The organism is Streptomyces sp. NPDC059255, assembly GCF_042752355.1.
GTDB lineage: Bacteria > Actinomycetota > Actinomycetes > Streptomycetales > Streptomycetaceae > Streptomyces.
This window is the reverse complement of record NZ_JBHYZP010000040.1, coordinates 1-55,813: the sequence shown is the minus strand read 5'-3', so window position 1 is coordinate 55,813 and position 55,813 is coordinate 1. Positions and strand designations below refer to the sequence as shown.

Here is a 55,813-nt window from a genome sequence, read left to right as displayed (position 1 = left end):
AACTCCCGCTCAAAATCGGACGACTCCGGGGCAGGGTCCTGCGGCGATGCGGTCACGGAAATTCCCTATCGGGAGACGGGCAGAGCATGTGATGAGGTATTGAGCATGTCCCACTACGACTGGCAGAAGTCTTCCTACAGCGGAACCGCCGGCAACTGCGTCAATGTCGCCGCAGCCGACGACGGAACCGTCAAGCTCCGCGAGAGCGACGAGCCCGGCATCATCGTCACCGCCACCCACAAGAACCTCTCGGTCTTCATACGCGGCGTCAAAGCAGGTCAGTTCGACCACTTCATCAGCGGGACCTGACCCAGCAGGCCGTGCGGGCCACTGGCCCTGACGCCGAGGACCGGGAAGAGCCGGCTCCATTTCGACCTCACTCCCCCGCCGGCGGTGATCAGCAGGCGGAGGCCGACCGGCTCGTCTGCCTGGCGCGACGCGGACCGGCGGAAACAGGCAGCCGAAGGCCGTCGCCTCTACCGTGGAAGAAGAGGAAGGGGCGGCCACGGCAGCCCGGACCGGCGTGGCCCGCCCGACACCACGACGCCGGGGAGCGCCATGTCTCGCAACAGCAACCTCGCCACCTTGGAAAAGCTCGGAACAGCGGTCAACGAGAACCGTCTCGGCGAACTCGACGCCTATTTCGTCTCCGATTCGCTGGATCACGACCCGGCTCCCGGCCAGGTCCCGGGGCCCGAGGGCTACGAAGAAATGTTCGCCACGATGCGGCGGGCCTTCCCGGATCTGCACATCGAGGTCGAGCACGTCGTCGCCACCGACGACGAAGTCGCCTTCGCGTACACGATCACGGGTACCCACCTCGGTGAGCTGATGGGGCACGCCGCGACGGGACGGACGGTGAGCTACCGGGGCATGCAGATCAGCCGGTTCGCCGACGGAAAACTCGTCGAGCGCTGGGGCAGCAGCGACGAACTCGGCATGCTGCGTCAGCTCGGCCTCGCGATGTGACGGGCCCTGGCCGACCGCTGCTGTCGCGCTACGGGCGGTTCCGGCGCTCCAGCTCGTCCAGCCAGCGGTCCGCCTCGTCGTTCTCGTGGCCCTGCGGGGGCTCGTCCCACCAGCGGTCGTCCTTGTCCTTCGTGTTGCCCACGATGGCGGCGATCGGCGGGATCAGCAGGGCGACCACGCAGAGCGCGATGGCCGCGGGGACGGACCAGATACGCACGAAGGCCCAGGCGGAGACGAAGAGGAAGAGACATCCGCCCATCAGCGTGAAATACCGGCGACGGCGTCGCGCGTACATACCTTCAGCGTACGACTCGCAGGGGCCGACCGGAACGCCGACCGGAACGGAGCCGGAGCAGCGCGTAGGGCCGCACCCCGGTCCCCCCGGGGTGCGGCCCTACGCGTGCGCGAGCGTCAGACCGCGATCGCGACCTCGGAGAGGCCACCGGTCTGCGCGACGACCGTACGGTCGGCCGAGCCGCCGGGGACGAGGGCGCGCACCGTCCACGTACCCTCGGCCGCGTAGAAGCGGAACTGTCCGGTCGCTGAGGTCGGCACCTCCGCGGTGAACTCGCCGGTCGAGTCCAGCAGGCGTACGTAACCGGTGACGGGCTCACCGTCGCGGGTCACCGAGCCCTGGATCGTGGTCTCGCCGGGCTTGATCGTCGAAGCGTCGGGGCCACCGGCCTGTGCTCCACACATATTGTTCAGTCCTCCAGGTCGGGGCGGGATTACTTGTTGGCGCCGAGTTCGATCGGCACGCCGACGAGCGAGCCGTACTCGGTCCACGAACCGTCGTAGTTCTTGACGTTGTCGACACCGAGCAGCTCGTGCAGGACGAACCAGGTGAGCGCCGAGCGCTCACCGATGCGGCAGTAGGCGATCGTGTCCTTCGCCAGGTCGACCTGCTCCTGCGCGTACAGCTCCTTCAGCTCGTCGTCCGACTTGAAGGTTCCGTCGTCGTTGGCGTTCTTCGACCACGGGATGTTGCGCGCGGACGGGATGTGGCCCGGACGCTGCGACTGCTCCTGCGGCAGGTGCGCCGGGGCGAGCAGCTTGCCGCTGAACTCGTCGGGCGACCGGACGTCGACCAGGTTCTTCGTGCCGATCGCGGCGACCGCGTCGTCGCGGAAGGCGCGGATCGAGGTGTCCTGGGCCTTCGCCGTGTACGTGGTGGCGGCGCGGGTCGGGACGGCCTCGACCAGGTCGCGGGAGTCCAGCTCCCACTTCTTGCGTCCACCGTCGAGGAGCTTGACGGAGTCGTGGCCGTAGAGCTTGAAGTACCAGTACGCGTAGGACGCGAACCAGTTGTTGTTGCCGCCGTAGAGGACGACGGTGTCGTCGTTGGCGATGCCCTTGGCCGAGAGGAGCTTCTCGAAGCCCTCCTGGTCGACGAAGTCACGGCGGACCGGGTCCTGGAGGTCGCTCTTCCAGTCGATCCTGACCGCGTTCTTGATGTGGTTCTTGTCGTAGGCCGAGGTGTCCTCGTCGACCTCGACGATGACAACCTTCGGGTCGTCGATGTGGGCCTCGACCCAGTCGGCGTCGACCAGAACGTCGCTGCGGCTCATGCTTTTCTCCTCCGGGGCAGTGTGCGGGGGGCAGTGTGCTGCGAGGTGATGGTGCGGGCGTACGGCGCGCGAGTGGCCCTGAGAGCGCTCGAAGGGCCCGGGAAGACGGGGCGGGGAGTATGCGGGACTGAACGTCCCGCCGGTCCGGCGTCCCGCTCAGGCAGTGCGACAGAGCATGGCGGCGACGCGGCACAGGTCTACTGCCCGCCGCTTCGTGAGGTCCGCCTGTCCCCGCTGAGGGAGACCGCCGATAAAGCACTGCATGGGTCCGATCGTAGGGACGACCGGGCGGTCGTGTCACCGGTGTGTCACATGCCAAGACACGATCATCCACAATGTGGGACCTAAGGGTGGCATGTGAAGCCCGCCCGGGGAAGGCGGCGCGGCGCCCGGGCCCGCCCCGGCGGATCGGTGTGGGACGCCGTCCGGGAAGCGTCTGGGGAGCGGACGTGGCCGTCTCAGCATCCGGCCCGGCCGTACACATACCGGCCGTACACATACCGGCCGTACGCACATCGGTCGTACGCATTTCGGTCGGTCCGTACGCCGGACCGTTGCGCCGGGCCGTACGCAGCCGCCCGTCAGCCGGACAGGGAGACGTCCGTGCCCGTCCCGGAGAAGCTCAGGCCCGTCTCCGTCGCCGTGACCTTGTCGAGCTTGATGGTCGACGGCAGCCCGTCGATCTTCAGGTCGTAGTCGACGACCTCCCGTATCCGCTCCTCGGCCCCCGGCACGTACAGCTCGGGCAGGGTCGCCGCCTTCAGCCGGACCGTGTCGCCGTCGACCAGCGAGACCGCGCTGTACGCGGTGAGGGTCTTGCCGTCCAGCAGCCCCTTGAACGGGCCGGGGACGGTGATGCCCGCGCCGTCCAGCACGTCGCCCATCGGGCCCGAGAGCTTGACCTGCCCCTTGGCGGCCCGCTCGGCGCCCGCGTAACCGACCGTCGCGCCCTCCGGTGCGGAGCCCGAGAGGTCCGCGTACGAGATCCGCGCCGAACCGGTGGCGCTCGCCGCGGTCGCCGTCGAGAAGCTGCTGTCGAACTTCACGTCCTTCAGCTCCGCCTTGACCTCGGTCACCCGCACCGCGTGGCCGTCGGCGCTGGCGCTGACGCCGTCGAGGCTGATCCGGACGTCGTCCAGGGACGTGCTCACGACCTGGGTCAGGAAGGGGAACCCGTTGATCGAGACCTCCGGGTCGGAGCCGAGGCCCGCGCCGGACCTGATCCTGCTCGCCACCTGGTCCTCGGCGAAGGAGACCGCGACCCGGTCGGCCGCGACGAACAGCCCGCCGAAGACCACGACGAGTATCAGCAATGTCCGCAGTGCGCGCATCGTTCGGTGTCCCCAACCCTGGTCATGACCGGTCTGTGTGGTCCGGTTCGCTCCCCGGCCGTCCCCTGGTCGGATCCGGTCGTACTGTCGCAGGACGTTTGGCGGAGACGTACGGTTCCCGCCGTACGGTTCCCGCCGTCACCCGCCGTATGCCCGCGGCGGGCATCAGGCCAGCGCGCGGCCCAGCAGGTAGACGGCCGGCGCGGCGGCCGTGAGGGGCAGCGCCACCCCGGCCGTCATGTGCACGAACTTGGACGGGTAGTCGTAGCTCGCCGCCCGCAGCCCGACCAGCGCGCAGACGCCCGCTCCGAGCCCCAGCAGCGCGCCCTGGGCGCCCAGGTCCGTCAGCCCGCCCGCCACGATCCCGCCGCCCGCGCCGGCCAGCAGGGACACCGCGACCGAGACGAAGCCCGGCAGCGGCAGCGCGCGGGCGACCGTGGCCGCGGCGACCGCCACGCCGCCGACGACCACCGCGTCCGGGGCGCCGGCCAGGTGGCCCGCGGCCAGGATGGCGAGCGCGGCGGAGACGACGGTGGCCATCAGGCCCGTCATGCGCTCGTCGGCGCTCGCGCGGCTGCGCAACTGCAGGACGAGGACGAGCAGCACCCACACACCGAGGGTCCCGATGATCGCGGCGGGACCGTTGGCCCGGCCCGCGGCGAGCACGGCGATGTCCGCGACGACCCCGCCGAGGAAGGCGAGCGCGATGCCCTGCCGGGCCGGCCACATGCCGTTCAGCCGGAACCAGCCGGCCGCGGTGACGGCCTGGAGCAGCACGAGCGGTACGAGCAGCGCGTACGGGCCGAGGGCCGCGCCACCGACGAGCAGCAGCCCCAGCGCCGCCGTCAGCGCGGCCGGCTGGACACCCGGCGGGATGATCGGCGACCGGCCCTCGGCGCGGGCGCGCTGGGCGTCGGTGACGCGGGCGTTGCCGAGCGTGGTGGGCGCGCTGTAGCCGGCGGCGTCGAGGGAGCCGGGGCCGCCCGCCTGGGACTGCCCCTGGGCCTGTGCCTGGCCCTGTGCCTGGGGCTGAGGCTGGGGCCGGACCCCGGGCTGGGCCTGGGGGGCGTGCGGGGGCGCCTGCGCGGGCGCGGGGGTCGGGGCGTGAGCCGCCTGCGGCGGGGGCGTGTAGGCGCCCTGCGGCGGCAGGTACGCGGTGTCGGCAGCGGCGGCGGCCTGCTGCTGATACGGCTGCGCCGCCTGCTGCTGATACGGGTGGGGCTGGGCCGGGGCCTGCCCGTAGGACGGCTGCCCGTAGGTCCCCTGCACGGGCTGCGGAGCCGGCTGCTGCACGGGCTGCGGGGCCGACTGCTGGACCGGAGGCTGCGCGAGGGGCGGCACATGGGGCTGGTACTGGGTGTCCCAGGTCTGCCCCTCCCACGTCTGGGCGGCCTCCCCGCCCGGCTGCCCCGACCCGGCCTGCTCGGGCGCGGTCCACCCCTGGGCCGGATGCTGCGCGGCCGACGGGGACTGCGCGTGGAGCGGGCCGTCCTGCCCCTGGTCCGGCGGACCGAACTGCCCCTGCCGGCCGTGCTGCCCGTAGGGGTCCTGCTGCCCGTACGGATACTGCTGATCGTTGCTCATGATGTGCGGTTCACCCTCCTGCGAACGGCGGGAGCACCTCGACCGTGCCGCCCTCGGCAAGGCGTACGGTCTCATGCTCGCGAGTGCCCACGGGGTCACCGTCGACAATGAAGGAACACCTCTGGAGTACCCGGGTCAGCTCACCCGGGTGCCGGACCCGCGCGCCGTCGAGCGCCTCGGCCAGGCTGTCCGCCGCGTAGGGCTCCTCCGCGATGCCTGCCGCTGCTCTGGCCGCCGCCCAGTAGCGGATCGTGCCGGCTGCCATAGAGGCAACTCCTTTCGTCGGACTCCATGATGTACGGCGCGGACACGCCTCTGTGCGCCCCCTGTGCGATCCGCACAACCGGTGCCCGGCGGTCTACGGTCCAAGTCCTGCGTGAATCCCCCCGCGAACCCCCGGACGGACCCCCCGCGCGAAACCCTCCGTACACAGGCAGTACACCGCTTCTTCGTGCGCGTTCCGGGCCCTCCCCACGCGGTTCCGGTGCTGCTCAGAGGCGGTTCCACGGGCCTGCGCCCGGGGTCCGGCGGACCGGTGTCCTCGCATGATCTGCGCGATTGCCCCTCTGACACGGAAGGAATGTGGGTTATTCTCCTCCGAAGAGGATCCGGGCAAAGCAGCCCCCGGGTCCTTTTGTGTTTTCCGATCGTTGTTACAGCCAGATGTCACAGACGGAAGACACGGACATCCGGGCCGCGCCCCCGGGGACGAGGGGCAGCGCGGACCGTACGGCAGTACAACAGCAGTAGGCAGTAGGCATGACGCAGTAAGCATTGAGCAGTGAGCAGTGCCGCATACGTCCTCGCAGGGACCGAGGAGGAACCGACGTAATGGGCAAACGAACCGTGAACGACAACAGTCCGGGCAAGAGTCCCGGCAGGAGTCCGGCCGAGGCAGGTGAGCGGCGATGAGTTCTCTGCTGCTCCTGACGAACGCCCTCCAGCCCTCGACGGAGGTGCTGCCGGCCCTCGGACTGCTGCTCCACAACGTGCGGGTGGCCCCCGCCGAGGGGCCCGCCCTCGTCGACACCCCTGGTGCCGATGTGATCCTGATCGACGGCCGCCGAGACCTCCCGCAGGTGCGCTCGCTCTGCCAGCTCCTGCGCTCCACCGGACCCGGCTGCCCCCTGATCCTCGTCGTGACCGAGGGCGGTCTCGCCGCCGTCACCGCCGACTGGGGCATCGACGACGTCCTGCTCGACACCGCGGGCCCGGCCGAGGTCGAGGCGCGGCTGCGGCTCGCGATGGGCCGCCAGCAGATCCAGACGGACGACTCCCCCATGGAGATCCGCAACGGGGACCTGTCGGTCGACGAGGCCACCTACAGCGCGAAGCTGAAGGGCCGGGTCCTGGACCTGACCTTCAAGGAGTTCGAGCTGCTCAAGTACCTCGCGCAGCACCCCGGCCGGGTCTTCACCCGCGCCCAGCTCCTGCAGGAGGTCTGGGGGTACGACTACTTCGGCGGTACGCGGACGGTCGACGTGCACGTACGGCGGCTGCGCGCGAAGCTCGGCCCGGAGCACGAGTCCCTCATCGGGACCGTACGGAACGTGGGCTACCGCTTCGTCACCCCGGAGAAGGCCGAGCGCGGCTCCGAGGACGCCAGGGCGAAGTCCGCGGCCCGCGCGGAGGACCGTGCCGGGGACCGTACGGAGCCCCGTCACGAGAAGGCCGAGGCGCCCGGCAGCGACGCCGGAGCGGACGCGGCGCAGGAGTCGGTCGAAGAAGCCTCCGTACGGCCTGCCCAGCGATAGGTCACCACGCGTAGACTGCCGCGCGTGGCCAAGGTGACGCGGGACGATGTGGCACGGCTGGCGGGGACTTCCACCGCCGTCGTCAGCTATGTCATCAACAACGGACCCCGGCCGGTCGCCCCGGCCACGCGCGAGCGGGTGGTCAACGCCATCAAGGAGCTGGGGTACCGGCCCGACCGGGTCGCCCAGGCCATGGCGTCGCGGCGGACCGACCTCATAGGGATGGTCGTGCCCGACGCCCGGCAGCCCTTCTTCGCGGAGATGGCGCACGCGGTGGAGCAGGCGGCGGCCGAGCGCGGGAAAATGGTGCTGGTCGGCAACTCGGACTACCGCGACGAACGCGAGGTCCACTACCTGCGGGCCTTCCTCGGCATGCGGGTCTCCGGGCTGATCCTGGTCAGCCAGGGCTTCAGCGAGCGCGCGGCGGCCGAGATAGAGGCGTGGGACGCCCGGGTCGTGCTGCTGCACGAGCGCCCCGAGGGCATCGACGACGTCGCGGTCGTCACGGACGACATCGGCGGCGCGCAGCTCGCCACCCGCCACCTCCTGGAGCACGGCCACCCGTACGTCGCCTGCCTCGGCGGCGTCGAGTCGACCCCGGTGGTCGGCGACCCGGTGGCCGACCACGTGGAGGGCTGGCGCCGGGCGATGCTGGAGGCGGGGATCCCGGTGGAGGGGCGGCTCTTCCAGGCCCCGTACAACCGTTACGACACGTACCTGATCGCCCTGGAACTCCTCGCCCGCCCCGACCGGCCCTCGGCGATCTTCTGCTCCACCGACGACCAGGCGATCGGCGTCCTGCGCGCCGCCCGCGAGCTGCGCCTCGACGTCCCGGGCGACCTGGCGGTGGCCGGCTTCGACGACGTCAAGGAGGCGGGCCTGACGGATCCGCCACTGACGACGGTCTCCTCCGACCGGCCCGCGATGGCGCGGGCGGCGGTGGACCTGGTGCTGGACGACGGGCTGCGGGTGGCGGGCTCGCGGCGCGAGCGCGTGAAGCAGTTCCCGTCGGCGCTGATAGTGCGGCGCTCCTGCGGCTGCGCGTAGCCCCGGCCACGGAGCCGTGCGCGGCCCCGGGTCACGCACGGCCCCGGGTCGCGCACGGCCCCGGCCGGGCCGGCTGATCCGCTCGGCCTTTATATGGGGCATACGCGGTTTTGTTGCCCTTCTCAGCGCCTCCTCAGCCTGTTCTCATGTACGGCGCCGAGAGTCGTTGCCATGACCGACAACTACCGCGGCAGCGGCGACGCAGACAGCACGCAGCAGCACCCCACCCAGGGGTTCCAGGGCCCGGCCTACCCGCCGCCGCCCTCGTACGGTCCGGCATACTCCGCCACCCCCGCGCCCGGCCCCGCCGCCACTGCCGCGGGTCCGTACCCGCACGGTGCGCACGCCTCCGGCGGGACCGCGCGGCGCGCCAAGGCGCCTGTCGCGCTGCTGGCCGCGGTCGCGCTGGCCGCCGCCGTCGTCGGGGGCGGGTCGGCCGCGCTGATCGGCGCGTACACGGGGAACGGCAACGGCGTCGGCAACGGGGGCACCGCCGTCCACGGGACGACCGTCTCGCAGAGCAGCACGGGCACCGTCGCGGGTGTCGCGCAGTCCGTGTCCCCGGCGATCGTCGAGATCAACGCGGCCTCGAACAGCGGTGAGTCCACCGGTTCCGGCGTGATCATCACGTCCGACGGCGAGATCGTCACCAACAACCACGTCGTCGCCGGGGCCTCGTCCGTGAAGGTCCAGCTCAGCACCGGCAAGACCTACACCGCGAAGGTCGTCGGCACCGACCCGGACAAGGACCTCGCGCTGATCGAGCTGGAGGGCGCGAGCGGCCTGAAGACCGCCTCCCTCGGCGACTCCGGCCAGGTGAAGGTCGGTGACGAGGTCGTGGCCATCGGCTCCCCCGAGGGCCTGACCGGCACCGTCACCAGCGGGATCATCTCGGCCCTGAACCGCGATGTCACCGTCGCCAAGGACCAGGACCAGGGCCAGCAGCAACAGCAGGGCGGCAACGGCGGCGGCAACTGGCCGTTCGAGTTCGGCGGCCAGCAGTTCAACGGCGACACCGGCTCCTCGAAGACCACGTACAAGGCGCTCCAGACCGACGCCTCGCTCAACCCGGGCAACTCCGGCGGCGCCCTGATCAACATGAACGGCCAGATCATCGGCATCAACTCCGCGATGTACGCGCCGAGTTCGTCGTCCTCGATGGGTGGCTCCAGCGCCGGCAGCGTGGGCCTGGGCTTCGCCATCCCGATCAACACCGTCAAGGCGGACCTCTCGGCGCTGCGCTCCGGCGGCACCGGCTGATCTCGCCATCGCCGTGGACGACCACCCCGTACGACCCCGTACGACCCCGCAGGAGACAGTCATGAACGGCACCGACGCCCCCCTCACCCGTCCGGCGGGACCGAGCGATCTGGCGCTTCCGCTCGCCCTCGTCCATGATCTTGCCCAGGCCGCGGCGCCCACCCGCCGCGCCGACGAGATACGTACCGCCGCCGCGTCGAAGAGGCGTGGAACGGGCCGCCGCCGCAAGGCCGCCGTGCGAGGCTGAAGGCAGGCAGCACACCTCAGCGCCCACCCGCTGACCGAGACCGACGAGGTAGAAGCGAATGAGTCCCGCCGAAGGCGATCGCGATCCGCAGCGCATCCTGATCGTCGACGACGAGCCCGCCGTACGGGAGGCCCTCCAGCGGAGCCTCGCCTTCGACGGATACGGGACCGAGGTCGCCGTCGACGGGGTCGACGCCCTCGCCAGGGCCGCCGCCTACGCGCCGGATCTGATCGTCCTCGACATCCAGATGCCCCGCATGGACGGCCTGACCGCCGCCCGGCGGCTGCGCGCGGGCGGCTCGAAGGTGCCGATCCTGATGCTCACAGCCCGTGACACGGTCGGCGACCGCGTCACCGGTCTGGACGCGGGCGCGGACGACTACCTGGTGAAGCCGTTCGAGCTGGACGAGCTGTTCGCCCGGATCCGCGCGCTGCTGCGGCGCAGCTCGTACGCGTCGGCCGGCTCCGGCGAGGTGGCCGCCGAGGACGTCCTCTCCTTCGCCGACCTGCGGATGGACCTGACGACACGCGAGGTCACCCGGGGCGACCGGCGCGTGGAGCTGACCCGCACCGAATTCACGCTCCTGGAGATGTTCCTCGCGCACCCGCGCCAGGTACTGACCCGGGAGCAGATCCTCAAGGCCGTGTGGGGCTTCGACTTCGAGCCCAGCTCCAACTCGCTCGACGTGTACGTGATGTACCTGCGCCGGAAGACGGAGAGCGGCGGCGAGCCGCGCCTGGTGCACACGGTGCGCGGGGTGGGATACGCGCTGCGCGGCGACACGGGCGGCGGCACGGGAACGGGCCCCGGCGGAGGAGGGGCCGGAGGCTCCGGTACGGGCCTCGGTACAGGCTTCGGTACGGGCTCCGGTACAGGCTTCGGTACGGGCTCCGGTACGGGCTTCGTCACCGACGGCGGGCACCGCGGACCTGATGGACACGGCGGGCAGGGCGGATACGGCGGCCACGGCCACCGGTACCGGAACGGCGGCCCGGCGTGACCGGTCCCGTCCAGCGGTTCCGTACGCTCCCGCTGCGCTCCCGCCTCGCCCTGCTGGTGGCCTCGGCCGTCGCGCTCGCCGTCGCCGCCGTCGCCGTCACCTGCTGGCTGCTGACCCGCACCCAGCTGCCGAGCGAGCTCGACTCGTCCCTGGAGAACACCTCCGCGCCACCCAGCTCGGTGCAGGAGGCCATCGCCGCCTGCAACGCGGGCACCAACCCCGAGACCACCGCCACCTCCGGCTTCGCCTACGTCCAGGTGGTACTGCCCAACGGACAGCGCTGCGTGGCCCCGGGCTCGGAGCCCGTGAAGGTCCAGCAGGACGACCTGGAGGTCGCGGACGGCACCGTCCACACCTCGCTCCACGACAGCGTGACCGACAACGGCGCCAAGGTCCGTGTCTTCACCCAGCGCGCCCCCTACCGGGGCGGCGGACTGGTCACCGTCTCCGTCTCGCGCCCCCTCGCCGAGATCGACGCCTCCCTCAACGAGCTCGCCGTGCTGCTCGCGCTCGTCGCCGGGGTCGGGGTGATCGGCGCGGGGCTGGCGGGCCTCTGGGTCGCCAGGTCGGGGCTGCGGCCGGTCGACGGGCTGACCCGCGCGGTCGAGCACGTGGCGCGTACGGAGGACCTCACCGTCCGGATCCCCGTCGAGGGCGAGGACGAGATCGCCCGGCTGTCGCGCTCCTTCAACTCCATGACCGCGGCCCTCGCGTCCTCCCGGGACCGGCAGTCGCAGCTCATCGCGGACGCCGGGCACGAGCTGCGGACACCGCTCACCTCGCTCCGTACCAACGTCGAACTCCTCGCGCGGAGCGAGGAGACCGGCCGCGCCATCCCGCCTGCCGACCGCAGGGCGCTGATGGCGTCCGTCAAGGCGCAGATGACCGAGCTGGCCTCGCTCATCGGGGACCTCCAGGAGCTGTCGCGGCCGGACGCCGCCGACCCCGGGCCCCTCCAGGTCGTCGCGCTCCACGAGATCATGGGGAGCGCGCTGGAACGGGCGCGGCTGCGCGGCCCCGACCTGACGATCAGCACGGACCTGCGGCCCTGGTACGTACGGGCCGAGCCGGCCAGCCTGGAGCGTGCGCTGGTCAACGTGCTGGACAACGCGGTGAAGTTCAGCCCGTCCGGCGGTACGGTCGAGGTCGCGCTGAGCGGCGGGGAGGGGGGCACCGGCGAGCTGACCGTACGCGATCACGGCCCCGGCATCCCGGCCGAGGACCTGCCGCACGTCTTCGAACGCTTCTGGCGCTCCCCGACCGCGCGCGCACTGCCCGGCTCGGGGCTCGGCCTGTCGATCGTCGCGCGTACGGTCCAGCAGGCGGGCGGCGAGATCGCGCTGCGCCAGGCGGCGGGCGGCGGAACGGTCGCGGCGATCCGCATCCCCGGCGCCCCGACACCGCCGCCGGAGGGCCTGGACGGGCTGAGCGGTCTCGGCAACAACCTGGACGGCGCGCACCGGGTGTGAGCGCCGGGAGGGTTGGGGGGTGAGGGGTGGGGGTGATGGCTGAGGGTCCGGGTGTCCGTTACCCGCCCACCGATCGCGTCAGGCCGCTCCGCCCACCGGCACCGACGACCCCACCAGCCGTGCCCTGATCCCGTCCGGCTCCACCGTGATGTGCCGCAACCGCAGGTCACCCGGGGTCTTCGGCAGTTCGAAGGAGAGCGAGAGCCGGTCGGAGAGCTCCGGCGGGCGGAGGTTGAGCAGCGCGTCGACCAGCGTCGGGTCGACGCCGGCCCGTTTCAGCAGCCCCGGGTTGTCGGCGACGACATCGACGAGATTGAGCCGCATCAGCTCCTGGACGAAGCCGGGCCGCCCGGTGAACCGGCTCAGCGCCGCCTCGCTGCGCAGCGCCCGGTCCACGTCCGCCCGCGGCACCCCGAGCGCCCGTACGACGGCGGGCACCTCCAGCAGTTCCCGGGCGCGGCCCTTCTCCTCCGCGATCCGTCCGGCGGCCTCGGGTGCCAGCCGCAGCCCGGAGTGGGCGCGGTCCCGGCCCGGCCGGTAGGTGGCCACGCCGGGGATGTCGAGCCGCATGCCGTCCACGGTGGTGGTGACGGCCCGGCCGCCCTCGTTCCCGATGTGCGCCTCGGCCCGTACCCGCAGGTCGTAACCGGCCACCGGCAGCGAACCCGCCAACCGTACGGAGCCCGCGCCGCTGTCGGTGAACTTCACCTGGGAGGCACCGAGTTCGCGGCTGAGATCGTCGAAGCTGAGCAGTACGTCACCGTCCATCCGCCCGACGACCGCGCCCTTGACGGAAGACGGCAGATCACCGACGACGCGGATGTCCCGGGCGCTGGCCCGCACCTCCGCCAGTGAGACACGGTCGGCGGCGACATGCGGGACGGTGACGTCCACGCGGTCGAGCCGCTTGCCGAGGACCTGGGTGAGGAACGGGAAGCCGTGGATGTCGACGGCCGGCCGGGCCGTGAGACCGAGCGACTCCTGAAGCCGTTCCTCCGCCTTGTCCTGCGCGTAGAACTCGGCGGCACGGTCCGCGAGCAGCAGGAACGCCGCGCAGACGGCGAGGGCGACGGTCAGTTTCAGCGCGGCGGAGAGGGGGCCGGAGCGGCGGCCGCGCCTCCCTCTCCGCCGGTGGTCGGGCGGGGACCAGTCGTCGTCGTCCCGGTCGGACGGCACCCCGAGGGGCGGCGGATCACCCGGCTCACGCGGGCCACCGGGACCGCGCGATCCGGGGACGCCCTCCCCCTCGGGTGGGGCGAGCCGCGCCAGTTCGTCATAGGGGTTGGGCGCGGGGCGGAGCTCGGGGCCGGGCTCGGGGTCGGGGTCGGACACGTGCTCGGGTATGCGTGTGGGGCGTCGCATCGACTCATACCAACACGCCCCACCGGCCGGGCACACCCGCCCCGGCATCGCTATCGACCCGTTTACCCACGGCTGTCCGGCTATTCATGTGGGAGATCTCGCGATTCCCCGGAACGCCGGACAGCCACCCGGCTCCCTCCCCCGCTCGCTCGCCGCCTCGCTCGCTCTCCTCAGCCGTTGTGCCGTATCAGCGACTCCACCAGCCCGGCCCGGGTGGCGGGGAAGTCCAGCGGTACGATCCCGAGCCCGCGCCAGCCGCTCGCCTCCGACCCGTCCAGGAAGGTGTGCACCTGCGGGTTGAGCCGGTCGGAGTTCCAGCGGGGCGTCGACAGGAACGCCGTACTCACGTAGTTGACGTACAGCTTGCCCGGCTGGGTCGCGGCCTTCCGGAAGTGGGCCTCGATCTTGGAGTACTTGGCGCCCGGCTCCGCCTGGTAGTCGTCCTGGATGTCGAAGAGCCCGGCGTCCCCGTACCGCAGGCCGGGCAGCCCTCCGTTGTCCCCGAGCAGCACGACCCGCCCGCGCGCCTGACCGAGCGTCGGCAGTCCGCCGTCGAGCCGGAAGAGGGAACGCCAGCCCTTGCCGTCGAGATACGTGTCGAAGATCCGCCGGAACTCCGCGTCGCTCTCGGTGGAGTACTCCTGCTTGACCCGCATGAGGACGGTCTCGGAGGGGTTGGCCCGGAGGAAGTTCCGGCAGGCATTGAGGACGTCGTCGAAGTTCAGGTTCTGGTAGAACGCGCCGTGGTGGATGGTGAACGCGCCCTCGAACAGCCGGCAGCGGATGTCCAGGAAGCGGACGCCGCTGGTCAACTGCTCGGCTATGGAGGTGTTCTGGCAGGCCACGAAGAGGCCGCCGGAACGGGCGCCGGCGTTGTGCGTACCGGGAATGGTCAGGCGCTGCACGGGGGTCGAGTCGGCGAAGCCGCCCATCCAGTCATGGGTGGCGAAAACGCGCGGGGACGCGGCCGCGCGGGCGGGAGCCGCGAAAGCGGTCCCGCCACCGGCGCCCACGCCCACCAGGGCGGTGGTGGACATGGCAAGGGCGCCGGCGAGAAAGCCGCGCCGGGTACCGGGGGATGTGCTCATGTGGGGGTGCCTCCGTCGTCCGTAAGGGCATCAGGGAAACAGCCCTCGGATTATGACGGGTACACATCACGAGCGGAACGTGTTCACGGAGATTGGTCCATACCAGGATCCCCGCTCGCCTCCGCCGAACCCCGACCGGGCACTCCGCACGGAGGTTGAACCTCCCCGCACACGCCGGCCCGGCACGCAGCGTCCGATCACTCGAACACTGCCCTTCCTCCTGCCCTTCCTACCGCTCTTCCTACTGCTCTTCCTCCTGCGAATCGCCCTTCCGCCGCGGCGCCGACTGCACCGGCACGACCTGCGTCGTCTCGGCGGCCTTGGCCGCGCGCTCGTGGGGGTCACCCTCGCTGCTCATCGTCATCCCGTTGCCGACCGACGTCCCCGAGACCGCACCCTGGCGCTGCTGGAGCACATGCGCGGTCTCGTGCCGCTTGGTCTTGATGTCATGGCCGCCCTTGCCGAGCACGATGTGCTCGCCGGCGGTGTACGCACGCGCCCCGATACCGGCCGCCGCACGCTGCGCCTTCGCGTCGTCGTGCACCTGCACCGCGGAGAGGTCCGCACCACCGTGCCACGCCTCCAGTTCGCGGAGCTCCGACCCGGCGAGCTGCTTCCCACGGGACTGCGTCACTTCTTTCACGAGGTCAAGAGCGTGTGTCTCGTTCTCGGCCTCGGGCTCGGGTGCGCGCATACGACGCTGTACGGGGAGAGACGCCCCGGCGTCCCCATGACCGCACGTCGGGCTGTGGCTGTGCCGCTCGTCCGCCAGCATCCGTGCGACGGCCGCGTTGCCCACGGACCGCTGCAGCGCCAGCACCGACTCCCCGCTCCGGCCGCCCGGTGCCGCGACCGGCGAGAGGGGGGAAGCGGGCGGGGCAGTCGCCCGGCCACGCGCGCCGACGGTGGGCAATGGCATCCCCCGCCGGGCGCCCTTGTCCGACTTCTCTTCGTGACCAAGCAAGGGATCGCCTCATTCGCGCAGCACCGACACAGGCCGACAGTAACTCAACCAATGAGGGAGCCAGGAACGGAAGGACCCGGAGGACACCGGTGGAGGCAGATGCGCTGCCCCTTCCGTTCCACCCGCCTCCCTCCGCCCCGCCCTCCGCCCCGCCCCGTCGCCCACCGATCCGACGCGGGTCAGAGGCTGTCGGTGTAGAGAAGCCGGTTGGGGGAGCCCGCTCCGGTCGACGTCACCAGGTTGCTGGTGGACTCGTCGACGATCCACCGGGAGACGGCCGCCGGGGAGGCCGTCGGGTACTCCTCCTTGAGCAGCGCGGCCACGCCGGCGACATGCGGGCTCGCCATCGAGGTCCCGCTGAGCGCCTTGTAACCGCCGCCGAGCTTGGCGGAGATGATGTCGACCCCCGGCGCGTACAGCTCCAGACACGTACCCCAGTTGCTGAAGCTCGCCTGCCGGTCCTGCTCGTCGGTCGCCCCGACCGTGATCACCTTGGACGCGCCGGCGGGCGAGACGTCGCAGGCGTTTCGGTTCTCGTTGCCGGCCGCCACGACCGGCACGACACCGCTGTCGGCGACGGCGTTCACCGCCGTGTTGACGGCCGTGGACCGGGGACCGCCCAGCGACGCGTTCATGACCGCGGGCTGCTTGGCGTTCTTGGCCACCCAGTCGAACCCGGCGAGGACTCCGGCCCAGGAGCCGCTGCCGTCGCAGCCGAGCACCCGGACCGAGACGAGCGAGGCGTCACGGGCCACGCCGTGGTCCGAACCGCCGGTGGTGCCCGCCACATGCGTACCGTGGCCGTTGCAGTCCTGCCCGTTCCGTCCGTCACCGATGGAGTCGAACCCGACGCTCGCCCGGCCGCCGAACTCGCTGTGCGCGGTCTCGATCCCGGTGTCGACGATGTACGCGGTGACGCCCCTGCCGGTGCCGGTCGCGTCGTACTGCCCGTCGAGCGGCAGATACCGCTGGTCGATCCGGTCCAGCCCCCAGCTCAGAGCCGGCACCCGCGCCTGAGGTTCGCCGGCGGCCCGGGTCGGGGCTGTCGTCGCGGGTGTTGCCGTCGCCGGTGTTGCGGTCGGGGAGTCGGCCGTGACCACCGCGTTCTCCTCCACGGCGGCGACCCCCGGGAAGCCGCGTACCAGCTCCAGCTGGCTCGGGCTGAGCGTGACGGCGAACCCCGAGAAGACCTTCTCGTAGGTGTGCAGGGGGTTGAGCCCGAGCTGCCGCAGTACGGTGCGCGGCGTGTGCGTGGACTTGAGGGAGACGATGTACTGCCCCGGGACCGCCTGGGCGGAACGCTCGACCGGTACGAGCCCCCTGCCGGGATCCGCCGCCACGGCATCCGTACCGGTACCGGCGAGCAGGGGAACGAGCAGCAGAAGGGCGGCCGATGCCCAGCGTGCGCGCAGGCGCATATGTACTCCTTGAAGGTGGCTGACCGCTGAACGTGTCCCGGCCGGGACCCGTCCGCGAAGTCCGATCTCCCTTCTTTCGTCCGGGCCACCAGCACGGCTTGAGCGCTCTCGCGCACTGATGGCCGGATGGAGTAACGCGGCAACGGCGAACCGGCGGCCGGAACCGGGGCCGGAACCGGGACCGGGACCGGGATCGGGACCGGGGCGGTTCCGGCTGCGGGGGCGGTTCCGGCGCTACCGGGGCCCTTCCGGCTGCCGGGCCCCTTCGGGCTGCGGGGCGTCGGTGGGGTATGAGTGCGGGTGCGGGTGCGGGTGCGGGGCCTTCCCCAGCACGTGCTCCCGTCCCCACCGTCCGAGCGGACGGAGCGCCAGCTCCAGGGCGACACCGGACGCGGTCAGCGCGTACTCGACCCTCGGCGGCACCTCGTCGTACACCTCGCGGGAGACGATGCCGTGCGCCTCCAACTCCCGTAGCTGCGCGGTGAGGACCTTCTCCGTGACACCGGGAAGCATCCGGCGGAGCGCGCCGAAGCGGCGCGGGCCCTCCTGAAGCGCCCACAGGATCAGGACCTTCCACTTCCCGCCGATCACGTCCATGGCCGCGTCGATCCCGCAGTGGTACGCGTCAGGTGCGCCCGGTCTGCCTACGGTCGCCATCGTCCTCGCCCCCTCCCTCTCCCCTCCCCGCGCACCGGCCCGACCCGGCTGCCTGGACACATACCTCGGAGGAAGTGCGCACTTCGAAGTGGGTACTTGTCCGTCTCCGCGTCATTGACCAGCTTATGTGTCATGACTGACCACACCGCTTCCGACGTTGTCACCCCCTCTCTCACCCTTCTCGGACTCGGCGCCATGGGTACGGCGTTCGCCCGCGCCTGGCTCGCCGCCGGATACTCCCTGACCGTGTGGAACCGCACGCCCGGCCGGGCCGGCGCCCTGGTCGCCGAAGGCGCCGTGCTCGCCGCGGGCGCCGCCGACGCGGTGGCCGCGAACGCGCTGACCGTGACCTGCCTGCTGGACGACGCCTCGGTCGGCGAGGCGCTGGCCGGGGCCGACCTGACCGGCAAGGACCTGGTGGACCTCACCACGGGGACCCCGTCCGAGGCCCGTGCCCGCGCCGCATGGGCCGAGGCACGGGGCGCGCGATTCCTCAGCGGCGGGATCATGGCCGTACCGCCGATGATCGGTGTCCCCGAGGCGGGCGGTTACGTCCTCTACAGCGGATCGCCCGAACTGTTCGAGGCGCACCGGACGGCTCTGGCGGTCCCCGCCGGCACCCGTTTCACCGGCGAGAACCCCGGCCATGCCGCGCTCCAGGACGTGGCGCTGCTGAGCGGGATGTACGGCATGGTCGCGGGCGCGGCCCACGCGTTCGCGCTGGTGCGCGGGGAGAAGGACATCTCACCGTCGGAGTTCGCGCCGCTGCTCGCGGAGTGGGTGGTGGCGATGTCCGCGATGATTCCGCAGATCGGCCGGCAGTTGGAGAGCGGTGACTACGAGTCGGGCGTCGCGTCGGGTCTGGCCATGCAGGTCGCGGGCGTCCAGTCCTTCCTGGACACGGCGCACGAACAGAACGTCAGTCCCGAACTGCTCACCCCCGTCTTCAACCTGATGAAGCGCCGCGCCCAGGACGGTCACGAACGCGAGGGCTTCGCGGGGCTGGTCGGCCTGCTGGGCCCATAGGCAGCGGAGTTGCCCGGTGGTGTGTTGGTCACCGTGGCCCGCCCCCTCCCCGTCCGCCCCCGCTCACTCAGCCGTGCGCATGAAGGCGAGCATCCGGGGGTTGACCTGGTCCGCGTGGTCGATCTGGGGGCCGTGGCCCGTGCCGGTGATGATGTCGGCGCGGGCGCCGGGGATCAGGCGCGGGACGCGCTCCGCCTGGCGCTCCGGGTGCAGGAGGAGGCTCCGCTTGCCGAGCACCAGGTAGAGCGGGGTGCGGATGGTGCGCAGTTCGTCCTCGGTCAGGGGGATCGGCGCCGGGCGGCGGACGCGGTACGCGCGGACACCGGCCCTGGCCATGGCGCGCAGCTCCGGCACCACGAGCACCGGCTGTTCCAGCCAGGCCGCCAGCCGGGGGCGGAGCCTCTTGGGGGCGGAGGTCGCGAAGAGGCTGACGAATATCCAGACGAAGAAGCGGAGGCCCACCTTCTCCAGCCCGCCGGGATCGAGAAGGGTGGCCGAGGCGAGGCGGCCGGGTCTGCGGTGTGCCTGGTTGAGGGCGAGCCATCCGCCGTACGAGCTGCCGACGAGGTGCACGCGGTCGAGGCCGAGGCCCGCGAGCGTCTCGTCCAGCCACTGCGCGGCCCGTTCGGGCTGGTGGATGGGTTCCCGCTGCACGCTGCGCCCCGGGTCGCCGGGGGTGTCGATCGCGTACACCGGGCGTTCGGCGGCGAGCGCGGCGATGTTGGGGTACCACATGGCGGAGCAGCCGCCCGCCCCGTGCACCAGGACCACCGGGGTGCGGGACCCGGCGGCGGGGTCCGCGGGACCGTACCGGTAGACGTGAGTGGTACCGAAGGCGGTCTCCACGTCGGTCTCGGCGACGGCCGGCGCGCCCATCGCGTACAGCGCGTCGCAGGCCGCGAAGTAGCGGTCCCGCAGAGCGTCGCTCACATAGCGACCGACGTCGGGCCGGGCACGGGTCGTCGTCTCGGGCATGGCGGGCCACCTCCAGAGGCGTTCATGAGCCATCCGTTCTTCGTGGTACGACCGTACCATGATGATGATACGGCTGTACCATGACGCCGCGGGCGGCGAGGGAACCGACACGTACGGAACCGACGAGTGGAGACGCGACCGATGCCCAAGCGGGTGGACCACGAGGAACGGCGCACCGAGATCGCCGAGGCGCTCGTGCGGGTGGCGGGGCGGCAGGGCCTGCACGCCGTGGGGATGCGGGACGTGGCGGCGGAGGCGGGGGTGTCGTTGCGGCTGGTGCAGTACTACTTCCAGACCAAGGAGAAGCTGCTGCTCTACGGGCTGGAGCAGCTGGCCGCGCGGTTCACCGAGCGGATCACCGCCCGGCTCGCCGCCATGGGCGACGATCCCGGGCCGCGCGCGGTGATCGAGGCACTGCTGCTGGTGTCACTGCCGACCGACGAGGAGAGCCGCACCTTCCACCTCGTCTACACCTCCTACGCCGTACTGTCCGTGACCGACAGGGCCCTCGCCGATCAGCGGTTCACCGACAATCCGGCCGCTGCCGAGGACGCCGTGGCCCGCCTGCTCCAGCGGGCGCGGGAGGCCGGTCTCACGCGGCCCGGCACGGACCCGCGCAGCGACGCGATCAGCCTGCTCGCCCTGGCCGCGGGGCTCGGCACGAGCATCCTGGTCGGCCACCGGACGCCGGAGTCCGCCGCCGCCACGCTCCACCACCAGCTGGACCGGATCTTCCTGGACGACCGGGGCGGCACCGCGCCGTCGCCCGCGTAACGCGCCTCACCCTCCTCGCCCGGCATCCCCTGCGCCTCACGCGCGCCGACCGGCCCCCGGCTGCCCGCGTTCGAGGCCCGGCGTACGCCGAAGGGCGGCGGGCCGGCGGCCCACCGCCCTTCGGGCAGGGATTCTCGTCCAGTTGCTACTTCATGATCGTGGACTACTTGACGATCGTGATGCGGTCCGCCGCCGGAGGCGCCAGCGGCGCCTGCGCCGTGGAGTTCGCCGACAGGTAGGCGTTGAACATGTCCAGGTCCGACGCGCCGACCAGCTTGTTCGTCCCCTGGCCCAGGGCCGCGAAGCCGTCGCCGCCGCCCGCGAGGAACTCGTTCATCGCGACGCGGTACGTCTTCGCCGGGTCGATCGCCGCACCGTTCAGCTTCACCGAGTCCGTGACGACACGGGCCGCGCCCGACTTCGTCATGTCCAGGGTGTACGTGAGGCCCTTCGAGACCTGGAGGATCTTCGGCGACGCCTCGTTCGAGCCGCTGACCTGCTGCTGGAGCGCGGTGATGACCTGCGCGCCGGTCAGGTCGACCGCGTTCATCATGTTGGTGAACGGCTGCACGGTGAACGCCTCGCCGTACGTGACGACCCCGTCGCCCTCACTGCCCGATGCCTTGAAGACCAGGTCGGAGCGGATCCCGCCCGGGTTCATGAAGGCGATCTGCGCGCCGCCCTTGTCCGCCGGGGACATGCCCGCGAGCTGCGCGTCCGCGATCACGTCGCCGAGCGGGGTCTCGGGCGTCGTGGCGCCGCGGCCGTTGATGTCCGCCGAGATGTAGCCCTTGGCGGTGTTGGCGATCGGCGCGGCCAGCTTGTTCCAGCGCGTGATCAGGTCGGTCATGTCCTTGGCCTTGGCCTGGTCACGGCTGACGACGTGGTTCGCCGACTTGACGCTCGTCCGCACGATGTCCTTGGTACGGAGGTCGTAGGTGAGCGTGGTGTCCGTGTAGAGCTTGCCGAACGACGAGGCGGACGTCACCAGGCGCGGGTTGCCGGACGGGTCCGGGATCGTGCACGCGTACGCCTGGTGCGTGTGCCCCGTCACCAGCGCGTCGACCTTCGGCGATATGCCCTTGGCGATGTCGACGATCGGACCGGAGATGCCGTCACCGGCGCCGGGGCTGTCGCAGTTGTAGTTGTACGAGGTCGAGGCCGGGGCGCCGCCCTCGTGGATCAGCGCGACGATCGACTTGACGCCCTGCTTGTCCAGCTCCTTGGCGTACTTGTTGACCGTCTCGATCTCGTCGTGGAACTTGAGGCCCTTGACGCCCTCGGCGGTCACGATGTTCGGCGTGCCCTCCAGGGTCACCCCGATGAAGCCGATCTTGACGCCGTTCTTCTTCCACACCGTGTACGGCTTGAGGACCGGCTTGCCGGTCTTCTCCGACGTCACGTTGGCGGCGAGGTACGGGAAGTCCGCGCCCTTGAACTTCTTGCCCTTCTCGTAACAGCCCTCGGTCGGGTGGCAGCCGCCGTTCTGGAGGCGGCCCAGCTCGGTGGCGCCCTCGTCGAACTCGTGGTTGCCGACGGCCGTCACATCAAGGTTGATCTTGTTGAGCGCCTCGATGGTCGGCTCGTCGTGGAAGAGACCGGAGAGCAGCGGGCTCGCGCCGACCATGTCGCCGCCCGCGGCGGTGACGGAGTACGGGTGCCCCTTACGGGCGTCGCGCAGCGAGGTCGCCAGGTATTCGACACCGCCGGCGGGGATCGCCTTGGTCGTACCGTCGGCCTGCTTCTCGTTGACGGTTCCGGCGGAACCGGCCGGGGGCTCCAGGTTGCCGTGCAGGTCGTTGAAGGACAGGAGCTGTACGTCGACCGTCTTGGGGTCGGGCTTGGGCTTGGAGTGGCCGAAGCCGTTCGCCGCGCTCTGGGCGCTCTCGGCGGGCGTCCCTGCGGAGGCCGGGAGCGCGGCGAAGAGCGCGCCCGCGGTGGCCAGACCTGCGGCAGCGGCGAACACCCGCCGTGCCGCTCGGTTTTTCTGCGGTGTCGCTGACATGGATCCCCTTATGAACTCAAAAGTCTGAGGTTGCGAGCGGCAGCCTAGAGTCAACGCGCGTAGCTATACAGGGCTCGCGGGTTACGAGTGGGTTGCCTTTACACGTACGTCACCGGTCGGTGCCGCGCGCACCGCGTGCGGCCGGTACGCGACCAGGGGGAGCGCCGCCGCCGTACCCTCGACGCATGACTGACGCAGTAGCCCGCGAGTCCGGCCGGCAGATCCAGACCCTCGACGCGCTCACCCCCGAACAGGCGGAGGACGTCCTCGGCCTGCTGGCAGAAGCAGCCGCGACGGACGGCGTGCAGGCCGTCTCCGAACAGGGGCGGCTCCAGTTGCGGGGCGGTCACCGGGAGGGCGTACGGCACTTCCTGGTCACCGCGGACCAGGAGGGCGGCGACGGCGAATCCACCCCGTCCGCCGGGTCCGCCGCCGGCCAGGGGGACGGCGGGGCGCGGGAGCTGGTCGGGTACGGGCAGCTGGAGGACACCGACCCGATCGAGGCGCCCGCCGTCGAGCTGGTCGTACGCCCCGGGCGCCGCGGCCGGGGCCACGGCCGGGCGCTCGGCAACGCGCTGCTGGGCGCCTCCGGGAAGCGGCTGCGGGCCTGGGCGCACGGCGGGAAGCCGGCCGCCCGGCATCTCGCGCAGGTCCTCGGGCTGACGCTCTTCCGTGAACTGCGGCAGCTCCGCCGCCCGTTGGCCCCGCTGGACATCGCGGATCCGGTGCTGCCGCCGGGGGTCACCGTCCGTACCTTCGTCCCCGGGCAGGACGACGCGGCCTGGCTGGCGGTCAACGCGGCCGCCTTCGCCCATCACCCCGAGCAGGGCGCGCTGACCCAGCGGGACCTGGACGACCGGATCGCCGAGCCGTGGTTCGACCCGAAGGGGTTCTTCCTGGCCGAGCGGGACGGGGAGCTGATCGGCTTCCACTGGACGAAGGTGCACGCCGAGGAGCAGCTCGGTGAGGTGTACGTCGTCGGCATCCGCCCGGACGCGCAGGGCGGCGGCCTCGGCAAGGCGCTCACCGCGACCGGCCTGCGCCACCTCGCGGCGCAGGCGCTGCCGACCGCGATGCTGTACGTGGACGCGGACAACACGGCGGCGGTGACGGTGTACGAACGGCTGGGCTTCGCCACGCACGAGGTGGACCTGATGTACCGCACGGAGTCCTGAGCCCGTTCGGGTGCCCGGGTCCGCTCCGGCGCCCGGGGTCCGGTCCACTGGTCGGGCCCGGTCCGGCCCCGGTCCGGCCCACGGCTCCGGTTTCGGCTCCGGTTTCGGTCCCGGCCCCCGGGTCCTGGCCCGACCCGGACCCGGGCACCCGAACGGCGTACCGTACGGTCGGCTCACGGGCGGCCGACGAGCCGCCCGCGGGTGGCGGCGGTACGCGGCGGCCGGACCACCAGGCCGTACGCGGAGCCCGTACGAGCGGGCCGTACGAACCAGGTCGTACACCGAGCCGTACCTGCCGGGCCGTACATGCCGGGCCGTACGAGAGATCCGTACGAGAGATCCGTACGAGCCGGTCCCCGGGCCGCCCCCCGGGGGACCCGCCCCGCTTCCCTGCATGTCATGTCGCCGTTACCGGCCATTCAGAAGCCCTTGCGACCCTCGGTGAATGCAGCCCGAGCCCGCTGTACCCCCCACCCCGAACGGCACCCCGAACGGCACCCCGAAAAGCACTTCCAACGGCACTCCGAACGGCACTCCGAACGGCACTCAGAGCCGCACCCCGAAGGGCAGGACCGCCGCGAACGGGAGGGTCCGTCTCACCCCCGCGCTCTCCGACGCGCCCGTCGTACCCTCCGCGCGGAAGAATGGGGACATGAGCCACCAGCCCGCCGAGGTTCCGGTCCAGCCGTCCCAGCACCCTCAGCAGCCGTCCGTCGGCTTCATAGCCGCCCACCGGCCCCGCGCGGTCGCCACGACCGGGTCGGCGGGCGACCTCGAACCCGATCTCGACTCCGACCTCGACGCGTACGAGGAGGACCGCGGCCAGGACGGCAACGGTCACGGCAGCGGCAACGCGCTGCCCCAGGGCCGGTTCCTGGACCGCGAGCGGAGCTGGCTCGCGTTCAACGAGCGGGTGCTGGAGCTGGCCGAGGACCCGACGACGCCGCTCCTCGAACGCGCGAACTTCCTGGCGATCTTCGCGTCCAACCTGGACGAGTTCTTCATGGTCCGGGTCGCGGGACTCAAACGGCGCATCGCGACCGGGGTCGCCACCCGCTCCGCCTCCGGCCTCCAGCCGCGCGAGGTGCTGGACCTGATCTGGACCCGCTCCCGCGAGCTCATGGCCCGGCACGCCGCCTGCTACCAGCAGGACATCGCCCCCGCGCTGGCCGACGAGGGCATCCACATCATCCGCTGGCCCGAGCTGACCGAGAAGGAGCAGGCGCGCCTCTTCACCCTCTTCCGCCAGCAGATCTTCCCGGTCCTCACGCCCCTCGCGGTGGACCCGGCCCACCCCTTCCCGTACATCTCGGGGCTCTCCCTCAACCTCGCGGTCGTCGTCCGCAACCCGGTCAGCGGCCACCGCCACTTCGCGCGGGTGAAGGTGCCGCCGCTGCTGGCCCGCTTCCTGGAGGCGTCGCCGCAGCGCTACGTCCCCCTCGAAGACGTGATAGCCGCCCACCTGGAGGAACTGTTCCCCGGCATGGAGGTGCTCGCGCACCACATGTTCCGGGTCACGCGCAACGAGGACCTGGAGGTCGAGGAGGACGACGCCGAGAACCTCCTCAAGGCGCTGGAGAAGGAGCTCATGCGGCGCCGCTTCGGGCCGCCGGTGCGCCTGGAGGTCGAGGAGTCCATCGACCCGTACGTCCTCGATCTGCTGGTGCGCGAGCTGAAGGTGTCCGACGCGGAGGTCTATCCGCTGCCGGGGCCGCTCGACCTGACGGCGCTCTTCCGGATCGCGTCGCTGGACCGGCCCGAGCTGAAGTACCCCAAGTTCATCGCGGGCACGCACCGCGATCTCGCCGAGGTGGAGTCCGCCTCCGCACCCGACATATTCGCCGCGCTGCGCGAGCGCGACGTGCTGCTGCACCACCCGTACGACTCCTTCTCCACCTCCGTCCAGGCCTTCCTGGAGCAGGCGGCGGGCGACCCCGACGTACTGGCCATCAAGCAGACGCTGTACCGGACCTCCGGCGACTCCCCGATCGTGGACGCGCTGATAGACGCGGCGGAGTCCGGCAAGCAGGTCCTCGTCCTCGTCGAGATCAAGGCGCGCTTCGACGAGCAGGCCAACATCAAGTGGGCCCGGAAGCTGGAGGAGTCCGGCTGCCACGTGGTGTACGGGCTGGTCGGGCTGAAGACGCACTGCAAGCTCTCGCTGGTGGTGCGGCAGGAGGGCGACACCCTGCGCCGTTACAGCCATGTCGGTACGGGCAACTACCACCCGAAGACCGCCCGGCTCTACGAGGACCTGGGGCTGCTCACCGCGGACCCGCAGGTCGGCGCGGACCTCTCCGACCTGTTCAACCGGCTGTCCGGCTACTCGCGCCGGGAGACCTACCGGCGGCTGCTGGTCGCCCCGAAGTCCCTGCGGGACGGGCTCATCGCGCGGATCAACAAGGAAGTGGCGCACCACCGCGCCGGGCGGCCCGCGTATGTCCGTTTCAAGGTCAACTCGATGGTGGACGAAGCGACCATCGACGCCTGCTACCGGGCGTCGCAGGCGGGCGTCCCGGTGGACATCTGGGTACGCGGGATCTGTGCCGTACGGCCCGGGGTGCCGGGCCTGTCCGAGAACATCCGGGTGCGGTCGATCCTGGGGCGCTTCCTGGAGCACTCCCGGGTCTTCGCGTTCGGCAACGGCGGTGAGCCGGAGGTCTGGCTCGGCAGCGCCGACATGATGCACCGCAACCTCGACCGCCGCATCGAGGCGCTGGTCCGGATCACCGACCCGGCGCACCGCGCGGCACTCACCCGGCTCCTGGAGACCGGGATGTCCGACACGACGTCCTCCTGGCACCTGGGCGCGGACGGCAACTGGACGCGGCACTCCACGGACGCGGAGGGCCAGCCGCTGCGGAACGTACAGGAAATGCTCATAGACGCCCGGAGGCGCCGGCGTGCAGCACCATGAAGTGGACACCGAGCGTGACACGGACCGTGACGCCGACCGTGATACGGACCGGGTGACGGGCCAGGCCACGGACCGGGTGACGGGCCGCCTGACGGGCCGGGTCACCGGCCGCGTGACGGCGCCCGGCAAGGCCGTGCCGGGCGCCGAATCCGCCGTCCCGGGGCGGCACACCGCGGGCGAGGTCCTGTCCGGGTATCTGCACGCCCGCGCGGGCGACTTCCTGCGCGGGCTGCGGATGTACGGCGAGAGCGGCGCGGACACGGCCGCCGCCGAGGAGGCGGCCCGTACGCTGCGCGGCGCGGCGCGCCGGATCGGCGGCGCGCTGCACACGTACCGGCCACTGCTCGACCAGGGTCCGGCGGACCAGCTCCGTGCGGAACTGGCCTGGCTCTCCGGCACCCTCGCCCAGGAACACGCCTGTACGGCCCGGCTGCACCGGCTGGTGGGGGCGCTGGCCCGGCTCTCGGGCGCGGTGCCCGTGCCGTCCTCGCGGACGGAATCCGACGTTCCGGCAGGTGTGCCGACGGCCGGCGCGCTGCCCGCGGGCACGCTGACGGTCGGGGCGTCCCGCGCGGGCGCGCTGCTGGAGCGCCAGCTCACCCTGGCCAGGACGCGCGCCCACTCCTCGGCGCTCCAGGCGCTGGGCTCGTCGCGCTTCCACGCCGTGGCGGACGCGGTGGCCGTACTCGCCTCCGAGGTGCCGCTGGCCCCGCTGGCGGGCGCGCCCGCGATCGAGGTGCTGGCGGGGCCCGGCGAGACGACGGAGGCCCAGCTCCTGGACGCCGTGGCCGCGCTGCCGCTGACCCGCGCGGCCCATCCCTACAACGCGGAGGCGCTGGTCAACGGCCTGGCCACGGCGGCCGACGGGGAGGCGCAGGACGCCCCGTGGCACCAGGTCCGGCGGCTGCTGCGGCTGCACCGCTACACCCAGGAGGTGTGGTGCGCGGGCGGCATCCCCGACCCGGCCCTGCTCGCGGCGGGCCGGTCCCTGGACCGGCACCGTGACGCCGCCGAGGCGGCAGCGGCGGCGGCGAACGCGGCCCGTACGCCCCGGATCGCCCCGACGACGGCGTACGCGCTGGGCGTGCTCCACGCCGACCAGCGCCACGAGGTCGAGGCGGCGCGCTTCGCGTTCCAGCAGCTCTGGCAGAAGGCGGCGGTGTCACGATGACCGAGGCGACCCGGACCGGGATGACCGGGATGACCGAGGTGACCCGATGACCGAGGAGGCGGGCACGGCGTCCGGCCCGACGGATACGCCGAAGGGCCGGGGGACGGTCCTGGCGGCGGGGTGCGTGCTGTGGCGCCGGGTGCCGTCGGCGGACGAGGGCGTCGAGATCTGCCTCGTGCACCGGCCCAAGTACGACGACTGGTCGCACCCGAAGGGCAAACTCAAGCGCGGCGAGTCCGCCCTGGCCGGCGCGGTCCGCGAGGTTCTGGAGGAGACGGGCCACCACTGCGCGCCGGGGGCCCGCCTGGACACCGTCCACTACCTGGCCCAGGGCCGCCCCAAGGAGGTCACCTACTGGGCGGCCGAGGCGACGGCCGGCGTCTTCGTCCCGAACCACGAGGTGGACACCCTCGCCTGGCTGACCCCCACGGCGGCCCGGGACCGGCTCACCCAGCCCCGCGACCGCGTCCTGGTGGACGCCCTGCTGAACGCCCTGCACTCCGCATAACGGGTCCCGCCTACGGCCGCCGTACCTCGAACTGGAAGCAGCCGTACTCCACGGCCCGCACGTGCACCAGCACCACCCCGGGCTCCGCGAACGCCTCACCGAGGGCCCGGTCGAATCCGGCCGTGGCGTCCTCGGGGACTTCGAACAGCCGGCCGCCGACGATCCGCCCCGCGGCGTCGTACCGCCGGACGGTCCGCAGCGCCCCCGGCCGCGCGAAGGGATAACCGGCGGCGCCCCGCGGCCCCCCGCACTCCCCGGCGTGGATGAACACGGGCCCCGATTCGTCGTACGCCCCCGGCTCGGCCCCGCGCGCCGCCGCCCAGCGCCGCAACGGCGCGTACGAGACGAGCGCGACCCGGTCGCCGGGGACGACGCCCCGCAGACAACACCGCAGCGGGCTGCCCACACAGTCGACCGGGGCGTCGTCCGCCCCCGCGGTGAACGGCCGTACGGGCCGCCCGGAGTCGTCCGTCCCGCGGAGCTCCCGGAGCGCGCCGGGGGCGATGGGCAGGGGCGTGTACGCGGTCAAGGTGGTCTCGGTAGTCATGGGTCAAGTCTTGGCGGCCCTTCCCCCTGCCCGCTGGCGGAAATCGGACGAGAAGATCGGCCCGCGCCCCGGGCAGGCCCGGGGCGCGCACTCCACCGGCCCCAGCGGTCCCCGTGGCCCTGGCGGCCCCAACAAACTCACCGAACGCCGCCCCTTCCACGCCCCCCTCCACGCTCCCTTCTACGCCCTCTGCGCGCCTCACACGAGCGGCCTGCACCCGAACCCAGGGTGTCCGACGAGGTTCACCTTCCGTTCACTCTCTTCCGTCGGCGGCTTCACCTGATCTGCCTAATTTCGGCCTTACACGGTGACGGTTCAAGCGCCGCACCGGCCACCCCGACGCACGCCGCCGTACAACGGTTCAGACCGGCGGCTCCTGGAAGGAACACCCGAAAAGTGAAGCTCAAGCGCAAGAACGGGCTGCGCGCCACCGCGCTCGGTGCCCTCGCCGTCTCCGGCGCCCTGGTTCTCACGGCGTGCGGCTCGGACGACAACAGCGGCGGCGGGGACAACAGCGCGAAGCCCACCACCGCCTCCAGCGAGGTGTGCAAGGACGCCAAGGGCCAGCTGCTCGCCTCCGGTTCCAGCGCGCAGAAGAACGCCATGGACCTCTGGGTGAAGAACTACATGGCCACCTGCTCCGGCGTGGAGGTCAACTACAAGTCCTCCTCCTCCGGCGAGGGCATCGTCGCGTTCAACCAGGGCACGGTCGGCTTCGCCGGCTCCGACTCGGCGCTCAAGCCCGAAGAGGTCGCCGACTCGAAGAAGATGTGCACGGACGGCGGCCAGGGCATCAACCTGCCGATGGTCGGCGGACCGATCGCCATCGGTTACCACCTGGAGGGTGTGGACAGCCTCGTCCTCGACGCCCCCACCCTCGCCAAGATCTTCGACAGCAAGATCAAGAACTGGGACGACGCGGCGATCAAGGCGCTCAACCCGGACGCCAAGCTCCCCAACAAGCCGATCCAGGCGTTCCACCGCTCCGAGGACTCCGGCACCACGCAGAACCTCGGCAAGTACCTCGGCGCCTCCGCCGCCTCCGACTGGAAGTACGAGGCTGAGAAGAAGTGGCCGGCCCCCGGTGGCCAGGCCGCTTCCGGTTCCGCCGGTGTCGCCACCCAGGTGAAGCAGGTCGACGGCTCGATCGGTTACTTCGAGCTCTCCTACGCCACCTCGCAGCAGATCTCCACGGTCAAGATCGACACGGGTGCCAGCGCCCCCGTCGAGGCCTCCTCGGAGAACGCGTCCAAGGCCATCGCCGCCGCCAAGATCAAGGGCACCGGCAAGGACCTGGCGCTCGACCTCGACTACACCACCAAGGCCGACGGCGCCTACCCGATCGTCCTGGTCACGTACGAGATCGCCTGCGACAAGGGCAACAAGCCGGCCACGCTGGCCACGATGAAGTCCTTCCTGACCTTCACCTCCAGCGAGGACGGCCAGAAGGTGCTCTCCGAGGCGGGCTACGCCCCGATCCCGGCCGAGATCAACGCCAAGGTCCGCGAGACCGTCGCGTCGCTCTCCTAGGCCCTGACGCCCTGCCGGTACGGGATCCCCGTACCGGCAGGGCACCGGCACTTCCGGCAGCAGTCAGCAGTCAGCAGTCGAAGTGTCCGCCGTACCGCACGCTCCACGGTGACGGCAACCGGCCCGGTGCACCCCTCCGGGCCGGTGGCCGTCGCCCATCCCATCCGGTGCACCGCCGCCAGGGGAGCCGGCGCTCCCCCACACAGACCGGAAAGACATGGCTTCCACCACACCCACAGAACGTCCGCCGCTATCCCCGGCCGACTCCGCGCCCCGTCCCTCCACCGGCCGCGCGGGAGACAAGATCTTCTCGGGCCTCTCCAAGGGCTCGGGCATTCTGCTGCTCGTCCTCATGGCGACGATCGCGGGGTTCCTCGCCTACCGCGCCGCCATCGCCATTTCGAAGGACGAGGGCAACTTCCTCACGACCTTCGACTGGAACCCCTCCGCGAGCCCGCCGGTCTTCGGCATCGCGGTCCTCCTCTTCGGCACGGTCGTCAGCTCGATCATCGCGATGGTCATCGCGGTCCCGGTCGCTGTCGGCATCGCCCTGTTCATCTCGCACTACGCGCCGCGCAAGGTCGCCGCGCCCCTCGCGTACGTGGTGGACCTGCTCGCCGCCGTGCCGAGCATCATCTACGGCATCTGGGGCGCCCTCGTACTCGTGCCGTATCTCGGCGGTCTCAACAGCTGGCTCGACGAGTACTTCGCGTGGACGTACATCTTCGACCAGACGCAGGCCGGCCCCGCCAGGAACATGCTGACCGTCGGCATCCTGCTGGCGATCATGATCCTGCCGATCGTGACCAGCGTCAGCCGGGAGGTCTTCCTCCAGGTCCCGCGGATGAACGAAGAGGCCGCGCTCGCGCTCGGCGCCACCCGCTGGGAGGTCATCCGGCTCTCGGTGCTCCCCTTCGGGCGCTCGGGTGTCATCTCCGCCTCGATGCTGGGCCTCGGCCGCGCGCTCGGTGAGACGATGGCCGTCGCCACGGTCCTCTCCCCGAACTACCTGATCTCGCTCCACCTGCTCGACCCGGGCGGCGGCACGTTCGCCCAGAACATCGCGGCGAAGTTCGACGAGGCCAACGAGCTGGGGCGCGACGCCCTGATCGCCTCCGGTCTGGTCCTCTTCATCCTCACACTGCTGGTGAACGGTGCGGCCCGGCTGATCATCGCGCGCCGCAAGGAGTACTCGGGGGCCAACGCATGAGCCACGCGACCATCCAGGACACGCAGACCCCCGTACCGCCGCCGAGCGGCCGGCGGGGCAGCCTCAGCCAGCGGAGTCTGCCGCGCTGGGCCCCGGCCGGCTTCGCCGCGACCGGCCTGCTGATCGGCTGCGCCGTCGGCGCGGGCGCGGGCCTGACCAGCAAGGTCCAGTGGGGCCTGATCGCCGTCGTCGCCTTCCTCGTCATCTCGTACGCCGTCACGACCACCGTCGAGAACCAGCGCCAGGCCAAGGACCGCCTCGCCACCAGTGTGGTCTGGGTGTGCTTCCTCCTCGCGGTCATCCCGCTCTTCTCGCTGCTGTGGACGACGATCGTCCGCGGCGTGAAGGCCCTCGACATCGACTTCCTGACGCACTCCATGGCCGGGGTCCTCGGCTCCGAGGCGAACGGCGGCGTCTACCACGCGCTGATCGGCACGCTGGAGCAGGTCGGCATCGCCACGGTGATCGCCACCCCGCTCGGTCTGCTGACCGCCGTCTACCTGGTGGAGTACGGCAAGGGCTCGCTCGCCAAGGCGGTGACGTTCTTCGTGGACGTCATGACCGGCATCCCGTCGATCGTCGCCGGTCTGTTCATCCTCTCGCTGATGCTGATGACCGGCACCGGGCCGTCCGGCTTCATGGGCTCGCTCGCCCTGACCATCCTGATGCTCCCGGTCGTGGTCCGCTCCACCGAGGAGATGCTCAAGCTCGTACCGAACGAGCTGCGCGAGGCCGCGCTCGCCCTCGGCGTACCGAAGTGGCGCATGATCCTCAAGGTGGTCCTGCCGACCGCGATCGGCGGCATCACGACCGGTGTGATGCTCGCGATCGCGCGCATCGCCGGTGAGACCGCGCCGATCATGCTGCTGGTCTACGGCAGCCAGCTGATCAACAGCAACCCCTTCGAAGGCGCCCAGTCGTCGCTTCCGTTCTACATTTTCGAGCAGTACAAAATCGGCGAAGTGGCGGCGTTCGACCGTGCGTGGGCAGCGGCTCTGGTGCTGATCGCGTTCGTGATGATCCTCAATCTGGTGGCGCGCGGTGTAGCCCGCTGGAAGGCCCCGAAGACCGGCCGCTGAGGCCCGAGACCCGGCTCCGCCGCGCGGAGCCACGAAAGAAGCAGTGGTTGTAATGGCCAAGCGCATCGACGTCAGCGGACTGACCGCCTTCTACGGCTCCCACCGGGCCATCGACGACATCTCGATGACCGTCGAGCCCCGCTCCGTGACGGCCTTCATCGGCCCGTCCGGCTGCGGCAAGTCCACCTTCCTGCGCACCCTGAACCGGATGCACGAGGTCACCCCCGGTGGCCGCGTCGAGGGCAAGGTGCTCCTGGACGACGAGAACCTGTACGGGACGAACGTCGACCCGGTCGCGGTACGCCGCACGGTCGGCATGGTCTTCCAGCGCCCCAACCCGTTCCCGACCATGTCGATCTTCGACAATGTCGCGGCGGGGCTGCGGCTGAACGGCTCGGCCCGCAAGAACGAGCTGGCGGACGTCGTCGAGAAGTCCCTCAAGGGCGCGAACCTCTGGAACGAGGTCAAGGACCGCCTGAACAAGCCGGGCTCCGGGCTCTCCGGCGGCCAGCAGCAGCGGCTCTGCATCGCCCGTGCGATCGCGGTCGAGCCGGAGGTGCTGCTGATGGACGAGCCGTGCTCGGCGCTCGACCCGATCTCCACGCTCGCGATCGAGGACCTGATCGGCGAGCTGAAGGAACGCTTCACGATCGTCATCGTGACGCACAACATGCAGCAGGCGGCGCGGGTCTCGGACCGTACGGCCTTCTTCAACCTGGCGGCCGTCGGCCAGCCCGGCAAGCTCATCGAGATAGACGAGACCGAGCGCATCTTCGCCAACCCGTCCGTACAGGCGACGGAGGACTACATCTCCGGCCGCTTCGGATAGTCGGATCCGGCGACACAGACGTCCTGCGGTGCTGCATGGCGGTGCCACCGCAAGACGAAGGGCCCGCCCCCTCTCCCAGGGGGGCGGGCCCCATCACATGTACGGGACAGCCGTAACCGGTACGGCATGATCGTTTGTGGCTGTTCCGGCTGTTCCGGCTGTTCCGGCTGTTCCGGCTGTTCCGGCTGTTCCGGCTGTTACGGCTGTTACGGCTGTTACGGCTGTTACGGCTGTTACGGCTGTTACGGCTGTTCCGGCTGTTCCGGCTGTTCCGGCTGTTCCGGCTGTTGTGGCTGTTACGGCTCGGCGCGTCAGCCGAAGGCGAGGTTGACCAGCCAGAAGCTGACCGCCGCCACCAGCGCCGCCGCCGGCATCGTGATGAACCAGCCGAGAATGATGTTCTTGGCGACGCCCCAGCGGACCGCGTTCACCCGCTTCGTCGCCCCCACACCCATGATCGCCGAGGTGATGACATGCGTCGTCGAGATCGGCGCGTGGAAGAGGAACGCCGAGCCGAACATGATCGACGCCCCGGTCGTCTCCGCCGCGAAGCCCTGCGGCGGGTCCAGCTCGATGATCTTGCGGCCGAGCGTCCGCATGATGCGCCAGCCGCCCGCGTACGTACCGAGGGAGAGCATCAGCGCGCAGACGACCTTCACCCAGATCGGGATCGCGTCGCCGGAGTCCTCGACATCGGCGATGACCAGCGCCATCACCACGATGCCCATCGTCTTCTGCGCGTCCTGGAGTCCGTGCCCGAGGGCCATGCCGGCCGCCGAGACGGTCTGGGCTATCCGGAAGCCGCGCTTGGCCTTGTGCGGGTTGGTCCTGCGGAACATCCACATGATCGCGACCATCACCAGATAGCCCGCGACCAGGCCGATGACCGGGGAGACGAACATCGGGATGACGACCTTCTCCAGGACTCCGGACCAGATCACCTCCGTACCGCCGGCGAGCGCCGCGCCCACCATGCCGCCGAACAGCGCGTGCGAGGAGGAGGACGGGAGCCCGAAGTACCAGGTGACCAGGTTCCAGACGATCGCCCCGACCAGCGCCGCGAAGAGGATGCCCATACCCCGCGCACCGTGCGGGGTGGCGATCAGCCCCTCGCTGACGGTCTTGGCGACGCCCTGTCCCAGGAACGCGCCCGCGAGATTCATGACGGCGGCCATCGCGAGCGCGGCGCGCGGCGTCAGGGCCCGGGTGGAGACCGAGGTGGCGATGGCGTTCGCGGAGTCGTGGAAGCCGTTGGTGTACGTGAAGCCGAGCGCGACACCGATGGTCACGATCAGCGCAAAGGTGTCCACGTGGTTCAGGACTCCTTGACCGCGATGGTCTCCACCGTGTTCGCGACGTGCTCGAACGCGTCGGCGGCCTCTTCGAGCACGTCGACGATCTGCTTGAGCTTGAGCACCTCCATCGCGTCGTACTTACCGTTGAAGAGGTGGGCCAGCAGCTTGCGGTGGATCTGGTCGGCCTGGTTCTCCAGCCGGTTGACCTCGATCCAGTACTCGGTGAGGTTGTTCATCGTCCGCAGGTGCGGCATGGCCTCGGCGGTCAGTTCGGCGGCGCGCGCGAGCACCTCGATCTGCTGCTCGACGCCCTTGGGAAGCTCTTCGACGTTGTACAGGACGACCAGGTCGACGGCCTCCTCCATGTAATCCATGATGTCGTCGAGCTGGGACGCCAGGCTGTAGATGTCCTCGCGGTCGAACGGTGTGATGAAGGAGGAGTTGAGCTGATGGAAGATCGCGTGAGTGGCGTCGTCGCCCGCGTGCTCCGCTGCCCTCATCCGCTCCGCGATCTCGGCCCGGGCGGAGGAATCCGCACCGAGGAGTTCCATCAGGAGCTTGGAGCCCGTGACGATGTTGTCCGCGGACGCGGCAAACATGTCGTAGAAGCTCGTCTCCCTGGGGGTCAGACGAAATCGCACGTGGGGTCCTCGGGTTACATGGATTCGGTCAGAGGTGATGCTAGGCGCATCATCCGGCCACAGCTAACCGGCATACCAGTGTCACTCATGGGTCAAGGAGATGAGCACAGGGCCCTGCCCCAAGGCTCACAGACGGGTAGGATATACCCACGTGGGGTATATCCCCCTTTTCGGGCAACGCGCACGGAGCGCACAGAACACCAGCAGGAGGACGCGATGACGACCACAGAGGCGGCCGGCGCGGCGACGGGCGACGCGCCCTCCGTGACGAACGTGACGAAAGCGACGGACACGATGGGCAGCACATCCGCGGCGGCGGCCACGGACCCGGCCGGCGCACCGGCCGTGACCGAAACCGACCATGACCGCGGGGTGCACGGCTACCACCACCAGAAGGCCGAGCACCTCAAGCGGCTGCGCCGGATCGAGGGCCAGATCCGGGGGCTCCAGCGCCTGGTCGACGAGGACGTCTACTGCATCGACATACTCACGCAGGTCTCCGCGTCGACGAAGGCGCTCCAGTCCTTCGCGCTCCAGCTCCTGGAGGAGCACCTGCGGCACTGCGTGGCCGACGCCGCCCTCAAGGGCGGTGACGAGGTCGACGCGAAGGTGGAGGAGGCGACGAAGGCGATCGCCCGGCTCCTCCGCACCTGACCCGACCGCCGCACCTGGTCCGCGTCCGCGCCGGGCTGCCCCGGCCGCCGCGCCCGACCCGGGCTGCCGCACCTGCCTCGGCCGCCGCACGTGCCCGGGCTACCGCGCCCGGTCCGCTTCCGCGCCGGGCTGACCCGGCTGCCGCGCCCGGCCCGGCTGCCGCACTTCGGTCCGGCTGCCGCGCCCGGTCGGCCTCCGGCGCCGGGCCGCCCCGCCTCCGCACCTGACCCGCTTCCGTACCGGGCCCGCCCCGCCTCCGCACCTGACCCGCTTCCGTACCGGGGCCCGCCCCGCCTCCGCGCCTGCCCCGGCGCCCCGGACGTCACCCGCCCCGGTTGCCGGGCCTCACTCCGGACAGGACTCCCGGCGGCGGGGGGCCCTCGGCGGCTGCGGGTGGCGCGGCTGCGCGGGGCGCTCGGTCCGGGGTGCGGGGCGCTCGGCCCGTACGTTCAGCACCTCGTCGATGCGGTCCGGGCTGAGCCGTTCCCCGTCCGTGGCGGACGCCGCGATCATCAGCTCGCCGCACCACTCGATCTCGGCGAGGGCCACATGGTCGTGAACGGGCGGCGTACGCACCAGAGCCACGTGCCCTCACCTCTTCCTGCCGGTCCGTCCGGTCCCGCCGGTCTCGGCTTCCTAGCGTAGGGAGGGTGATACACACCGCGCATGGCACGTCCGGACCATTTCCGGCTTGGTCCTCCCCGGTTACGGCTTGATCTGATCTTGCCGCGCCGTCCGAGGGGCCGAACGAAAGCCGCTCGCTCAGGTCTTGATCTCTCCGGTGAAGATGTCGTCCTCCGGCGGCAGCGTCACCGCGACCCGCTCACCGAACGCGTAGAGCAGCGTCGTCGAGGCGACCTCGACCGGGTGCCCCTGGTTGAGATAGCTGAAGCGGAGCCTGACCTTGCGCGGCCGCCCCTCCTCGTCCAGATACGCGTCGAACGGCACCGCGTCCTCGCCGAACCCTTTCGCCGCCGCGGCCAGCGCCCCGCGCACGTCCGCCGACGCCGTCCTCGCCGCCCGGCCGAGCTCCGTGACCCCCCGGTAGTGCCAGACCCGTACCCCGGCCAGGTCCTGCTCCGCGACGAAGGTCACATCCCGGGCGGCGCGCAGCAGTTCGGTGGAGATGAGCGGGTCCGTCACCCCGCCGGTGACCAGATTCCCGTCCTCCAGGGCCGTCGAGTCCACCCGGACCCACTTGTCGGCGGGCACCCCGGCGCCGCGGTTCTTCATGTACAGCACGCCCGGCGAGAGGAGTTCGGTGATCGGCCGGTGCTCGCTGGTGCCCGCGGCGTCACCGGGCAGCAGGACCCGCAGCCGCCCCATCCGCCGGCCGAAGTCGTATCCGCCCTCGCCCCTGATGGTCACCCGGGTCCCGCCGGCCGCCATCTCCATGGACGTACGGGCCTTGGAACTGCCCGAGGCACGCAGCACGTCGGCCGCCTTCCGCACCGCCCCGGGGTCGCTGCCCGGCCGGTCGTCGGCGGCCGCGCCGCCCGGCCCGGCACAGCCGCCGGCGGTGGCCACGACCCCCGCCACGGCCATGGCGGCGAACGCCGCCCCTCTGTGCCCGTGCTGCCGCACCACCATCGCCTGCCAACCCCCAACGCGTGACCGGCGCCCGTCCGCGGCCCGCCCGTTCCGGATAACCCGGATAACGACGCCCGCCGTGACTCGTCACGCCGTTCCCCACCACTCCGTTCCCTGTCACGCCGCGCCGGTCACGGGACGCGAACTCACCGGTACGGTGGAGTGGTGAGCGAGCAGGACGTCTCCGAACCCCCCACCACCCTCCGCCCCATACCCCCGGCGTCCCCCACGCCCCCCGCGCCCGTCACCGCCGCGGCGCATACGGCCACGACCGTCGAACGCGGGTCGTTCTGTCTGGCGCGCTGCACCTGCGGCTGGTCGGGCCCGGCCCGAAGAGCCCGCGACCGTGCCCGCGCCGACGCCGACAACCACGCCGACAACCACGCCGACAGCCACTCCGACGACCACGCCGGGACAGCCCCCCGCTGACCGCCCGGCCACGCCCGGTGGAACCCGCCGCACCCCGTGGACCGTCCCGTACACCGGGACGTCGTCATGGGGAGGGCACAGATGGAACGGCGCACACTGCTCGCCGCCGGGGCCGGACTGGCGGCCACCGCCACGGCCTGCTCCGGCCCGGGAAGCGGTACGGAGAGCGGAACCGGAGGCGGCGGGCAGAGCGGTACGGGAGCCGGGAGCGGTGGCGCCGACTCCGGCAAGGCGCCGGGCAGGGGCACGTCCTCCGCTCCGGACTCCACCGCGGCCGCCGCCTCGGCGTCACCGCGCTGGGACGCCCTCGCACGGGGGCTCGCCGGCGACCTCGTCCGGCCCGGCGACGCCGAGTACGCCACGGCCCGGCAGCTCTACAACACCCGCTACGACCGCCTGAAGCCCGCCGCCGTCGCCTATGCCGCCGGCGAGGACGACATCCGCGAGTGCCTCGCCTTCGCGCGCACGCACCGTACACCCGTCTCGATCCGCGGCGGCGGCCACTCGTACGCGGGCTGGTCCAGCGGCAACGGCCGGCTCGTCATCGACGTGTCGAAGCTCGACTCCCTCTCGTACGCGGGCACGGAGACCCGGATCGGCGCGGGCGCCCGGCTCTCCGCCGTCTACCGCGCCCTCGCCGCCCGCGGCCGTACGATCCCCGCCGGCTCCTGCCCCACGGTCGGCATCGCCGGGCTCACCCTGGGCGGCGGTCACGGCGTCACCTCCCGGGCGTACGGCCTCACCTGCGACAGCCTGCTCTCCGCGACCGTCGTCACGGCCGACGGCCGGCGGCTGACCGCCGACGCGCAGCGGAACCAGGACCTCTTCTGGGCGCTGCGCGGCGCCGGCAACGGGAACTTCGGCATCGTCACCGAGCTGCGTTTCCGTACGCACCCGGCGCCCGAGGTGGTCGTCGCGGACGCGAGCTGGCCCTGGTCGAAGGCGGACACGCTGCTCGCCGCCTGGCAGAAGTGGGGGCCCGAGCAGCCGGACGAGATCTGGTCCGCGCTCCATCTCGCGGCGGGCCCCGGCGGCAGCACGCCCACCGTCTCGCTCGCCGTCCTCTCCCTCGGCACCGAGCAGGACCTCAAGAACGCCATCGACCGCCTCGCCGACGGCCCCGGCGGCCCCGGCTCCGCGCGCTCCGTCTCCGTACGCCGCCGCGGCTACGAGGAGGCGATGCGCGGCTACGCGGGCTGCGCCGACTACCCGGAGGAGCAGTGCAGGCTGCCCGGTACGACCCCGGGCCGCGACCCCCGGGGCGCGCTGGGGCGCGAGACGTACGCGGCCGCCTCCGACTTCTTCGACGGCTCCCTGTCCGCTGCGGGACGGCGCGCGCTCACCACGGCGGTCGAGGGGTTCACCCGGCTCCCGGCGGCCCAGGGCGGCGGCGGTTCGGTCGCGCTCACCGCGCTCGGCGGGGCGGTCAACCGCGTCGATCCGGCGGCGACGGCCTTCGTCCACCGGCGCTCGCGGATGCTCGCCCAGTACATAGGCGCGTGGCATCCCGGCATCGAGGGAACGCAGCAGCAGGCCTGGCTGAAAAACGCCCATGGGTCGATGCGCAGGTACGCGTCGGGCGCGGCCTACCAGAACTACGTCGACGCCACCCTGACCGACTGGCGCACCGCCTACTACGGAACGGCGGCGGACCGGCTGAGCAGGCTGAAGCGGCAGTACGACCCGGACCGGCTCTTCGACTTCCCTCAGGCGCTGTAGCGCCGGCCTCCGAAGGGCCGACCGGCGCGGGAGCGGCTTGCGCGGGAGCGGCTTGCGCGGGAGCGGCTTGCGCGGGAGCGGCTTGCGCGGGAGCGGCTTGCGCGGGAGCGGCTTGCGCGGGAGCGGCCGTCGGATCGTCCCCGGCCCGGGGGAACAGTCGGCCCCGACGGACGGGGCCGACGGACGCGGGCCGTGCGCTACCGCGGGCTTACTCGTCTAGGCCGTACGGCCCACCGCGGTGGCCCCCCGGTACGCCCGGCGATGACCTGGTACCAGACCCGCACCGCCGGGTTCCCCGCCAGGCCATCGACCGCAAGGGCGTACTCATGCACCGACCCGGAAACCGCCCCGGAACCGGACTCCGGATAGCCGTACTCGGCACCGCCACCACCCTGCTCCTCCTCGCGCCCGGCGCCGGCGCCGCGTCGGCCGTGGACCGGCCCACCGATCCGGGCGAGCTGACGCTCATCGACACCGCGGCGGGCCCGGCACTGGCCGACCGGGCGGGCAACCCGCTCTACATCCGGACGGCGGACCGGCCGGACGCCCCGCCGTGCATGGGCGAGTGCGCCAGGACCTGGCCCGCGGCGACGGGCTTCCCCGCCAAGGCGCGCGGCGTCATGGGCACGACCTCCCGGACCCTGCTGCGCGCGGCGAACAGCGGCCGGCCGCAGGTCGTCTACAACAACCACCCGCTGTACTACTACAAGAACGACCGGCCCAACCGGCCGCGCGGACAGCACATTCCGGGCTTCAGCCTGGTCGCCCCGGACGGCACCGCCCTGACGGCGACGGCCGGCGCGGGCGCGTCGGCGTCACCGAGGCGGCCGGCACCGGCGAGGCCGGCGGCCTCAGCGAAACCGTCGAACTCACCGAAACCGTCGACGGCCGGGACGATCTCGGCCACGTCGAGGGCGAGACCCCCGACCACCACGCCCCCGCCCACGCCCCCGCGCACACCTCCGGCGCCCAGGAAGTCCACGACCGCGCCGAGAACCGCGGTGACTCCCCAGGCTCCGGTCACTCCCCGAACTCCCGTCACACCGAGGACATCGGCGATTCCCCAGGCATCCGCAACTCGGAACACCTCCGCCACCCGCAACACCTCCGCCACCGGCCTCCCGTCCGTAGGGGCGCTCCGGGTCACCCCGTCCGGCGCGGCACGCGGCGGGGCCGACCACCCGGTGGCCGCCGCGGACACGGGCCGCTCCGGCCGTGACCAGGTCGCCGAGGTGTCCCTCGCCATCGGCGCCACCGCCGCCGCCTTCGCGGGCACGATCCTGGTGGTACGCCGCCTCCAGCGCCGCTCGACGGGCGGGGAACCCTGACCGGACGGGCGAGGCGGGCGAAGGGCACGCCCGCCTCGGCCTCCGGCCCCGCCACCACCACTCCCTCGGACGTGGCGATACGCACCCTGCTCACCGTCGCGGTGCTGGGCGCGGCCACCGCCGTACTGCTGCACCTGACGGCCGGCCGCCCCACCGCACCGCCCCCGCCGGCCGCGGTCAGGGAGCCCCGGCTCGTCCAGGTCACGGATCCGCCCTCCGCGCCCGTACGGCTGCGGATCCCGGCGCTCGGCGTCGCCGCCGCGATCCAGCCGCTCGCCCTCGCCCCGGAGGGCACGCTGGACCCGCCGAGCTTCCGGCACGCGATGAAGGTCGGCTGGTACGCGGCGGGACCGCGCCCGGGCGAGCCGGGCCCCGCCGTGCTGGTCGGCCACCGGGACGCCCCGGCCAACCCGGGCACCGTCCCGGTCCGCAACGGCCGGGACGACATCAAGAACGCGGTCTTCGCCAAGCTGGGCCGGCTGCACCTGGGCGATCTGATCGAGACGGAGTCGGGCGACGGCACGCGGCAGCCGTTCCGGGTGACGGCGGTCGACACGTACCCGACGAGGCGGTTCCCGACGGAGCGGGTCTACGGTCCGGTGCCCGACCCGCAGCTGCGGCTGATCACCTGCGGCGGCGTCATCGACGCGAACGGCCACTGGGACTCGAACGTGGTGGTCAGCGCGGCGGCGGTCCGGTAGGCGCTCCGCAACGGGCGGCTCAGGCGGCCAGGTTGTTGTCGTCGGGGCGCTGCTCCGGGATGCCCAGGGGCCGCGTACCGCCGACCGCTTCGGCGCCCGCCGTACGGTCCGCCTCGCGCGCCCGCCGCGACCGTACGAGCGGGCCGAGCCGCTCCGAGCGGGAGACCGCCGAGACCAGCGGTGTCAGCAGGGCGAGCGCGAGCGGGGTGAGGAGCAGGGCGACGGCCGTGCCGAGGGCGAAGCCGCCGATCACGTCGGTCGGGTAGTGGACGCCCATGTAGACGCGGCAGAAGCCTTCGAGGAGGGCCAGGCCGATGGCGACCAGACCGAACTTCCGGTGGGCGATGAAGACCCCGACGCCGATGGCCATCGCCATCGTGGCGTGATCGCTGACGAACGAGTAGTCCGTCTTGCCCGTGACGAGGACTTCAAGGCCTCTGTGGTCGACGAACGGGCGTGGCCGTTCCACGAACCCGCGGATCGGGATGTTGACCAGCAGCGCGATCCCCGCGGCGAGCGGCGCCCAGACCAGCCCGGCGACGGCCGTGACCGAGTCCTCGGCGGAGCCGCGCCCGCGCACGCTCCACCAGCACCAGAGCGCGACGAGGACGAGCGCGAGCATGATCCCGTACTCGCCGGTGAACCCCATGACGCGGTCGAACCAGGACGGGGCGTCCTTGGCCAGTCCGTTGATGTCGTAGAGCAGACCGACATCGGGGTTCGATCCGTCCAGTACGAGTCCAGCCATCTGCTGCGGCCCCTTAAGCCTTGTAGCCCGCCACGGCGCACCTCCGGGTGCGCCGCTTCCGCCAACCCCCGTGGTCGGTACGGAATCGCCGCGCGACCTGCCGCGTGATCGAAGTGATCAGTACCGCAGCTCTCGTCCAGGGAACGGCCCACACACCGCCGCCGTTCCGGTCTCTACCGAACGATCACCATGACGTTATCGAAGAGTGACACAAAGTCGCAGCTCAGCGCCGTTCCGGGACGGCTGAGGACAACCACTTCCGGCCAATCGGCCGGTTCACGCACGGCTCGCGTCCGGCTCACATCCGCTCCGTACCCGGTCCGCGCAGGCGGCTGTGCGGCCCGGTTCAGCTCTCCGGCCGGCTCCCCGGCAGATCGGTCGGGAGCGATTTCGCGCCGTCCTCGGTAACTCTGGTCGCCCCGAAGTAATCCGGGGTGTCGATCTTGTCGAACCGGATCACGGCACCGGTGTACGGCGCGTTGATCATGTACCCGCCCCCCACGTAGAGCCCGACGTGCCGGATGGCCCGCGAGTCGGTGAGATCGTCCGAGAAGAAGACGAGGTCCCCGGGCAGCAGCTCGTCGCGCGAGGGATGCTTGCCCGCGTTGTACTGGTCGTTGGCCACCCGGGGCAGCTCGATCCCCACGGTCCGGTACGCCGCCTGGGTCAGCCCCGAGCAGTCGAACCGCCCTCCTTGGTCGGCGGTCCCGTTCCCGCCCCACAGGTAGGGCGTGCCGAGCCTCTGCTGCGCGAAGTAGATGGCCGCGGCGGCCTGCTTCGACGGCTCGACGCGTCCCACGGGCCGGGCGAAGCTCTTCTCCAGCGTACGAATGATCTTGACGTAGTTCTGGGTCTCCCGGTACGGCGGGACGCCCTGGTACTTGATGACCGCGTACGCCCCGGCGTTGTACGCCGCGAGCATGTTGCTGGTCGGGTCGCCGGGCACGTCCTTCACGTACTTGGCGAGCTCGCAGTCGTACGAGGCGGCGGAGGGTATCGCGTCCTCCGGGTTCCAGATGTCCCGGACGCCGTCCTTGTTCCCGTCGATCCCGTGGGCCTCCCACGTGCCGGGGATGAACTGCCCGATGCCCTTGGCGTTCGCCGGGCTCTGGGCTCTCGGGTTCCACCCGCTCTCCTGGTACAACTGCGCGGCGAGCAGGGCGGGATTGATGGCGGGGCAGAGGTTGCCCCAGGTCGACACGGTGTTCTGGTACGCCGCCGGAACGGCCCCCTTGGCCAGCCCCACGGCCCGGCCGCCCCCGGCCGTACCCCCGACGAGTCCGGCGGCGGCGGAGTAGGTCCCCACGACGAGCAGCGCGACGAACGACGTCGACAGTCCGCCCACGCCGGCCACGACCAGCCATGCCTTACGCACCGTCACCCACCCTCCGCCTCAGGGCCACTGCCGATTGGCCAGTGTAGGCGGGAGGCCCACCCCGCAGGGGGTGCACTCCGAGGACATGAGGACACAGGGGGCGCACGGCGCCGCACGGCCGGGCCCCTTGCCCGCGAGGAGCGAGCGGAGATCGGGACGGGGAGATCGAGCCAGGGTGACCGAGGCCATAAAGGTGTATCAACGACAGTCATTGCCCGGAGTCACGCCCCGTGATACACAGAGTAACCAACAGAGCAACCATACGCGTCCGCGCATTCTCCGATCCGTGGCAGGTCAGCGCCCCGGGTCGGTCATCTGTGCGGGGATCGGGTAAAGAGAGCCGCCAACCGGCATACGTGGCCCGTTCCATCAGCGAAGATAGAGCGTGACCCGTGTCATGGGGCACGGGCGTGAATGACCCAACAGGGGCGGTGAGTTACATGTACCTGGCGGCCGAAAAGGGCGACATCACCACCATCATCGGTGGCATCGCGCCCAACTGGGGGCCCTTCGGGACACTGGGCAACGAGGCCCGAGTCATGATCGAGGTCGTGATGGCCGTGGCCATCCTTCTCTGCCTCGGTATCGCGATCTGGGGCGCGGCGAAGCAGCGGATCGGGGCGACGGCGCTCCGGGACACGTTCAGCGCCGAGCAGGGCAAGGGCCTGATCGTCGCCGGGCTGACCGGTGTCTTCATCATCGGCTCGCTGGGCACGCTCTTCACCATCGTGTACGGCATGGCCGTCTGACGCGGACCCGCCTCGCCCGGCCCAGCCCTCCCTCTGCCCCTCCTATCCCCCGTCCACCCCTCGACCCCACCTGTCCTTCGCATCCACCCGCTGAGGTTGCGTCACCCTGATGTCGAGTCACCACACCGCGCCCGCGCGGGAACCAGCACGGCTACCGTCGTACTACGCGGAATCGCACACGGCTGAGGGAGCGTACCCGGCATGAGCTTCGGCGACGAGCACGGCTACGGCGGCGACCCGGGCCGTAAGGGCGACGGCTTCGGCGGCTCGGGCCAGACCCGTACCCGCCTGCCCGACGGCAGAGGCACCGACCCCTACGGCGGCCCGCGCCGCCCGGCCCGGACCTCGCGCTCCCTCGTCACCGTGGTGGGCGTCGTCGTCCTGCTCATCGCCGCCATCGCGTTCGTGAACCGCGGCGGCAGCGGCAACACCGGCAGCAACGGCAACGGCACCAAGGGCGCGGCGGGCGCGGGCGCCGACCCGACGGCGGCGACCGGCGTGAAACCGGTGACGGGCAAGAACGGAACGATCCCGTCGGGCTTCGCCAAGAACGAACAGGGCGCGGCGAGCGCGGCGGCGAACTACGCGGTGGTCCTGGGCTCGAACGGCATGTTCCACCAGGACAGCCGCCACACCATCGTCGACAGCGTCTACACCCCCGAGGCGGCGGCCGGCCTGAAGGGGCCGCAGGACCGCGCGTACTCCACGGAGTTCCTGAGCAAACTGGGCCTGGACGCCGACGGCAACCCCCCGCAGGGCAGCGACTTCATCTCCCGGACGATCCCCGTGGGGACGAAGGTCGAGACCATGGCGGGGGACACGGCGAAGGTATCGGTCTGGTACACGGGCCTGATCGGGATGTCGGGCCCCGACTCCACGGACCCCGTGCGTACGACCTGGCAGACGGGCACCTTCGAGCTCAAGTGGGTGGGCGACGACTGGAAGATCGTCGCGGACTCGCAGAAGGACGGCCCGGCGCCGGTGCCCGGCGACGTCGCGGCGTCCACGGCGGACGAGATGAGCAAGGCTGTCGAGCAGTACGGAGGCTTCACCTATGCCAGGTAGCTCCCGGCGCCGCGTCCGCTCCGTCGTCACCGTACTGGCGGGCCTTCAAACGGCACTTCTCCTGTTCGCCGCGCGCGCGGCGGCGGCACCGACCCCGACCCCGACTCCCACGCCGAGCGACGACAACGTCGACTGCGAGGCGCTGTCCGGACTCAGCAAGCAGTACTGCGAGAGCGGCGACTCCGGCGTCTCCGGCAGCGGTACGCCCAGCGTCACCGACGCCCTCGACCCCCTCGCCTCCCTCGCCCGCGGCTGCGCCGACGCCGCCGCCTGGATCGTCGGGAAGCTCAGCGACGCCGTCAAAGAGACCGCCAACGTCGACTTCACCAACGCCTCCTTCCTCCGCCAGTACGCCGTCGTCTTCGCCGCCTCCACCGTCCTCACGCTCGTCCTCTGGCTCCTCGCCGTCGCCAAGCGAGCCATCCGGGGCGTCCCCCTCACCACCGCGCTCTCCGAGGCCATCGGCTTCCTCTGGCTGACGGTCCTCGCCTCGGCGTTCACCCCGCTCATCCTCTACACCGTCGTCTCCGCCACCGACAGCGTCACCGAGATCATCTCCACCTCCAGCGGCGGCCAGACGGACGTCTTCTTCGGCGGCTTCTCCGAAGCCCTCAAGAAGGGCAACGACATAGGCGGCGGACCGATCATGCTGATCGTCGTCTCGCTCGTGTCGATCCTCGCCGCCGGTGTCCTCTGGCTGGAGCTGGTCATCCGGGCGGCCCTCCTGTACGTCGGCGCGCTCCTCGGCACCGTCGTCTACGCCGGGCTCGTCGACAAGAACATGTGGGGACACGTCCGCCGCTGGGCCGGGATCATGATCGCCGTCATCATGGTCAAGCCGGTGATCGTGATCGTCCTCGCCCTGGCCGGCGCGCTCTCCGCCGACAGCGGCCCCGACGCGCTCTCCGCCGTCGTCTCGGGCCTCGCCATCATCATCCTCGCGATCTTCGCCTCGGCGATGATCTACCGCTTCGTACCCGGCTTCGGCGACGAGATCGCCTCCGCCCGCACCAACCGCAAGCAGGCCACCGACGGTTCCCAGGCCGCCGCCCTCATCAGCTCGCCCGCCGCCCTCGTCTCGCAGGGCATCAAGACCCACAGCGGCCGCGGCGGCCAGGGCGACGGCGGAGGCGGCGCGGGCGCACGCCCCGCCAACCCGGTCTCCGGCGGCGTCGCCGCGCACAGCTCCCGCGGCACCTCCGGAGGCGGAGGCGGCGGGCCGGTCCCCTCCGCCACGCCCCCGCCCCGCAGCAGCAGCCCCACCAGCTCCACCCCCCACAGCGCACGCGGCTCCCGCGGCACCGGTACCGGCAACAACAGCACTGGAGGTGGAGGGCGTTGACGACTCAGTCCCAACCGATGGCGCCCCGCCGTACGTATCTCATCGGCCGCGCCAGGCCCAACGCGATCGTCGGCAAGAACCGCGAGACCGGCGAGATCGCCCTGATCATCGCCGGCGCGTTCATCGGCATGATGTGCGGCCTGCTCGTGCCCGTCCTGTCCCTGCGGATCGTGACACTGACCGGCTTCCCGCTCCTCGCGCTCGCCGCCGTCTACATGCCGTACAAGCAGCGCACGGTCTACAAGTGGTTCGAGATCAACCGCAGCTTCAAGCGCACCCTGCGCAACGGCACCGCCTACCGCTCCGGCGCCATGGAGGCCGGCACCCGTGCCGACGGCCGCGAGGTCGAGGTCGGCCCGCCGCCCGGCATCGGCCGGATCAACTGGCTGGCCGCGCCCTTCGGCCCCGACGAGATCGCCGTCCTGCTCCACGCCGACCGGCGCACCGTCACCGCCGCCATCGAGATCGAGGGCCCGGGCGTCGGCCTGCGCGACAGCGAGGACCAGGAAGCCCTGGTCGACCGCTTCGGCACCCTCCTCAAGCATGTCGCCAACGGCGACGGCTTCGTCACCCGCCTCCAGATGCTCGCCCGTACGCTGCCCGCCGACCCCGACGCGCACGAGAAGGACGTGGCCCAGCGCGGCGACGTCCACTCACCCGGCTGGCTCCAGGACTCGTACGACCAGCTCCAGTCCATGGTCTCCACCTCCAGCGAGCAGCACCGCGCGTATCTCGTCGCCTGCATGCACTACACCCGCGAACTGGCCGCCGAGGGCCAGGCCATGGCCCGCGCCGCCCGCACGGCCGCCGGCACGAAGAAGCTCGACCGGGACGCGGGCCTCGCCGTCGTCATGGCCCGCGAACTGACCGACATCTGCGCCCGGCTCGCCGAGGCGGACATCCGCGTACGGCAGCCCCTCGGCCAGGGACGGCTCGCCTCGCTCGTCCACTCGATGTACGACCCGGACCACCCCATCGACCACATCCAGGCCATGACGAAACGAAACGCCTGGCCGGCCGAGCTGGACGCCATGGAGCCGACGTACCTCCAGGCCAAGACCCGCGAGTCGTCGACGCGCGCCCCCTGGTGCCACTCCACCGCCTGGGTCAAGGAGTGGCCCATGACCCCGGTGGGCGTCAACTTCCTGGCGCCGCTGCTCGTCCACACCCCCGATGTGATCCGTACGGTCTCGGTCACGATGGACCTCGAACCGACCGAGATCGCCATCGAGCGGATGCTGACGGAGAAGACGAACGACGACGCGGAAGCCAGCCGCGCCGCCAAGATGAACCGCACGGTCGACCCGCGCGACATCGCCGCGCACGGCCGGCTGGACCAGCGGGGCGAGGACCTCGCCAGCGGGGCGGCGGGGGTCAACCTCGTCGGGTACATCACCGTGTCGTCCAGGTCCCCCGAGGCCCTGGCCAGGGACAAGCGGACGATCAGAGCCTCGGCCGGCAAGTCGTACCTGAAGCTGGAGTGGTGCGACCGCGAGCACCACCGGGCCTTCGTGAACACCCTGCCGTTCGCGACCGGTATCCGCCGCTGACACCGTCGGCCGCTGCTGACACCGTCGGCCGCCGCATCCCTCACCGCCGTACCCGCCAAATCCACATATCCGCCGTACCCGCCGTAGGAAGAGTCGAAAGGGGCCTGTGGTGCGAGATCCGCTGTCCGTCCTCACGGAAGCCTTCACCAGCTTCCTCTTCGGGAAGGTGGAGACGACCCGGCTGCCCGTCCGTACGTCGACGGGCCAGGCCCAGGCCGTCTACCTGCCCACCGCCGCCCCCGGCCTCGGCGACTCGGGCGTGATCATCGGCCGTGAGGTCTACAGCGGCAAGGGCTACATCTACGACCCCTTCCAGCTGTACGGACAGCAACTGCCCGCCCCGCACTGGCTGGTCCTCGGCGAGTCCGGCAACGGCAAGTCGGCCCTGGAGAAGACCTACGTCCTGCGCCAGCTCCGCTTCCGCGACCGCCAGGTCGTCGTCCTGGACGCCCAGGGCGAGGACGGCGCCGGCGAGTGGAACCTCATCGCCCAGGAACTGGGCATAACCCCCATCCGGCTCGACGCGATGGCCGCCCTCGACGACGGCATCCGGCTCAACCCGCTCGACCCGTCGATCACCACCACCGGGCAGCTCGCCCTGCTCCGTACGATCATCGAAGTCGCCATGGGCCACGGCCTCGACGAACGCTCCGGCTTCGCCCTCAAGGTCGCGCACGCCTACGTCAACGAGACGATCGTCGAACGGCAGCCCGTGCTGATGGACATCGTCGAGCAACTGCGCCACCCCGAACCCGAGTCCGCCCAGGCCATGAACGTCGACCTGGACGACGTACGGGCCTGGGGCCTCGACGTCGCCCTGGTCCTGGACCGGCTGGTCGACGGTGACCTGCGCGGCATGTTCGACGGCCCGACGACCGTCGGCATCGACCTGGACGCCCCGCTGATCGTCTTCGACCTCTCGCACATCGACCGCAACTCGATCGCGATGCCGATCCTGATGGCGATCGTCGGCGTCTGGCTGGAACACACCTGGATCCGCCCCGACCGCAAGAAGCGCATCTTCCTCGTCGAGGAAGCCTGGCACATCATCAACTCGCCCTTCGTCGCCCAGCTATTCCAGCGACTGCTGAAGTTCGGCCGGCGGCTCGGCCTCTCCTTCGTGGCGGTGGTCCACCACCTCTCCGACGTGGTCGACGGGGCGGCGGCCCGCGAGGCCGCGGCCATCCTCAAAATGGCGTCGACCCGGACGATCTACGCCCAGAAGGCCGACGAGGCCAGAGCGACGGGCCGGGTCCTCGGCCTGCCCCGCTGGGCGGTGGAGATCATCCCGACGCTCACCCCCGGCATCGCGGTCTGGGACGTCAACGGCAATGTCCAGGTCGTCAAACACCTGGTGACGGAGGCGGAACGGCCGCTGGTCTTCACCGACCGGGCGATGACCGAGAACTCCGAGGCATCGGACGCCGCCGACGCGGCCCAGGCCCGGCGCGCCGGGCTGCTGCCACCCGCTCCGTACGAACCGCGCGAGCCGCACGAGGACATGCGGGCCGCGGAGTGGGAGGCGGAACAGCGGGCGGCCCTGCTCGAACGGCAACGGCAGTACAACGAGTCCTCCGAGTCGACGGTGGCGTGACATGCCGCGCCACCAGGAGGAGCAGCGGCCCGGACCGGGCGGCCAGGGCGGCCAGGGCGGCATCCCCGACGGACTGCTGGTGGGCCTGCTGGGCTTCCTGCTCGGGCTGACGCTGCTGGTCTGGACGGCCACGGGGCTGGCGGGACTGTTCACCCACGGCGCCTGGCCACGGGGCGTGACCTTCGTCCGTACGCCCATGGCCATGCGCGAACTGGCCTCCGCGCCCCACGACCTCCCGGGCGCCTGGCCGGAGACCCCGCCGGGGGAGCTGTCGGGATACGGGCTGTTCTGGGGCCTGCTGATCAGCCAGCTCATGGTGCTGACCGTTCTGACGGTGTTCGTGCTCGGGGTGACGGCGCGGTACCGGGTGGTACGGGCGAGACGCAAGGAGCAACAGCGGTACGAGCAGGACGCACGCGACGGACGGGACGCGGAGGACGCACGGTACGCACCGTACGGACAGGACGGACGGAACCCGGAGAACGCGCGGTACGCACGGGACGTCGTGCCCCGACAGGCCCCGGCGCCGACTCCCGCGCAGGCCCACCACCCCGTCCACGGGTCGGCGCCGGAACCCGCCCTGGAGCACGCGCCGCCGGCGCACGACACGCCGCACGCCCCGTTCAACAAGGACCCACAGCGCAGACCGGGCCCGGCACCGGTTCACGGTCAGCCCCAGGATCCGGCCCCTGCCCCTGCCCCGCACCCCGCATCGGCCCCGCTCCAGGAATCACCCCCAGCGCCCGCCCCCGCCACGGTGTCCGCCCCCGCCCCGCGCGTACGGTACGGCGACCCCGCCACCCGGCGCCCCGCCGCCGTCCAGGCGGTCCTGGACGCCGCGGGCCCCGCCCTCGTCGTCACCTCCGCCCCCGCCGTGTGGGACGAGACCAAGGACGCGCGCGCCAAGCTCGGCCCCGTCCTCGTCTACGACCCGGGCCACCTCTGCGACACCCCCGACCGGCTCCACTGGTCCCCCACCGCCGGATGCGAGGACCCCGCCGTCGCCGCCGCCCGCGCGACCGCCCTGCTCTCCCCCGTACGCCCGCGCGCACTGCTCGACGCCGCCATGGCCGACACGGCGGAGACCCTCCTGCGCTGCTGGCTGCATGCTGCGGCCGTGGACACGCGACCGGTGAAACAGGTGCTGCGCTGGGCGCAGGGCGGGGGTGCCCAGGAAGCCGTACGGATCCTCCGTTCGCACCCCAAGGCGGCCTCCGGCCTCGCCGGACTGCTGGAGTCCGCGCTCACCGCGCACCCCGAACGCCGCGACGTCGCCCAGCAGTTGACGGCCCGGGCACTCTCCGCCCTCTCATCGGTGCACATCCGCGACGCCTGCACGCCGAACAGAACCGATGCCCTCGCGCTGGATTCTTTTGTGAGCGAGGGGGGCACGCTCTATGTGGTGGGCGAGCCGATCGAAGATCCCCGCGCCCGCCCGGGTGCGATGCCGCTGCTCACCGCACTCACCTCAAGCGTGGTCGAGCACGGCCGCCGCATGGCCGCACGGTCATCTGACGGTCGGCTCGACCCACCAATGTCCCTCGTCCTGGACGATGTGGCCGCGGTGGCCCCGTTCCCCCTGGTCCCGGAGCTGCTCGCCACCGGCCAGGACCGAGGCATGCCGACGCTCGCCCTGCTGCGCTCCCGGCAGCAGGGCAAGGACCGCTGGCCCCAACGGGAACTGCCGGGCGCCGGTTAGCCGACGGGCTCGGTTGACCGACGGACCGGGTCAACCGGCCGGCTGGGTCAACCGGCGGGCTGCGTGAAGCGGATGCTGTTGCCGAAGGGGTCGCGGAGGCCGCAGTCGATCCCGTAAGGACGCTCCGTGGGCTCCTCCGTGAACTCGACGCCCCGGGCCAGCAGCGTCTCGTACGTCTTGCGGCAGTCGTCCGTGCTGAAGATCAGCGAGCCGCCCGTCGCGCCCTTGGCGACCAGCTCACGGACCTGCTCGGCCGTCTCCTCTGACATGGCCGGAGGCCCCGGCTTCTCCAGCAGGACCTGGCGATCCGGGTGGCCGGGGACATTGACCGTGAGCCAGCGCATGAAGCCGAGGTCGACATCGGCATTGACTTCGAGGCCGAGCTTGCCGACGTAGAAGTCGAGGGCCTCGTCCTGGTCGAGTACGTAGATCTGCGAGTGTGTGATGGCGTTGAACATGCACATCACGGTAGTGGGCAATCCCGGCGAAAACTTATCCAAAAGTGCTCGGCCGCGTCCACGCCATGGTGAAGCAGTTCGGTACGCCCACGGCCGCCGCGGCGGCCGCCACGTCCCCGGCCGCCGCCTCCCTCGCCTGCTTGCGGTAATCCCGCGGTGACCGGCCGACGATGTCGTGGAACGTACGGCTGAAGGTCCCCGGACTGCCGAAGCCGACCTCGAAGCAGATGTCCGTCACGCTGTGGTCGCTCTCCCGCAGCAGGAACATCGCACGCTCGACCCGACGGCGCTGCAAGTAGCGGTGCGGCGTCTCGCCGAAGGTCGCCCGGAAGGTGCGGGTGAAGTGCGCCGGTGACACATGGGCGATCCTCGCCAGGGCCGGGACGTCCAGCGGCTGCGCGTAGGAGCGGTCCATCGCGTCCCTGGCCCGCAGCATGCGGCGGTTGGTCTCTTCTGCGGCGCGGCTCACCCCACCATCAGACCACGCCCTCAGGGCCGCCCCACCGCCAGCTCCAGCTCCTTCGCCGAGGGATCCCCCGTCATCGGGACGTACCCGCCCGTCGGTACGAAGCCGAGCTTGCGGTACGCGGCCGCGGCCCGCGGGTTCCCGTCGTTCACGTAGAGCCGTACGCGCGCGAGCCGCGGGTCCTCCAGCGCCCACGCCCAGTCGAGCGCCGCCGCGACCAGCGCCCCGATGACCCCGCCGCCGCGGTGCTCCGGCCGCACGAAGACGCCGACGAGCTGCCCCTGGTCCCGCTCGACGCGGGCTCCGAAGAAGTCCTCCCGCCCGGCCTCCTCGATCAGCACGGCCACCGACCCCGACCAGCTCCCGTCCGGGGCCTCGGCGACGAACTCCAGGGAACGGGTCCCGCGCCGCGCCGAGAAGCCGGTCGCCCGCTCCTGCCAGACGGCGTCGGGGTACTCCACGGCCTGCTCGTACGTCTCCAGAAAGGCCACCGGCGCCGCCGGGTCCCGGAGCGCGTCGAGCCGGAGCTCCCTGGCCCTGGCCCATTCGCCGGGCCGTACCGCACGTATCACGTGGTCCATGCACCGATCCTCCGCGCGCCCCGGCCCCGCCCGCAACAGGGTTTCCCCAGCAGCCTCCCCTCCCTCCCTTCCCCTCCCCCCTCCCCCTCCTCCCCTGGTACTACGTGCTCCCTTCTCACCCGCCCCCGGTACGACGATCGGCGCGCACCCAGCGCCTACCGTCGACGTCACGAGGACAACGAAAGTACGGATGTGCACACACCACACGAGGAGTACATGGCCGACGACGGGCAGGCCCACGGCCGAGGGGTGCCGAACCAGGGCTGGTCGACGGGCGCCCAGCCGCTGACCGGCCGGCTGAACCGGTGCGCCGGCCGGATACGGCGCTTCGACCGGCGGCGTCCCCTGGTCTGGGACCTCCATCTCACCGCCGTACTCGTGGTGGCGGCGTTCATCGATGCCTCGGGCGGCTGGCGGAGCACCGCACTCGACCCCGATGCACCGGTGTGGCTGGTGGTGTCGCTGAGTCTCGGCCTCTCCGTACCGCTGCTGTGGCGGCGCACCCACCCGATCACCGTCCTGCTGGTGATGCTGCCGTTCGCCGTGGTCAACACGTGGAGCGGCGCCCACCTTCAGGTGTCATTCCTCCAGGCGGTCACCCTGTACAACATCGCGCTGCGACTCCCGCTCCGCACGCTCGCCGGTTCCGCCGCCGTGGCGCTGGTGCCGTTCGTCCCCGCTCTCGCCCGTTACACGGCGGGCAGTTGGAACCAGTACATCGTGCCGGGGGTCAACGTCCTCGTGCTCGGCGCGCTGCTGGGACTGGCGGTACGCAGCCGCCAGGAGTACACGGCGGCCCTCGTCGAACGGGCACAGCGGCTGGAGGCCGAGCGCGACCAGCAGGCCAGGCTCGCCGCCGCCACCGAACGCGCCCGTATCGCACGCGAGATGCACGACATCATCGGCCACAACCTCTCCGTCATCACAGGCCTCGCCGACGGCGGTTCGTACGCGGCGAGGAAGAACCCGCAGCGCGCCGTGGAAGCGCTGGAGGCCATCGGCACGACCAGCCGCCAGGCCCTCGCGGAACTGCGCCGCCTCCTGGGCGTACTACGCGAACCCCCCACCGCGGAACTGACGCCGCAGCCCGCACTGGCCGATCTGGACCACCTGGTCGACGGCGTACGGGCCGCCGGGCTGCCCGTACATGTGACGGTGCGAGGCCGTGCCGACGTCCCCGGCGCGCTGCCTGCCGGGCAGCAGCTCGCGGTCTACCGGGTGGTGCAGGAGGCCCTCACCAACACGCTCAAGCACGCGGGCCGGACGGCCTCCGGAGGAGAGGGCCTCACGGCCGAGGTGGAGCTGTCCTACGCACCGGACGGGGTGACGGTGACGATCACGGACTCCGGGGCCGCGAGGGCCCGCACCCGGCGGGAGTCCGCCACGGGCCGGGGCATCACCGGAATGCGTGAGCGTGCGGCCCTGTACGACGGCACACTGGAGGCCGGCCCTCTGCCCCACCCGGCCGACGGCTGGCGTGTACGCGTCCGACTCCCGAGGGTCCCCCTCCCGCCTCCCTCCGCTCCCCGGAAAGGGTCGACAGAACAGTGACCACCGTGCTCGTCGTCGACGACCAGCCCATGCAGCGCTTCGGGTTCCGCATGCTCCTGGAGAGCCAGGACGACATGACGCTCCTCGGCGAGGCGGGGAACGGCGCGGAGGCGGTGCGGCTCACGGCGGAACTGCACCCGGACGTCGTCCTGATGGACATCCGTATGCCGGGGCTGGACGGCATCGAGGCCACCCGCAGAATTGTGGCTGCCGGCAGCCGTACCAGGATTCTCATCATGACGACGTTCGACCTGGACGAGTACGCGTACGCGGGGCTACGGGCCGGCGCCAGCGGATTCCTGGTCAAGGACGCCCTCCCGGAGGAACTGCTCTCCGGGATCCGCGCGGTCGCGAGCGGCGATGCCGTGGTCGCACCGAGCCTGACGCGCCGTCTCCTGGACGCGTACGTGCACCACTTGCCCACGGACGGCACACCCCCGGCAGCCACCGGGCCGGCCGACGACACGCCCCACCCCAAACTGGCCCGGCTCACCGATCGGGAGCAGGAAATCCTCACCGCCCTCGGCCGGGGCTGGACGAACCAGGAAATCGCAGGGCGCTTCCATCTCGCCGAATCGACGGTGAAGACGCACATCTCCCGCATTCTCTCCAAGACGGGCGCACGAGACCGCGTCCAGGCGGTGATCCTGGCATACGACAGCCGCCTGGTGACCCCGGAATAAGCACCTCGACAAACACCTCAGGACCGGGAAACGGCTCCTGCATGACCCCTGAACGCAGAAATGCCCCGCACCATACGGTGCGGGGCATTCCCACAATAATTGTTCGGCGGCGTCCTACTCTCCCACAGGGT

The 55,813-nt window shown here is 71.5% G+C and carries 55 protein-coding genes and 1 pseudogene (1 of these 56 cut by a window edge); 31 read left to right on the top strand and 25 right to left on the bottom strand.

All coding sequences use genetic code 11. The annotated features are described in order from the left end of the window. Positions 1-56, bottom strand: the 5' portion of a protein-coding gene (locus ACFXKG_RS34145; protein WP_384847219.1) for a hypothetical protein. Its footprint begins 307 nt before the window's first position; the window shows 56 of its 363 coding nt (coding positions 1-56); it begins with the start codon at positions 54-56; the stop codon falls past the left edge of the window. A 49-nt stretch (positions 57-105) separates the two neighbouring features. Here ACFXKG_RS34145 and ACFXKG_RS34140 point away from each other — a divergent pair, with 49 nt between their 5' ends. Beyond that, on the top strand, positions 106-309 hold the full coding sequence (locus tag ACFXKG_RS34140) for a DUF397 domain-containing protein (RefSeq protein WP_384847217.1): 204 nt from the start codon (positions 106-108) through the stop codon (positions 307-309). 249 nt (positions 310-558) lie between these two features. After that, positions 559-969: an ester cyclase gene (locus ACFXKG_RS34135; protein WP_384847215.1), complete on the top strand. Its 411-nt coding sequence runs from the start codon at positions 559-561 to the stop codon at positions 967-969. Between the two features lie 28 nt (positions 970-997). Here ACFXKG_RS34135 and ACFXKG_RS34130 read toward each other — a convergent pair whose 3' ends face one another. The 7 genes from ACFXKG_RS34130 to ACFXKG_RS34100 all read right to left on the bottom strand — a co-directional run bounded on the left by ACFXKG_RS34130 (position 998) and on the right by ACFXKG_RS34100 (position 5,717). Further along, positions 998-1,264 carry a DUF3099 domain-containing protein gene (locus ACFXKG_RS34130; RefSeq protein ID WP_384847213.1) on the bottom strand — a complete coding sequence of 89 codons (267 nt, stop codon included), beginning with the start codon at positions 1,262-1,264 and terminating at the stop codon, positions 998-1,000. Positions 1,265-1,380: 116 nt separating this feature from the next. Then, entirely contained in the window at positions 1,381-1,668 is a 288-nt protein-coding gene (locus ACFXKG_RS34125) for a DUF1416 domain-containing protein (RefSeq protein ID WP_030590573.1), read from the bottom strand. A gap of 29 nt (positions 1,669-1,697) precedes the next feature. After that, positions 1,698-2,537 carry a sulfurtransferase gene (locus ACFXKG_RS34120; RefSeq protein WP_365813640.1) on the bottom strand — a complete coding sequence of 280 codons (840 nt, stop codon included), beginning with the start codon at positions 2,535-2,537 and terminating at the stop codon, positions 1,698-1,700. Positions 2,538-2,693: 156 nt separating this feature from the next. Further along, on the bottom strand, positions 2,694-2,801 hold the full coding sequence (locus ACFXKG_RS34115) for a putative leader peptide (RefSeq protein WP_365813638.1): 108 nt from the start codon (positions 2,799-2,801) through the stop codon (positions 2,694-2,696). 317 nt (positions 2,802-3,118) lie between these two features. Continuing rightward, positions 3,119-3,868, bottom strand: a complete 750-nt coding sequence (locus tag ACFXKG_RS34110; protein ID WP_384847210.1) for a DUF2993 domain-containing protein — start codon at positions 3,866-3,868, stop codon at positions 3,119-3,121. A gap of 165 nt (positions 3,869-4,033) precedes the next feature. Continuing rightward, the gene (locus ACFXKG_RS34105; protein WP_384847208.1) at positions 4,034-5,452 is read right to left on the bottom strand and encodes a hypothetical protein; all 1,419 of its coding nucleotides are present in this window, start codon (positions 5,450-5,452) and stop codon (positions 4,034-4,036) included. A 10-nt stretch (positions 5,453-5,462) separates the two neighbouring features. Continuing rightward, a complete protein-coding gene (locus ACFXKG_RS34100) occupies positions 5,463-5,717 on the bottom strand; it encodes a MoaD/ThiS family protein (protein WP_365813632.1) in 255 nt (84 codons plus the stop codon). Between the two features lie 643 nt (positions 5,718-6,360). Here ACFXKG_RS34100 and ACFXKG_RS34095 point away from each other — a divergent pair. The 6 genes and pseudogenes from ACFXKG_RS34095 to ACFXKG_RS34070 all read left to right on the top strand — a co-directional run bounded on the left by ACFXKG_RS34095 (position 6,361) and on the right by ACFXKG_RS34070 (position 12,229). Continuing rightward, the gene (locus tag ACFXKG_RS34095; protein ID WP_384847206.1) at positions 6,361-7,206 is read left to right on the top strand and encodes a winged helix-turn-helix domain-containing protein; all 846 of its coding nucleotides are present in this window, start codon (positions 6,361-6,363) and stop codon (positions 7,204-7,206) included. 24 nt (positions 7,207-7,230) lie between these two features. Beyond that, the gene (locus ACFXKG_RS34090; protein WP_382895145.1) at positions 7,231-8,253 is read left to right on the top strand and encodes a LacI family DNA-binding transcriptional regulator; all 1,023 of its coding nucleotides are present in this window, start codon (positions 7,231-7,233) and stop codon (positions 8,251-8,253) included. A 171-nt stretch (positions 8,254-8,424) separates the two neighbouring features. Next, a complete protein-coding gene (locus ACFXKG_RS34085) occupies positions 8,425-9,513 on the top strand; it encodes a S1C family serine protease (RefSeq protein ID WP_384847203.1) in 1,089 nt (362 codons plus the stop codon). Positions 9,514-9,574: 61 nt separating this feature from the next. Further along, entirely contained in the window at positions 9,575-9,760 is a 186-nt protein-coding gene (locus tag ACFXKG_RS34080) for a hypothetical protein (RefSeq protein WP_384847201.1), read from the top strand. Positions 9,761-9,818: 58 nt separating this feature from the next. Beyond that, positions 9,819-10,535: pseudogene (locus ACFXKG_RS34075) on the top strand (response regulator transcription factor); the annotation flags it as partial. A 221-nt stretch (positions 10,536-10,756) separates the two neighbouring features. Continuing rightward, positions 10,757-12,229, top strand: coding sequence for a sensor histidine kinase (locus ACFXKG_RS34070; RefSeq protein WP_384847199.1), 1,473 nt, complete (start codon positions 10,757-10,759; stop codon positions 12,227-12,229). Positions 12,230-12,307: 78 nt separating this feature from the next. On the opposite strand, the gene ACFXKG_RS34065 is transcribed toward ACFXKG_RS34070, so the two are convergent. The 5 genes from ACFXKG_RS34065 to ACFXKG_RS34045 form a co-directional block, all read right to left on the bottom strand. After that, the gene (locus ACFXKG_RS34065) at positions 12,308-13,591 is read right to left on the bottom strand and encodes an LmeA family phospholipid-binding protein (RefSeq protein ID WP_384847197.1); all 1,284 of its coding nucleotides are present in this window, start codon (positions 13,589-13,591) and stop codon (positions 12,308-12,310) included. A 170-nt stretch (positions 13,592-13,761) separates the two neighbouring features. Further along, the gene (locus tag ACFXKG_RS34060) at positions 13,762-14,679 is read right to left on the bottom strand and encodes a phosphatidylinositol-specific phospholipase C (protein WP_384847195.1); all 918 of its coding nucleotides are present in this window, start codon (positions 14,677-14,679) and stop codon (positions 13,762-13,764) included. A 241-nt stretch (positions 14,680-14,920) separates the two neighbouring features. After that, positions 14,921-15,643, bottom strand: a complete 723-nt coding sequence (locus ACFXKG_RS34055) for a DUF4157 domain-containing protein (RefSeq protein WP_384847193.1) — start codon at positions 15,641-15,643, stop codon at positions 14,921-14,923. Between the two features lie 179 nt (positions 15,644-15,822). After that, complete coding sequence (locus tag ACFXKG_RS34050; RefSeq protein ID WP_384847191.1) at positions 15,823-17,061, bottom strand: S8 family peptidase; 1,239 nt, start codon at positions 17,059-17,061, stop codon at positions 15,823-15,825. Between the two features lie 234 nt (positions 17,062-17,295). After that, positions 17,296-17,718 carry a winged helix-turn-helix transcriptional regulator gene (locus tag ACFXKG_RS34045; protein WP_384847189.1) on the bottom strand — a complete coding sequence of 141 codons (423 nt, stop codon included), beginning with the start codon at positions 17,716-17,718 and terminating at the stop codon, positions 17,296-17,298. A 132-nt stretch (positions 17,719-17,850) separates the two neighbouring features. On the opposite strand from ACFXKG_RS34045, the gene ACFXKG_RS34040 reads away from it, so the two are divergent. Further along, positions 17,851-18,744, top strand: coding sequence for an NAD(P)-dependent oxidoreductase (locus ACFXKG_RS34040; protein ID WP_384847187.1), 894 nt, complete (start codon positions 17,851-17,853; stop codon positions 18,742-18,744). Between the two features lie 63 nt (positions 18,745-18,807). Here the strand turns inward: ACFXKG_RS34040 and ACFXKG_RS34035 are convergent, their stop codons facing one another. Then, a complete protein-coding gene (locus ACFXKG_RS34035; protein WP_384847185.1) occupies positions 18,808-19,719 on the bottom strand; it encodes an alpha/beta fold hydrolase in 912 nt (303 codons plus the stop codon). Positions 19,720-19,860: 141 nt separating this feature from the next. On the opposite strand from ACFXKG_RS34035, the gene ACFXKG_RS34030 reads away from it, so the two are divergent. After that, positions 19,861-20,493 carry a TetR/AcrR family transcriptional regulator gene (locus ACFXKG_RS34030; RefSeq protein ID WP_384847183.1) on the top strand — a complete coding sequence of 211 codons (633 nt, stop codon included), beginning with the start codon at positions 19,861-19,863 and terminating at the stop codon, positions 20,491-20,493. A gap of 163 nt (positions 20,494-20,656) precedes the next feature. On the opposite strand, the gene ACFXKG_RS34025 is transcribed toward ACFXKG_RS34030, so the two are convergent. Beyond that, positions 20,657-22,498 carry a bifunctional metallophosphatase/5'-nucleotidase gene (locus tag ACFXKG_RS34025; protein ID WP_384847181.1) on the bottom strand — a complete coding sequence of 614 codons (1,842 nt, stop codon included), beginning with the start codon at positions 22,496-22,498 and terminating at the stop codon, positions 20,657-20,659. A gap of 185 nt (positions 22,499-22,683) precedes the next feature. On the opposite strand from ACFXKG_RS34025, the gene mshD reads away from it, so the two are divergent. The 4 genes from mshD (at position 22,684) to ACFXKG_RS34005 (ending at position 28,269) form a co-directional block, all read left to right on the top strand. Continuing rightward, positions 22,684-23,673, top strand: coding sequence for a mycothiol synthase (mshD, locus tag ACFXKG_RS34020; protein WP_384847179.1), 990 nt, complete (start codon positions 22,684-22,686; stop codon positions 23,671-23,673). A gap of 652 nt (positions 23,674-24,325) precedes the next feature. Then, a complete protein-coding gene (locus ACFXKG_RS34015) occupies positions 24,326-26,590 on the top strand; it encodes an RNA degradosome polyphosphate kinase (RefSeq protein WP_384847177.1) in 2,265 nt (754 codons plus the stop codon). Between the two features lie 133 nt (positions 26,591-26,723). Continuing rightward, entirely contained in the window at positions 26,724-27,761 is a 1,038-nt protein-coding gene (locus ACFXKG_RS34010; RefSeq protein WP_384847286.1) for a CHAD domain-containing protein, read from the top strand. 46 nt (positions 27,762-27,807) lie between these two features. Then, complete coding sequence (locus ACFXKG_RS34005; protein ID WP_384847175.1) at positions 27,808-28,269, top strand: NUDIX hydrolase; 462 nt, start codon at positions 27,808-27,810, stop codon at positions 28,267-28,269. A gap of 10 nt (positions 28,270-28,279) precedes the next feature. Here ACFXKG_RS34005 and ACFXKG_RS34000 read toward each other — a convergent pair whose 3' ends face one another. Beyond that, positions 28,280-28,798, bottom strand: a complete 519-nt coding sequence (locus ACFXKG_RS34000; RefSeq protein ID WP_384847284.1) for a DUF1203 domain-containing protein — start codon at positions 28,796-28,798, stop codon at positions 28,280-28,282. Between the two features lie 414 nt (positions 28,799-29,212). Between ACFXKG_RS34000 and pstS the strand changes: the two genes are divergently transcribed. The 4 genes from pstS to pstB all read left to right on the top strand — a co-directional run bounded on the left by pstS (position 29,213) and on the right by pstB (position 33,464). Then, positions 29,213-30,346: a phosphate ABC transporter substrate-binding protein PstS gene (gene pstS / locus ACFXKG_RS33995; RefSeq protein WP_384847173.1), complete on the top strand. Its 1,134-nt coding sequence runs from the start codon at positions 29,213-29,215 to the stop codon at positions 30,344-30,346. A gap of 217 nt (positions 30,347-30,563) precedes the next feature. After that, entirely contained in the window at positions 30,564-31,556 is a 993-nt protein-coding gene (gene pstC / locus ACFXKG_RS33990; RefSeq protein WP_384847171.1) for a phosphate ABC transporter permease subunit PstC, read from the top strand. Further along, positions 31,553-32,635 (top strand): phosphate ABC transporter permease PstA, encoded by a 1,083-nt coding sequence (gene pstA / locus ACFXKG_RS33985; protein WP_384847169.1) that lies wholly within the window; start codon positions 31,553-31,555, stop codon positions 32,633-32,635. Before pstC ends, pstA begins: the two co-directional genes overlap by 4 nt. Positions 32,636-32,687: 52 nt before the next feature. Then, positions 32,688-33,464 (top strand): phosphate ABC transporter ATP-binding protein PstB, encoded by a 777-nt coding sequence (gene pstB / locus ACFXKG_RS33980; RefSeq protein WP_382895178.1) that lies wholly within the window; start codon positions 32,688-32,690, stop codon positions 33,462-33,464. 311 nt (positions 33,465-33,775) lie between these two features. Here pstB and ACFXKG_RS33975 read toward each other — a convergent pair whose 3' ends face one another. Further along, positions 33,776-34,774, bottom strand: a complete 999-nt coding sequence (locus ACFXKG_RS33975; RefSeq protein WP_384847167.1) for an anion permease — start codon at positions 34,772-34,774, stop codon at positions 33,776-33,778. A 5-nt stretch (positions 34,775-34,779) separates the two neighbouring features. After that, the gene (locus tag ACFXKG_RS33970) at positions 34,780-35,400 is read right to left on the bottom strand and encodes a DUF47 family protein (RefSeq protein WP_365818959.1); all 621 of its coding nucleotides are present in this window, start codon (positions 35,398-35,400) and stop codon (positions 34,780-34,782) included. 216 nt (positions 35,401-35,616) lie between these two features. Between ACFXKG_RS33970 and ACFXKG_RS33965 the strand changes: the two genes are divergently transcribed. After that, the gene (locus tag ACFXKG_RS33965; RefSeq protein WP_384847165.1) at positions 35,617-36,054 is read left to right on the top strand and encodes a metal-sensitive transcriptional regulator; all 438 of its coding nucleotides are present in this window, start codon (positions 35,617-35,619) and stop codon (positions 36,052-36,054) included. A gap of 345 nt (positions 36,055-36,399) precedes the next feature. Here ACFXKG_RS33965 and ACFXKG_RS33960 read toward each other — a convergent pair whose 3' ends face one another. Both ACFXKG_RS33960 and ACFXKG_RS33955 read right to left on the bottom strand, forming a co-directional pair. Continuing rightward, positions 36,400-36,639, bottom strand: a complete 240-nt coding sequence (locus tag ACFXKG_RS33960; RefSeq protein WP_365818955.1) for a hypothetical protein — start codon at positions 36,637-36,639, stop codon at positions 36,400-36,402. A gap of 177 nt (positions 36,640-36,816) precedes the next feature. Beyond that, the gene (locus tag ACFXKG_RS33955; protein ID WP_384847162.1) at positions 36,817-37,644 is read right to left on the bottom strand and encodes a hypothetical protein; all 828 of its coding nucleotides are present in this window, start codon (positions 37,642-37,644) and stop codon (positions 36,817-36,819) included. Positions 37,645-37,854: 210 nt separating this feature from the next. On the opposite strand from ACFXKG_RS33955, the gene ACFXKG_RS33950 reads away from it, so the two are divergent. From ACFXKG_RS33950 to ACFXKG_RS33935, 4 genes are all read left to right on the top strand, one after another. Next, the gene (locus ACFXKG_RS33950) at positions 37,855-38,073 is read left to right on the top strand and encodes a hypothetical protein (RefSeq protein WP_384847282.1); all 219 of its coding nucleotides are present in this window, start codon (positions 37,855-37,857) and stop codon (positions 38,071-38,073) included. 81 nt (positions 38,074-38,154) lie between these two features. Then, a complete protein-coding gene (locus tag ACFXKG_RS33945) occupies positions 38,155-39,792 on the top strand; it encodes an FAD-binding oxidoreductase (RefSeq protein WP_384847161.1) in 1,638 nt (545 codons plus the stop codon). 326 nt (positions 39,793-40,118) lie between these two features. Continuing rightward, the gene (locus tag ACFXKG_RS33940) at positions 40,119-41,120 is read left to right on the top strand and encodes a hypothetical protein (RefSeq protein WP_384847159.1); all 1,002 of its coding nucleotides are present in this window, start codon (positions 40,119-40,121) and stop codon (positions 41,118-41,120) included. A 71-nt stretch (positions 41,121-41,191) separates the two neighbouring features. Continuing rightward, positions 41,192-41,821, top strand: coding sequence for a sortase domain-bontaining protein (locus tag ACFXKG_RS33935; protein ID WP_384847157.1), 630 nt, complete (start codon positions 41,192-41,194; stop codon positions 41,819-41,821). 19 nt (positions 41,822-41,840) lie between these two features. Here ACFXKG_RS33935 and ACFXKG_RS33930 read toward each other — a convergent pair whose 3' ends face one another. Next, entirely contained in the window at positions 41,841-42,569 is a 729-nt protein-coding gene (locus ACFXKG_RS33930) for a phosphatase PAP2 family protein (RefSeq protein WP_384847155.1), read from the bottom strand. 346 nt (positions 42,570-42,915) lie between these two features. After that, complete coding sequence (locus ACFXKG_RS33925) at positions 42,916-43,944, bottom strand: NlpC/P60 family protein (protein WP_384847280.1); 1,029 nt, start codon at positions 43,942-43,944, stop codon at positions 42,916-42,918. Between the two features lie 440 nt (positions 43,945-44,384). Between ACFXKG_RS33925 and ACFXKG_RS33920 the strand changes: the two genes are divergently transcribed. The 6 genes from ACFXKG_RS33920 (at position 44,385) to ACFXKG_RS33895 (ending at position 51,943) form a co-directional block, all read left to right on the top strand. Next, positions 44,385-44,693 carry a hypothetical protein gene (locus ACFXKG_RS33920; protein ID WP_003985768.1) on the top strand — a complete coding sequence of 103 codons (309 nt, stop codon included), beginning with the start codon at positions 44,385-44,387 and terminating at the stop codon, positions 44,691-44,693. A gap of 201 nt (positions 44,694-44,894) precedes the next feature. Then, on the top strand, positions 44,895-45,758 hold the full coding sequence (locus ACFXKG_RS33915; RefSeq protein WP_384847153.1) for a hypothetical protein: 864 nt from the start codon (positions 44,895-44,897) through the stop codon (positions 45,756-45,758). Beyond that, the gene (locus ACFXKG_RS33910; RefSeq protein WP_384847151.1) at positions 45,748-47,100 is read left to right on the top strand and encodes a hypothetical protein; all 1,353 of its coding nucleotides are present in this window, start codon (positions 45,748-45,750) and stop codon (positions 47,098-47,100) included. Before ACFXKG_RS33915 ends, ACFXKG_RS33910 begins: the two co-directional genes overlap by 11 nt. Further along, positions 47,097-48,650: an SCO6880 family protein gene (locus ACFXKG_RS33905; RefSeq protein WP_384847149.1), complete on the top strand. Its 1,554-nt coding sequence runs from the start codon at positions 47,097-47,099 to the stop codon at positions 48,648-48,650. The genes ACFXKG_RS33910 and ACFXKG_RS33905 overlap by 4 nt, the downstream gene beginning before the upstream one ends. 109 nt (positions 48,651-48,759) lie before the next feature. Continuing rightward, positions 48,760-50,244 carry an ATP-binding protein gene (locus tag ACFXKG_RS33900; RefSeq protein WP_382895202.1) on the top strand — a complete coding sequence of 495 codons (1,485 nt, stop codon included), beginning with the start codon at positions 48,760-48,762 and terminating at the stop codon, positions 50,242-50,244. Position 50,245: 1 nt separating this feature from the next. Continuing rightward, the gene (locus ACFXKG_RS33895) at positions 50,246-51,943 is read left to right on the top strand and encodes a type VI secretion protein (protein WP_384847147.1); all 1,698 of its coding nucleotides are present in this window, start codon (positions 50,246-50,248) and stop codon (positions 51,941-51,943) included. A 47-nt stretch (positions 51,944-51,990) separates the two neighbouring features. Here the strand turns inward: ACFXKG_RS33895 and ACFXKG_RS33890 are convergent, their stop codons facing one another. From ACFXKG_RS33890 to ACFXKG_RS33880, 3 genes are read right to left on the bottom strand one after another with little or no spacing between them, the layout of a single operon-like run. Beyond that, positions 51,991-52,401, bottom strand: coding sequence for a VOC family protein (locus ACFXKG_RS33890; protein WP_384847145.1), 411 nt, complete (start codon positions 52,399-52,401; stop codon positions 51,991-51,993). Between the two features lie 34 nt (positions 52,402-52,435). Further along, positions 52,436-52,870, bottom strand: a complete 435-nt coding sequence (locus ACFXKG_RS33885; protein ID WP_384847143.1) for a helix-turn-helix domain-containing protein — start codon at positions 52,868-52,870, stop codon at positions 52,436-52,438. A 20-nt stretch (positions 52,871-52,890) separates the two neighbouring features. Beyond that, positions 52,891-53,448 carry a GNAT family N-acetyltransferase gene (locus ACFXKG_RS33880; RefSeq protein WP_384847141.1) on the bottom strand — a complete coding sequence of 186 codons (558 nt, stop codon included), beginning with the start codon at positions 53,446-53,448 and terminating at the stop codon, positions 52,891-52,893. Between the two features lie 216 nt (positions 53,449-53,664). Here ACFXKG_RS33880 and ACFXKG_RS33875 point away from each other — a divergent pair, with 216 nt between their 5' ends. Further along, positions 53,665-54,999 (top strand): sensor histidine kinase, encoded by a 1,335-nt coding sequence (locus ACFXKG_RS33875; RefSeq protein WP_384847277.1) that lies wholly within the window; start codon positions 53,665-53,667, stop codon positions 54,997-54,999. After that, positions 54,996-55,682, top strand: a complete 687-nt coding sequence (locus ACFXKG_RS33870; protein ID WP_384847139.1) for a response regulator — start codon at positions 54,996-54,998, stop codon at positions 55,680-55,682. Before ACFXKG_RS33875 ends, ACFXKG_RS33870 begins: the two co-directional genes overlap by 4 nt. Positions 55,683-55,813: the final 131 nt, after the last annotated feature.

Excerpts from the sequence above, each read along its gene's own strand:
- ACFXKG_RS33875 (WP_384847277.1), top strand. The coding sequence starts at position 53,665 with ATGGCCGACGACGGGCAGGCCCACGGCCGAGGGGTGCCGAACCAGGGC.
- ACFXKG_RS34115 (WP_365813638.1), bottom strand. The coding sequence starts at position 2,801 with ATGCAGTGCTTTATCGGCGGTCTCCCTCAGCGGGGACAGGCGGACCTC.
- ACFXKG_RS34125 (WP_030590573.1), bottom strand. The coding sequence starts at position 1,668 with ATGTGTGGAGCACAGGCCGGTGGCCCCGACGCTTCGACGATCAAGCCC.
- ACFXKG_RS34065 (WP_384847197.1), bottom strand. The coding sequence starts at position 13,591 with ATGCGACGCCCCACACGCATACCCGAGCACGTGTCCGACCCCGACCCC.
- pstA (WP_384847169.1), top strand. The coding sequence starts at position 31,553 with ATGAGCCACGCGACCATCCAGGACACGCAGACCCCCGTACCGCCGCCG.
- ACFXKG_RS34025 (WP_384847181.1), bottom strand. The coding sequence starts at position 22,498 with ATGTCAGCGACACCGCAGAAAAACCGAGCGGCACGGCGGGTGTTCGCC.
- ACFXKG_RS34120 (WP_365813640.1), bottom strand. The coding sequence starts at position 2,537 with ATGAGCCGCAGCGACGTTCTGGTCGACGCCGACTGGGTCGAGGCCCAC.
- ACFXKG_RS34095 (WP_384847206.1), top strand. The coding sequence starts at position 6,361 with ATGAGTTCTCTGCTGCTCCTGACGAACGCCCTCCAGCCCTCGACGGAG.
- ACFXKG_RS34005 (WP_384847175.1), top strand. The coding sequence starts at position 27,808 with ATGACCGAGGAGGCGGGCACGGCGTCCGGCCCGACGGATACGCCGAAG.
- ACFXKG_RS33910 (WP_384847151.1), top strand. The coding sequence starts at position 45,748 with ATGCCAGGTAGCTCCCGGCGCCGCGTCCGCTCCGTCGTCACCGTACTG.
- ACFXKG_RS33955 (WP_384847162.1), bottom strand. The coding sequence starts at position 37,644 with ATGGTGGTGCGGCAGCACGGGCACAGAGGGGCGGCGTTCGCCGCCATG.
- ACFXKG_RS34085 (WP_384847203.1), top strand. The coding sequence starts at position 8,425 with ATGACCGACAACTACCGCGGCAGCGGCGACGCAGACAGCACGCAGCAG.
- ACFXKG_RS33965 (WP_384847165.1), top strand. The coding sequence starts at position 35,617 with ATGACGACCACAGAGGCGGCCGGCGCGGCGACGGGCGACGCGCCCTCC.
- ACFXKG_RS34015 (WP_384847177.1), top strand. The coding sequence starts at position 24,326 with ATGAGCCACCAGCCCGCCGAGGTTCCGGTCCAGCCGTCCCAGCACCCT.
- ACFXKG_RS34105 (WP_384847208.1), bottom strand. The coding sequence starts at position 5,452 with ATGAGCAACGATCAGCAGTATCCGTACGGGCAGCAGGACCCCTACGGG.
- ACFXKG_RS34140 (WP_384847217.1), top strand. The coding sequence starts at position 106 with ATGTCCCACTACGACTGGCAGAAGTCTTCCTACAGCGGAACCGCCGGC.
- ACFXKG_RS34130 (WP_384847213.1), bottom strand. The coding sequence starts at position 1,264 with ATGTACGCGCGACGCCGTCGCCGGTATTTCACGCTGATGGGCGGATGT.
- ACFXKG_RS34050 (WP_384847191.1), bottom strand. The coding sequence starts at position 17,061 with ATGCGCCTGCGCGCACGCTGGGCATCGGCCGCCCTTCTGCTGCTCGTT.
- ACFXKG_RS34035 (WP_384847185.1), bottom strand. The coding sequence starts at position 19,719 with ATGCCCGAGACGACGACCCGTGCCCGGCCCGACGTCGGTCGCTATGTG.
- ACFXKG_RS33880 (WP_384847141.1), bottom strand. The coding sequence starts at position 53,448 with ATGGACCACGTGATACGTGCGGTACGGCCCGGCGAATGGGCCAGGGCC.
- mshD (WP_384847179.1), top strand. The coding sequence starts at position 22,684 with ATGACTGACGCAGTAGCCCGCGAGTCCGGCCGGCAGATCCAGACCCTC.
- ACFXKG_RS34100 (WP_365813632.1), bottom strand. The coding sequence starts at position 5,717 with ATGGCAGCCGGCACGATCCGCTACTGGGCGGCGGCCAGAGCAGCGGCA.
- ACFXKG_RS33890 (WP_384847145.1), bottom strand. The coding sequence starts at position 52,401 with ATGTTCAACGCCATCACACACTCGCAGATCTACGTACTCGACCAGGAC.
- ACFXKG_RS34030 (WP_384847183.1), top strand. The coding sequence starts at position 19,861 with ATGCCCAAGCGGGTGGACCACGAGGAACGGCGCACCGAGATCGCCGAG.
- ACFXKG_RS33945 (WP_384847161.1), top strand. The coding sequence starts at position 38,155 with ATGGAACGGCGCACACTGCTCGCCGCCGGGGCCGGACTGGCGGCCACC.
- ACFXKG_RS34110 (WP_384847210.1), bottom strand. The coding sequence starts at position 3,868 with ATGCGCGCACTGCGGACATTGCTGATACTCGTCGTGGTCTTCGGCGGG.
- ACFXKG_RS34135 (WP_384847215.1), top strand. The coding sequence starts at position 559 with ATGTCTCGCAACAGCAACCTCGCCACCTTGGAAAAGCTCGGAACAGCG.
- ACFXKG_RS34060 (WP_384847195.1), bottom strand. The coding sequence starts at position 14,679 with ATGAGCACATCCCCCGGTACCCGGCGCGGCTTTCTCGCCGGCGCCCTT.
- ACFXKG_RS34040 (WP_384847187.1), top strand. The coding sequence starts at position 17,851 with ATGACTGACCACACCGCTTCCGACGTTGTCACCCCCTCTCTCACCCTT.
- ACFXKG_RS33940 (WP_384847159.1), top strand. The coding sequence starts at position 40,119 with ATGCACCGACCCGGAAACCGCCCCGGAACCGGACTCCGGATAGCCGTA.
- pstB (WP_382895178.1), top strand. The coding sequence starts at position 32,688 with ATGGCCAAGCGCATCGACGTCAGCGGACTGACCGCCTTCTACGGCTCC.
- ACFXKG_RS33930 (WP_384847155.1), bottom strand. The coding sequence starts at position 42,569 with ATGGCTGGACTCGTACTGGACGGATCGAACCCCGATGTCGGTCTGCTC.
- ACFXKG_RS33920 (WP_003985768.1), top strand. The coding sequence starts at position 44,385 with ATGTACCTGGCGGCCGAAAAGGGCGACATCACCACCATCATCGGTGGC.
- pstC (WP_384847171.1), top strand. The coding sequence starts at position 30,564 with ATGGCTTCCACCACACCCACAGAACGTCCGCCGCTATCCCCGGCCGAC.
- ACFXKG_RS34045 (WP_384847189.1), bottom strand. The coding sequence starts at position 17,718 with ATGGCGACCGTAGGCAGACCGGGCGCACCTGACGCGTACCACTGCGGG.
- ACFXKG_RS33895 (WP_384847147.1), top strand. The coding sequence starts at position 50,246 with ATGCCGCGCCACCAGGAGGAGCAGCGGCCCGGACCGGGCGGCCAGGGC.
- ACFXKG_RS33915 (WP_384847153.1), top strand. The coding sequence starts at position 44,895 with ATGAGCTTCGGCGACGAGCACGGCTACGGCGGCGACCCGGGCCGTAAG.
- ACFXKG_RS34080 (WP_384847201.1), top strand. The coding sequence starts at position 9,575 with ATGAACGGCACCGACGCCCCCCTCACCCGTCCGGCGGGACCGAGCGAT.